The sequence below is a fragment of the Andreprevotia sp. IGB-42 genome (assembly GCF_009848685.1).
GTDB lineage: Bacteria > Pseudomonadota > Gammaproteobacteria > Burkholderiales > Chitinibacteraceae > Andreprevotia.
Window position 1 is genome coordinate 1 of the sequence record NZ_WXTX01000015.1, and the last position, 57671, is coordinate 57671.

Below are 57671 nucleotides of genomic sequence, written 5' to 3' on the forward strand. Positions count from 1 at the left end.
GGTGAGGCAGGCTTCTGGGTTACAAACAAGGTTGATGGCTTCATCGGTGATGTTCATAGTGCATTGGGGACGAAGCTAAATTCAGCCGAGTTGGCTGAATTTAAGACTATAGACCCGACAGCGAAAATAGGACTGACAGGTAGCTCTGCAACGGGGCGAGTAGGTAACCCTAACAAGCCAACCTTCGGCCAGCCAATCAATATGGAAAAATTTGATTTGGACCTATTTGTTCAAAGCGATGTGCTGTTAGAGCAGTTTGGTACAAAACTCAAGGCGGCACCAATCTTGAGGCAATCACTTGTGGATGATTTTCCTACCTTATTCCAAGGAATGAAACCAGGAAAGGAAGGGTTGTCAATTAAATTCAGGCCTCATGGCGAGCCGCCAAAGGGTTCTATAGTTTTCGATAATTAGGAATGCGCGTGAATATTCAGAGCCAACTTAAGCATGCGCTATCTCATTACCTTGAGTCCGGTAATGAGGAGGAATTGCGTCAGGCGCTCACCGCCCATCCGGAAGTGATTTCGGCAGAATATGGTGAGTATCCTGACATGCATCGCTTGGTAGATTTACGGATTGGGGGTCGAAATTTTCGTGTTTGCCGTCAAATTTCTCAGCGGGAATCAATTACGCTGATTCCTATCGAAGATTTAGTTGATACGCCAGGAGTTCCTCTCTGGCTGACAGGGGAGAAATTAGTCGTGTGGGCTACAGATGAAGAAGAAAACCCATCGGACGAGCCTACTGACTGGGATCGGTATCGTTAGATGTTCCAAAGAAAGAGTCGCTTGTTCCCGATTTTGTCGACATCTAATGGTAAAGTTGGTTCTACTTTAGGGTTAAGCCCGAAAAAGCTGTTGGCATGGGTTCTGATCTCGATATCGGGATTCGAATTACTCCGGTACAGTTCGACGACTTGATTGCGAGTTCGTTTATCAACGCTAAAATGCACGAGCTGCAACAATGGGGGGGGGCACAATCAAAGATGGCATCATTCAATCCGCGTTGGCATATACACTTGGACGTTGACCGATGAGTACTGCAAACTCTATATTGATACCAGCTTTGACCATGACGAGATGGAAAGTATTTTTGCTCTAGGCTTCAAGGAATGTATTAGCATTCCCGGGGTAGAATTTTCTTTGCTTGAAAATGACAAACACATTGAAGATGTAGAAATTACTTCATCCACTCACCCAGTGGATAGAGCCCGGTATTACGCCGAAATTGATTCCGACCCTGCTGATGCAATTAGAAAAGACGACTTCAATCTATCGATATCGGATTTGGTGATTTGGCTGCGCCTTAGATGTGATTTTGTTGTGGCCGCTTGTGATTTTGAAGATTACATAGTCGAGGTTACTGGTTGGAATTGGACTACTGAACACCCGTTACCACCTGCAAGGTGATTGAGTAAATAAACGAAGGTTCCGGGTCCAGCGTCTACATCAAATTTGGTGAAGGCTCGCTCAACATCACACAGGGCACCTTGGGCGTTCCGCGGAGGGAATGTGTCCAATAGCGTATTTGTTCCAGTAAGCCGGCTGCCGCTTTCACTTGATGAGGCTCGAATAGCGGTCGATCGCACATTCGAAGGTTTTGGTCTCATCCCACCAGAGATGCAATTACATGAGCCGGAAAATCTATCCAAAATTTTCCCCAATCCAATAGTTTTGGTTCGCGGCAAGAGAGAGCATGAGCATCGCTGCGTTTCCTTCGGTAAATACCCAGCAGAACTCTCGGGGACCGACAACACAACACAGATGGGTGCCGTAACAACACGCGGAAGCTAGTTGTCCGCGGCAGTTGTTGTCTTGGCACTATTTGAGTTGGTGGCTCAATAGCCTTTAACGATTCTGGTGAGCTTGATGGCCAATCGTCGTACGACGCAACGACTGTTCGACAAGTGATTGAAGAAAGGCTGGCAGCAAGCAATCTACTACTCGCAACAGTAGATTGATGCAATGCAGCATCCAAGCATGTACCCAATTACAATGCGCAGCCCGCCAGAACTACTTGAGCAAATGCCCCATATGCAGCCGTTTGGTGACCAGGTAATGATATTATTTCCGGGTTAGATTCCACAGCGTACTGCACCCACGCTGAAGATTGACCAGCAATCCGATACCGGAACCGCCAGCCGGATTGCAGATATCCAGGAACAACATCCGGACCAGCGATCAGCTTTTGCCAATCCACCGCTGGTAGTCCTGCACGGCCGCACAGACAATCAGGTTCGGGTCCACGCCGGTGCAAAAAGCCAATACGGTACCGCAGCAGTGGACCAATGCGCGGGCTGAATTGGCGGTAGAACCCCTACTCGGCTCGCAGTCGCAAGCCGAATTGGCGCGGACCACACCAGGCGCAGTCACGACCGTGCCGCCAGTTGCAGAGATGCAAGCGCCAGCAACGCAGATTGCACCTGATTCACAGCAGCCCGTATTACAGCAGCCCGTATTGAGCGGCCAAGGGCAGCCTTTCAACCTTGCGCCATTGGCAGAAGCGCACGCCAGGACCGACAAGCTGGCGGATACGCATGAGGTGATGCCAGCGGAAGGTAGCGGCTATGTGGCAGGGCCGAGCGCGGGAGAGACTGGCGGCGTGCTGTGTTGCTGGCTCAAGTTGACCCGTTTGGGGACATCCGCGCGATTCACGACATCGATGTTCGCCGATTCTGCGTGGTGCAGGGATAGGCAAACGCATCGTTGAAAGCATTGTTGCGAATCAACCGGATGCGGTTCATATTATCGACATGATCCCGAGTGCTCGGGATTTCTGGCGCAAGGTAGGTATTCAAGATGGAACAGAAACAACCCGAACCGACGATTTCATCCAAAACGCAGACCTCAATTGGGAAACCTTCAGGGGGGGTGATGGACGCGCAGCGCCAGAAGCTGCGGGACCAGGCGTGGCAAGACCTGAAGGCACAGAACGTGACGCTGATCACGGAGCGCGTGCAAGCACATCAATCAGCGAAGAAGAACTAAGCCCGGAAGAATTCGCTCGGCTTTTCCCTGATCGCCCCAAGTATTCCCGCCTTGGCCAGCGCACTGAGGGCATTCAGGCCCAACGACTTGCAGAGCGCCAACAGCGCATCAAAGAAGTACAAGACCAACTGAGTGGCCTCGGCGACAGGCTTTCGGACGATGCTGATGGGGCAGAGTCCTTGGTTCCAGACAGTGTCAAAACTGTGGTGTCCGGTGTCTATAAGACTGGTGAAGATGTGCAGGCCATACGCTTTGGTGATTTACAAGGCGGGGGGAATTTTGCCTTTGCTGAGAACGCTAATCGGCGAGGAATCGAGGGGTATTTCATTAATTCCGCAGGTGAGCATGTGCCGGTTTCGTTAAAGAGACTGCCGACTGACAACGTAAAGAATGTGTTTCGAGTTATTCGAGACAATGCGGATGAAATATTAAAGGCAGAAAAGATGCTTGCTACAAGCAATCAAAGCCTGCCAGCAGGTACTCTGCAACGTACGGTTTTGCATGTTGAGACGCCGAATATTTTAAGCACTGCACTCACTGAATATATCAATGGGTCTAAGCCAAATATCTTCAGATCAAATGCATTCCAAGAAATACTGCTGGATGCCAAGGGCGGTTTGATACATGTGCGTGATGGCATAATTGTGAAGGGAGGGTTGTGATGACTACTAAACTTGAAATTATTCCTTCTGGGCAGATCACGGATTTGTCGTTGAGTTCGATTCAGGAGAGTTTGCGTGCTCAACAGCAAGTTGTCATTAGCGATGTCTTGACAGGGGAGACTATTGATGGGGAAGTTACTTTAACCTCAGACGCTTACACTGTCATTGTTGGAGGTTTATCATGTTATTTGAGAAAGAGCTTTCAAGACTTCGATATCGAACCTGCAATTGAATACTTAAATGGAGAGTATTGCGTAGGGCTTGATGTTAATGAGATTGCGCAGGGATGGGAAAAAGCTGGATTGAGTTATCAGCTATCATCTGACAGCCCGTTATATGATGAGTCTCCAGACTTTGTTAATTTGGTTGCTGCTGTTTGCAATGTGGTATCTGGCGTGATTTTTGTTACATCAGATTATTATGATTGGTGTGAGCCGGGCATATATTCTGTTGAGCAATTTTTGGCTAGGTATGATGGGAGGTAATCAGGTTAAGTAGATGTAGTTCCAGACAGTGCAGTTGATGCGCAGCAACCACTCCGCGTATAAGTGGCAAGCCGGCGTGGCTACGGCGTCTCGACCAAGGAAACGACTTCAACGCTGAACGCTCTGTGGCTTACCCGTATAATGAAGTTTACATCAACAGCCCAAGGGTTCTGGATATACCCGCCTTGATTCGTACAATCCAACTGCTGGTGAAATTGTTTCCCGTAACTTTACGCAGCTTTCCGAGGTTCAAGAGCAGAAAGTAGTTGGCCATATAAATGAATTTATTGCCAAGTACACGGTCAATGCAAAAGTTGCGCATATTCCTTCCAGTGGAAACTTGGCTGGTCAGCCGTTATTTGGCCAGCATTACCTGGAAGTTCCGGTCCAGCTTCGCCCAATTCCACAATCAGTTCCAGAGGCAGCCGAACGTGCAGGCGTGCTGATCCAGGACATTAATGCGAGAATTCATTGATGGACCGTGAAATTTATTCCTGCAAGTCATGGTTTCGCGCCAAGAAAAAGTCCACTATGTCTTGGTCCGAAGCTCAAGCAAGGGCTGCACACGCCAGTAAGCAGCAATACACCGTGCTGGTGGGCTCTGTTGATAAGCCATACTGCTTTTTGGATGTGGCTGATAAGGTAATTGGCGTCAGTTTTTTGGACGACCACCTGCGGGAATCTCTCACTTACGCCTTCCAGGAGACTGAGCCAGGAAGGCTGTTTTTGACCATGGCCATCTATCGGAAATTTGACGGCAATACCGACAAAGTGGTCAGCGATACATCTTATTTGCTTAACCCAAATGGGACAATCCAAATCAGGATGGAGGTTTTTAATCCGCACCATCTTGAAATATCGAGTTCAGTATCTGATATTAGTTCAAATTATTCGTGCATGCCGGATTTTGGTGAGTATGACGATCTCATTCGCGTAGAGCGAATATGGATAATGCCTTCTTTAAAGGATCGATCCTTAATAAGGATCAACAGCCACTAACTGTTGATGATAAAAAACAAGAACAGTTAGTGCTATTCCAATACATCCAAACAGCAAAGAGGCACAGAAGTCACTTCGCCAGTGATAGGGCCTGAAACAATGCAGTATCCGGCATCCTCCTGTTTACGCAGGCAATCCGCCAGAACTACTTGAGCAAATGCCCCATGCGCAGCCGCTTGGTGGCCAGGTAGTGGTGGTTTTCCGGGTTGGATTCCACAGCGTGCGGCACGCGCTCTGCCACCGGGATGCCGGCGGCTTCAAGTGCGGCGATTTTCTTGGGGTTGTTGCTCATCAGCCGTACCGTGGTCACGCCCAGATCGTGCAGCATGGCCGAGGCCATTTCGTAGCTGCGTGAATCGATGGGCAGGCCCAATGCGGCATTGGCGTCCACGGTATCGAGGCCCTTGTCCTGCAATGCATAGGCGCTGATCTTGTGGGCAAGGCCGATGCCGCGGCCTTCGTGGCCGCGCAAGTACAACAGCACGCCACGGCCTTCATCGGCGATCAGCTGCAATGCGCGGTTCAATTGCTCGCCGCAATCGCAGCGCAGGCTGCCAAACACATCACCCGTCAGGCATTCGGAATGCAGGCGCACCAGCGTGGCTTCGCCAGCGGGCTCGCCCATGGTCACGGCCAGGTGCTCCACGCCATCGCTCATTGCACGGTAGGCATGCGCGGTGAATACCCCGTAAGGGGTGGGCAGCCGGGCAACGCCGGCTTTTTCGATCAGGGATTGGGGGGAAGTCAAAGCGGGCTCCGCATGATGCAATGCACGCCCATTATTTGGGCTCATCCATCATTTGGGGGCTGCCACAGGCGGTTACAAGGGCGGTCAGCGAATACTTGCAGCGTTACTGGCTATCGCCATCAATGCTTGCCGCGGGGCCTGGCGGTGGGTTTCGGGGTTACGGGTGGCTGCCAGTTCAGGCAGTACTGGCCGTAATCGTTATCCACTTCGGTCAAACGCTTTTTCATTTTTTCCACATCGTAGCTATGGTTCACGCCGCCTGCCAGGCGGGTGCGGATCAGCCGGCCTTCTCGGTACAGGCCACTGCAGCGCTTGGCCTCCAGCGCGGCCAGCTTGGCCGGATCAGGCTTGTAGTATTCTTCGGCATGCGCGATGCCACTCTGTGCCAGCGTAGCCATCAGTGTGGCGGCCAGCACGGCGTGCTTCAAAAACATACAGTCTCTTCCGTTGCCATCTTGGTGATCACTTCCTGCAATTGCAGGTCGGCGGCGTGGGGTTCCCAATGGCGGCCCGCCAGCGCTCGTACCGGCACGATGCCGGCCAGGCTGTTGCACAGCCACACGCGATTGGCGCGCAGCAGGCGCTCGGGGGTGACGTTGTTTTCGCTCACCGCCCAATTGAGCCGTGCAGCCGCTTCCAGCGCCACGCCACGCATCACGCCGGATACACCGCCAGTTTCCAGCTTGGGGGTCACCAGCGATTTGCCTTCCAGCAGCAATATATTGCTCATCACGCCTTCCACCACTGCGCCATCGCGGTCACACATCAGGCCTTCAAAGATGGCACTGTCGCGCCATTCATTGCGGGCCAGCACGTTTTCCAGCCGGTTCAGATGCTTGATGCCGGCCAGCCGGGGCTGCCAACTGGTGCGGGTATCGCACCAGCGCACGGTGGCGCCTTCGCTGAACAGCACATCGGCGTACACCGGCAACGGCGCGGCCTGCGCAATACGGTTGGGCTTCACCACATCCGGGTAGGCATACCCGCGCTGCGATTCGCCGCGCGTCACGATGAACTTGAGCGCGGCATCGCGCACGCCCTGCTTGTGCAGCCACGCCATGTCAGCCAGCCAGTCGCTGGCCGACGGCGCCTCGATGCCCAGCACCGCGGCATCGTGGGTCAGGCGGTCGAGCTGGCGCAGCCAGAACGGCACGCCGCCATCCACCATCTTCAACGTGCGGAATACCCCGTCGCCGAACTGAAATGCGCGGTCAGCCAAACTGAGCGCATCCTTGGCCTTGCCGTTGACCAGTCGGTGCATCATCCGGCCACCCCCAGCGCGCGCAGCAGGCCGCGTGCCTTGTGGCGGGTTTCCTGCAGCTCGCGCGCCGGATCCGAATCCGCCACGATGCCGGCACCGGCGCGGAAGTAAAGCTGTTGCTGTTGCTGCATGAAGGTCCGTATCAAGATGTTGAAATCCATGCGCCCGTCGACGCCCACGTAGCCAAGGCTACCGGTATAAGCCGCGCGCGGGGCATCTTCCAGCTCGCGGATGATCTGCATGCAACGCACCTTGGGGCAACCGGTGATGGTGCCGCCGGGAAACAGCGCCCGCAGCACCTGCCGTACCGTAGTGCCCGGCTGCAAGCGCGCGCGGATGTTCGATTCGATATGATGCACGAACGCATAGCTGGCCACGGCCATCAATTCGTCCACTTCCACGCTGCCCGGCACCGCAATGCGGCCCAGATCGTTACGCTCCAGATCGACCAGCATGATGTGCTCGGCGCGCTCTTTCACCGTGCTGATAAGCTTTTGCTTGAGCGCCTCATCCTCGGCCGGCGTACCACCACGCGGATGCGTACCGGCAATCGGCCGTGTTTCCACCACGCCACCTGACACCTTCACCAGCCGCTCTGGCGACGAGCTGACGATCTGCTGCTCACCCAGGTTGAGCAGCGCAGAGAACGGCGCCGGGTTGGCGGCCCGCAGCGCGGCATAAAGATCATACGGGCTACCCGATGCCAGCTGCACGCGCCAGCCGCGCGACAGGTTCACCTGGAATACCTCACCGTCAACGATATAGTCCTTGCAGCGCTGTGCACCGGCCAGGAATGCGGCAGCGTCATCCTCGCTCACGCTGGCCACCGACAGCGGGCTGGCCTGCCATACCGGTGCGGCAGCCACCAGCGCTGCCAGCGCCTGCAATGCGTCATCGGTTTCTGCCACCAGGAAAGCCTGTTGCGCGCCACGGTCCACCAGCACCGCGGCCGGGCAGCGGATCAGCGCGGCGGCGGGAAATTGCTCATCTCCGCGCAACGGCACCGTGGGCTCGAATGCTTCCAGCAGCTCATAACCGGCGTACACCAGCCAGCCCCCCAGGAAAGGCAGCGCGTGGTCCTGCCCGGCATGCACCGGCAAGGTATCCAGATCATGCAGGAAAGCAGCCAGCTCATCATGGCGGTAGATACGCCGCGCTTGCGGCAACGCAAACAACACATCCCAACCTTGCGTGCCGGAGGATTGCAGCACACCGGGAAAGGCCGCCGGGGTAGAGGCGGCCAACGCGGCCAAGTCAGGGATGAAGGCAAGGGTTTGAATCGGCATGGCGCGATTGTATCAAGTGCGCGCGCCAAGCTGATGGCGATCGTGCAGGGTGTGCACGACCCGCTGCTGCCGATGGCCCGGCTGGCCGCCGGATAACGCGGTCAGTGACCGTCGTTTTCCGCTGCGGGCAGCGCCTTGCCCAGCCGCCAGGCAATCAGGCCCAGCACCAGCACCGCTGCCAGCAACACGCCCCACAGCGCCCAGCGCCGCAATTGCTCGGGGGCAAAAAGTGGCTCAGGCTGTGGCGTGCCATCCTGGATAGCGCCCACTTCCGCCGGTGCGGGCTTGGTCTCGCCAATCTGCAGTGCGCCGGATGGCTGCGCCGCACTATCGAGCCCGCGCAAGCCATATGCCAGCGTGAACGGTGGCGTGCCACGCGCCACAAAAGTCAGCTTCTGCGGCAACCAGCCCAGTTGCACGCCGGCCTGCCCCTGCCCCAAGCCGCCACCGCGGGTATCCACGCGCAGCAGCCATTCACGCCGCGCCGTGGGCCAGATGGCAAGCGGCCCGCTGACGGTTTCACCGTCGGCACGCTGCAGCCGGTATAGCTGCGTGCGCGCCACTTCGCGCCATTTGTCGCTGCCATCGTTACGGGCCAGCAGGCTGGCGGCCACCAGCGTATTGGTTTGCGGCAGCGTAATGCGCACGCGGTCGATGGCTGCAGCAGCTGGCGAGGTAAAACGGTATTCGCCACTGGCGGCATCCACACCGGTGGGCGTGGCATCGAACCACACCCGGCGGGTTTCCACCTGCGTGGCGCCCGGCGTGACGCTGACGCCCTGCAGCGTGGGTGAGGGAGTCAGCCAGCGCAGCTTGAGGTAACGCGTACGCACGCCCCCCAGATCGATACCGCGCGCATCCAGCAACTGGCCGTTGCGCTGCAGGCGCAGCACATCGGCACTGGTCAGCAATGCCCATTGGCGCAAATCGTCGCTCACTTCCACCTGCACGCGGCCCTGGAAGCCGGTTTCTGTCCAGTCCAGCGTCAGCGTATCCAGCGGGCGCTTGATATGGCTGGCATCGATGATGAAATACTGCGTGGCGCCTGCAGCCTTGGCATCGCCATGCTGCTGCACCGCCACCAGTGCACCATCGGTGGTTGCCTTGACGGTGACGGACACATCGCCGGCATCCGCCAAGGCCTGCGGCAGCGGAAAATACGGTACTGCCAGCGGTGCCTGCCTGACCTCGTTCACCGCCGGCAGCGACGACAGCGCATACGGCACCGGTTCGCCCGCACCGTTGAGCACCCGCAGGTCACCCAGATCGCTGCGCGTGGTGTAGCGGTAGACGTCTGCCGGCAAATCCAGCGTATAGATGGCGGTATCGCCGGCCATCTTCAGCTCGGCATGGCGCGCAAACGCGCTGGCCGCCGGCACGCCGGCCGCCCAGGCCGGCGTTGCCAGCAACACGGTCAACAGCAGGGCATTCTTCAACATGAGTGGCCGATCCCTTGAAGTTTCATTGCGGCGCATCCGCCGCCGCACGGGCCGGCGGCAGCGGCGATACATAGCCGATCAGCAGCAGCAATACGCCGACGCCGATGAAAGACACGATACGCATCACGCCGGTCAGGTTGGACAGATCCGCCGCGAACAGCTTGACCACCACCACAGCCAGCAACGCCGCGCCGACAAACCACACCGGACGTGCCGCACGCCGCGTGGCCGTGAACATCACCGCCAGCGCCAGCAAGCTCCAGAAAATCGACAGCGCCGTGTGCACCAGCGCCGAACGCCCCAGTGCTTCGATATCCCATGGTACGCCGCCCCAATGGTGCAGCGTGCGCAACAGCACGGCATTCAGCCACAAGAACACCAGTGCAGCCATCACGCTGGCCACGATGGGCGGGCTGCCGGTTGCGTCCTGCCCGGCATCGCGCAGCAACGCCAGTTGCAGCGGCCGCGCCCAGCACCACAGTGCGAACAAGGTCAGCACCATCACCACGTCAACCGGGTTCAGCAGCGGTAGATACGGCAACGGCTGTGCATCTGCCGCCAGCCCGGTTGCCAGCACGCACCAGCCCAGCAACAGCAACGTCCAGAATCCGGCAGCAAAACGCGCATAGGCATGCAGGTACCGCGGGAACGGCCAGCGCTGCCAGCGCGGCGCATTGCTGGCCAGCCAGAGCAGCGCTGCCGCCAGCACGGCCGCCCATGCCGAAATGGCCCAGTCACTATCGGGCAGCGCTTGGTCCAGCCAGGCACCCAGCTGCCAGGCCAGCAGCAATGCGGCGCTTCCACCCAGCACCGCATGCAACATCAGCAGCAGCGCGTGTTCGGCCTTCCCATCATGCCTGTACAGCAGGTACCAGGCACTGGCGAGCGCGGTCAGCCATGCAAGGCCGGCCATACCCGCCAGTGGCTGCCACCAGCCTGTAACCCTGCCGTCCAGGTAAGGTGATGCGTTAGCCAGGGCCACGCACAGCAATACCACCGGCAACAACAATGCCGGCCAACGGGCAGCCGGCCACGTCAGCCTGCTGCTGGCCACACTGGCCAGCCACGCCGTCAAGGTGGCCAGCCCCAGCCATGCCACCATGCCCCCCTGGTGCAGCCGCAACAGCTCTTCCACCAGCACGCCCAGCCAGATCAACAGGCCCAGGCCACCGTAGACCCAGCTCAGGCCCTGGCGCCACGCGGCGGCATCACGTTGCAGCTGCCACGCGCTGAATAGCCAGCTGAGCGCCAGCAGCAGCCCGCCGCAGTGGTGGTTGAGGAACGCGATATCGGCCACCGCATGGCTATCCAGCCCGTACGACACACCCGCAGCCAGTTGCAGCAGCAAGCCGAACGCCAGCGCCAGCTTGCGGCTCTGCCGCAGGGCCGCCCACACCGCTGCCGCCCCTTCCAGCGCCCATGCAGCGCTGGTCCAGCGCGCATCCAGCGCGAGCGGAATCGCCAGCGTGCCGAAGATGATGCCCAGCGCGAAGAACGCCTCTGCCACGCTGCGTGAACGCCCGCGCGCGGTGCGCAGCAGCCACGCCGCCAGCAACAGGTAAAACGCCGACAACGCGGCCGCGCTGAACGCCAAGCCAAACTCGAAATCCTGCATCAGCCGTGCCTGGAAGCCGAAGCCCACCAGCGGCGTGCCGAAAATCAGCGTGCTGTCGATGTAATGCTTGATGTCGCTCGATTGCCGCGCCGCATACAGCACTGCAATGCCCACGTAAAACAGGAAGAACAGCAACAGGAAAGGCTCGGTACTGGCAAACAACCCGGGGGAATACGCCTGCACGCCCCATGCGGCGCCAATGCCGAAGGTGAAGAAGAAGCCCACCAGGTTGAGCGGCCGCCACGCCTTGAACCACGCAATGGCGAAAATGCCGGCATTGAGCAACGCGTAGTAGCTGAACAGCATCACATGGCTGCCGCCACCGGTGGACGTGAGGATGGGCGCCAGAAAACCGCCTATGCTGCCCATCACCGCCAGCGAGCGGGCATCCTGGCGGATGGCGATGAAAGCCGACAGCCCGCACAGCGCAACCATCAGGCCCATGGCCAGCACCGGCGGCAGCAGGTGGTAGAGTTTGAGCGCGCCAAAGCTGGTGAGGTAGAGCATGCCCACGCCACCGCCCTGCAGGATCAGCGCGTAGCCTCGGCGCCGCTCGCGCAGCCGCCAGCCGGTAACCAGCAGCGCAATCGCCCCGACCGCCACACCCGCCAGACGGAACGCCACCGGCAGCATGCTGTGGTCTGCCGCGTACTTGATCAGGAAGCCCACGCCGAAAAACAGGATCAGGATGCCCATGCGCACCACGGTGTTGCCGCCAAACAGCCAGCCTTTGGCTGCAGCAAACGCCTGCTCGAAAAGATCGGGGGCGGGCGGCTTGCGGGGTGGCCGTGCAATGGCCGGTGGTGATGCCGCTGCAGGCTGGCTCGCGGCGGGGGTGGCATTGCGGGCTGCGGCCAGCGCATCAGCCTCTGCGGCAGGCAGCGACAGCATATCCTGCGGCGCTGTAGCAGCCGGCAATGCGGTCGGTGCCATATCCAGCGACAGTGGCAGATCGGCAGTCGCAGCTTGGGCTGGCGACGTTGCCCCGGCAGGCAGCAGGTCTGCCAATGGGGAAGCCGGTCGCGCGGCATCCTTCACTGCATCCGGCTCCGCTTGGGGCTGCGGTACTGTGGTCGTGGCAGCCCGGGCGTGCTCCGGGCTGGCTTGCCGGATGCGGAATCGCTCCACCTCCAGCTTGTGCAGGCGATCACGCAATTCCCGGGCTTGTGTTTCCAGCGTATCGATACGCGCCAGCAGTGATTCGACCCGGCCATCCTTGCTGCCATCGATCAGCATGCCCAGCAACAGGCCCGCCACGATCCACACCGGACCTGCCATCAGCGAAATCAACAAACCGGCAATACCCAGCACCCATTTCCACATCGCCATCATCCCTGCTGCATATGCGTTGCAGGGTAAGCGCCATTGCAGCAGCTTGCCAGTAGACAATTTGGCATTTGCGTATGCCGGGCAGCAGCTGTGTGCAATCTGCAACAGGCGCTGTGCGCTTAACCCGCGCCACGGCGCTGGTGGCCATGAAAAAACCCCACGCATGCGTGGGGTTTCGTACGGCGGAGAGAGCCCGGTATCAGAACTTCTTGAACACCAGCGTGCCGTTGGTGCCGCCAAACCCGAAGGAATTGGAAATCGCCACATCGATTTTCATGTCCCGCGCGGTGTTGGCCACGTAGTCCAGATCGCAACCGCCCTCGATATCCTGCTCGAAGAGATTGATGGTAGGTGGCGAAACCTGGTTGTACATCGCCAGGATGGAATACACCGCTTCAACCCCGCCGGCACCGCCCAGCAAGTGGCCGGTCATCGACTTGGTCGAGTTCACTGCCAGCTTCTTCGCGTGATCACCGAACGCCAGCTTGAGCGCATTGGTTTCATTGGCATCGCCCAGCGGCGTGGAGGTGCCGTGCGCGTTCACGTAATCGACCTGATCGGCATTGATGCCGGCATCGCGCAGCGCGTTGGCTACGCCACGTGCCGGGCCTTCCGCACTGGGGGCAGTGATGTGGTATGCATCCGAGCTCATGCCGAAGCCGACGAATTCGGCGTAGATACGGGCGCCACGCTTCACTGCGTGTTCGTATTCTTCCAGCACCACCACACCGGCGCCCTCGCCCATCACGAAGCCATCGCGGCCCTTGTCCCACGGGCGGGACGAGGTCAGCGGATCATCGTTGCGGGTAGACAGCGCCTTCATCGCGGCAAAGCCGCCGATGCCCAGCCGCGAGATCGCGCCTTCGGCGCCACCGGCCACCATCACGTCGGCATCGCCATAGACGATGGCACGCGCGGCATCGCCAATGCTGTGCGCACCGGTGGTGCATGCAGACACGATGCCGTAGCTGGGGCCCTGGTAGCCCTTGAGGATGGTGACATGGCCGGCGATCAGGTTGATCAGCGAGCCGGGAATGAAGAACGGGCCGATCTTGCGCGGGCCACCTGCACGCAGGTCGCCATCGGTTTCCTCGATCAGCGGCAGGCCGCCGATACCGGAGCCGATGTTCACGCCAACGCGGGTCTTGTCGAGATTGGGAACATCATCCAGCCCGGCATCGGCAATGGCCTGCAAGGCAGCAACGATGCCGTAGTGGATGAAGACGTCCATCCGGCGCGCTTCCTTGGCCGTGATGTACTGGGTCACATCGAAGCCCTTCACTTCGCCGGCAATCGTGCAGGCAAGGTCGGAAGCATCGAAACGGGTGATCTGGCCAATGCCGGACTGGCCGGCAAGCAGGTTGGCCCAACCGGTGGCAACGTCGTTACCCACCGGGGAAATGTGACCGAGGCCGGTGACGACGACTCTGCGTTTGGACACGGGAATTCTCCAGACTGGCGGCGATGCGCATTTCAAACAGCTTTGCGCGCGCCGGATGGAACAAGACCTCTGTGCAGCCGTTTGACGGGCCGCAGCAGAGGTCTTCTCAAGACAGGTATTACTTGTCCAGGTTGCCGGACACGTAGTCGATGGCTTGCTGGACGGTAGTGATCTTTTCGGCTTCTTCGTCCGGAATCTCACACTCGAATTCTTCTTCGAGGGCCATCACGAGTTCAACGGTGTCGAGGGAATCGGCGCCGAGGTCGTTCACGAAGGAGGACTCGTTCTTGACGTCCGTTTCCGGCACGCCCAGTTGCTCAGCAACGATCTTCTTCACGCGCTGTTCGATGTTTTCCATGGATTTAACCTTAGCCATTTAAGGGAATAAAAAAAGCGAGCGCATTGTACCAAAAAAACGCCTCGCGCAAAGTTAAGCCGGGACAACATGGCTTAAACACGCATCAAATCAATCCGGAAAAACGGGCGTTTGAGGCCGCCCGCGATGCCGGATTTGACCTTTAGTTCATGTACATGCCACCGTTCACATGCAAAGTCTGACCGGTAACGTAATTCGCTTTGCTGGATGCCAGAAACCCCACGGCATCGGCAATTTCACTGGGTTCACCCAGGCGCCCCAGTGCAATATTCTGCACCAGCGCGGCCTTTTGTTCATCCGGCAGGCCCCGCGTCATGTCGGTATCGATGAAGCCCGGCGCCACCGCATTCACCGTCACGCCGCGCGAGCCGATTTCACGCGCCAGCGATTTGGTAAAGCCGAACAATGCCGCCTTGGCAGCCGAATAATTGGTCTGACCAGGGTTGCCGGTCGCGCCGACCACGGAGGCAATATTGATGATACGGCCCCAGCGGGCCTTCATCATGCCACGCATTACCGCCTTGGAGAGCTTGTAAACCGGCTTGAGGTTGGTATCCATGATGGCATCCCATTCCTCGTCTTTCATCCGCATCAGCAAATTATCACGGGTGATGCCCGCATTGTTGACCAGCACGGCAATACCGCCAAAATCCTTTTCAACCTGTGCCACCAGCGCTTCACAAGCGCCTTCCTCGGTCACGTCCAGGCGCAGCCCGGCGCCCTGTGCACCGGCCGATTTCAGATAAGCGGTAATCGCTTCGGCACCGGAATCACTGGTTGCGGTGCCCACGACGATGGCACCCTGCGCCGCCAGCTCCAGCGCGATAGCCTGGCCGATACCGCGCGATGCGCCGGTAACCAGCGCGACTTTGCCTGCAAGACTCATGTTGTTTCTCCCTGTGCGGCAAGCTGCGTCACACGCAGGATGCCTATCAATCTTTACCCGACCACCCGTAGTGGCATATCTGCAACAACAGCGCTTTACAGCAGCGCCTTGAGTGCATCGAACGCTGCGGCATCGGTCAGCGCCACATGCTGGGCATTTTCGGCGATGCGCTTGTTCAGGCCCACCAGCACCTTGCCGGGGCCGCACTCGGCGATCACGCCTGCGCCATCGGCAGCAATCTTCTGCGCGGTTTCCACCCAGCGCACTGGACGGTACAGCTGGCGCACCAGCGCATCGCGGATTTGCGCCGGCTCTGCGCAGGCGGTCACGTCCACATTGTGGATGACCGGAAACTGCGGCGCGGCAATCTGGATGTCCGCCAGCACCACGGCCAGCTTGTCTGCAGCAGGCTTCATCAGTGCGCAGTGCGACGGCACCGATACCGGCAGCGGCAATGCACGCTTGGCGCCCTTTTCCTTGCACAGCGCCATGGCGCGCTCGACTGCCGCCTTGCTGCCGGCAATCACCACCTGGCCTTGCGAGTTGAAGTTGACTGCCTCGACCACGTCGCCCTGCGCCGCTTCCAGGCACGCGGCCACGATCACGTCATCGGGCAGGCCCAGAATGGCCGCCATCGCGCCCTCGCCTTCCGGCACCGCCGACTGCATGGCCTCGGCACGCACGCGCACCAGCTTGACCGCATCGGCAAAGGCAATGCTGCCTGCGGCCACCAGCGCCGAGTACTCACCCAGCGAATGGCCGGCCGCCACAGCGGGCGCCGCGCCACCGGCCGCGCGCCACGCACGGTAGACCGCCACACCGGCGGTCAGCATCAACGGCTGCGTGTTGATGGTGGCGTTGATCACCGCAGCATCGGCGCCCTCTGCACACATGGCAGCCAGATCCTGGCCCAGTGCGGCACTGGCTTCCTCGAAGGTTTCGCGCACGGCAGCATTGCCGTCGAAGCCCTTCATCATGCCGATCGATTGCGAGCCCTGGCCCGGAAATACGAAAGCAAGCGTCATTTTCATCTCCTTGCGGATTTGCCCATGCGGCAAATCTTGATACATGTGGATCACTGCGGGGGCGTCTGCGATGAGTGCAGACGCGGCAAAACGGCGCATTGCTGCGCCGTTCCGACTAAAACTTGACGAGCACGGAGCCCCAGGCAAAGCCACCACCAATCCCTTCCAGCAACAGGGTCTGGCCCGGCTTGATGCGGCCATCTTTCACGCCGGCATCCAGTGCCAGCGGAATCGACGCCGCCGAGGTATTGCCATGGCGGTCCACGGTAACGATCACCTGCTCCATCGGCAGATGCAAATGCTTGGCGGTGGATTCGATGATGCGCAGGTTGGCCTGGTGCGGCACCAGCCAGTCGACATCCGATTGCTGCAAGCCAGCAGCAGCCAGCGTTTTCTCCGCCACATCGGCGAGAGCGCGCACGGCAAACTTGAATACCGCGTTGCCTTCCATATAGATATACGGGTTGCCATCGATAGCCCCCTGCTTGACGCGACCCTCGGCCTTGAGGATGTTGCTGTAGCGGCCGTCAGCATGCAGCTGGGTAGCCAGGATGCCCGGCTCTTCCGATGCGCGCAGCACCACGGCGCCGGCGCCATCGCCGAACAGCACGCAAGTGGCGCGGTCATCCCAGTTGATCAGGTTGGTGAGCTTTTCCGCGCCCACCACCACTGCACACCTGGCGATACCGCTCTGGATCATTGCATTGGCCGTTGCCAGTGCGTAGATGAAGCCGGCACACACGGCCTGTACGTCAAAGGCCGGGAACCCATGCACACCCAGCTTTTCCTGCAGCAGGCAGGCAGTGGACGGGAAAATATTGTCCGGCGTGGTGGTGGCAACGATCAGCAGATCGACTTCTTCAAGCGCTACACCACCCGCTTCCAGCGCGCGCGTGACCGCATGCAGCGCCATGTCGGAGGTTTTTTCGTCATCCGCGGCCACGTGGCGGGCGCGGATACCGGTACGCGAGGCAATCCATTCATCGCTGGTGTCCACGCGGGTGGCCAGCTCGGCATTGGTGAGGATTTTTTCCGGCAGGTAGGAGCCGGTTCCGACGATACGCGCGTACATGGCGTCTCTCTTTTCTGATTAGTTCTGCTGCTAGGGGGCGACGGCAGCCGTGCTGGCATCGGGCCGGGCGGCCAGATCGGCAAGCTGCCCGCTCACCTCTTCGGTAATACGCTGGATCAGCCCCGATTGTGCCTCGGTCACTGCCTGCTTGAGTGCCCAGTAGAACGCCATCTGGTCTGCACCGCCGTGGCTTTTTACCACAATCCCTTTCAGGCCCAATAGCGATGCGCCATTGTAGCGGCGTGGATCCACGCGCTTCTTGAAGTGGCTGAGCACCGGCCAGGCCAGCGCCGCCAGCAATTTGGTCCACCAGGTACGGGTGAATTCCTCACGCAGGAACTCGGCCAGCATCTTGGCGAGGCCCTCGGTGGTTTTCAGCGCCACGTTGCCGGTAAAGCCATCGGCAACGATCACATCGACAGTACCGGTAAAGAGCTCGTTGCCTTCCACATTGCCATGGAAGTTGAGCTTGCTGGCACGCAGCAGCTCGGCCGCCGCCTTCACCGATTCATTGCCCTTGATTTCTTCAGAGCCGATGTTCAGCAAACCCACGCTGGGCCGGTCCTTGTGCTGCACCGCAGAGACCAGCGATGCGCCCATGATGCCGAATTGCAGCAACTGCTCCGGCGTGCAATCGACATTGGCACCCAGATCCAGCACACAGGTTTCGCCACCGGTGGCGGTCGGCATCATCTTGGCGATGGCCGGGCGCTCCACCCCTTCGATGGTCTTGAGCACGAAACGGGCCGTCGCCATCAGTGCGCCGGTATTGCCGGCGGATACACAGGCATTGGCCTCGCCCGATTTCACCAGGTTGATGGCCACGCGCATCGAAGAATCTTTCTTGTTCTTCAACGCCGACTGTGGCGATTCGTCCATCGTGACGATCTCGGTGGCCGGATGGATGCGCAGGCGCGGGCCGATGCCGGCCTTGCGTGCACGCAGTTCGGTCTCCAGCGCATCGGGCAGGCCGACGAGCACGACGTTCACATCCGGATGGCGGTCAAGGAAACGCAGGACGGCAGGCACGGTAACGTGCGCGCCGTGGTCTCCGCCCATCGCGTCAACGGCTACGGTAATGTCCATGGGGTTCCAGAATGGCGAACGGCGCAAGCGAGGTTGCCCGCTTGCGCCGTTTTCATAACCAATTGGTTATAAAGGCTTTTGACGAATTACTCGCCCTTGGCCTTGATCACGCGACGGCCTTTGTAGAAGCCATTCGGGGAAATGTGATGCGGGCGATGTGCTTCGCCGGTGTTCGGATCGATCGAGACTGCCGGGGCAGCCAGGAAGTCGTGGGCGCGATGCATGCCGCGCTTGGACGGGGATTTTTTATTCTGTTGAACAGCCATGTCAAAACTCCTTGAAAACCAGTACTTAAGTTCAATTATTCCGCTTTCCTGGTTTTCAAACCAGCCAGGACTGCAAACGGATTCGGTTTGTCTTGCAGGTTCTGCTCTTGCGGGGCATCGCATACTGCATGCGTGGGCGCAAAGGGCAAAGCCAGCAACAATTCATCTTCCAGCAAGGTTTCCACCGACATCGCCGGATCGATCACCAGAGTGTCGACATCCGGATCGAGCATTTCTGCATCGTCGGCAGTTGCCTCATCGGCAAACTGCGTAAAACGGGTATCCACGACAAAGGGCCAAGGCATGGGCTGCAAGCAGCGCTGGCAGGTCAACACCAGCTCACCCGTCAGGCTCACTTCCAGCCATGGGCGTTCCAGCTTGTCCACACCACCCTTGAGGCGCCAGACCATATTACCTTCCGTGCCGACCAGCCGGTCACGCACGCGCGCAAGATCGGCCAAGGGCAAAGCCCCTTCAAGCACACCGCCCTCGCGGGCAAAATCGGCACTATGAATGACCGGCATATCCGTGTCTGAACCTGTTCTACACCCGGCACGACTTTTACTGAAAACAAGTCGGGACGAGTCGGAAACCGCGCATGATACAATCCGCGCCCAGCTGATGTCAAAGCTTTTTATCCGTAACCCCGTGGCGATTTCCCATGCAAAAACAACCGCTTCCCGCCGCAACGCCCCCGCAGCGCCAGTTGGTGCTGGCCTCCACCTCGCCCTACCGGCGCGAACTGCTGGCCCGGCTGGGCCTGCCTTTCGAAACCGCCAGCCCCGGCGTCGACGAAACCCCGCTAGCCGGCGAAACCGCGGCAGCCACCAGCGTGCGCCTGGCCATCGCCAAGGCACGGGCACTGGCCACCAGCCACCCGGGTGCACTGCTGATCGGCTCCGACCAGGTGGCGCTGCTCGATGGCGCGCAACTGGGCAAACCCGGCACGCATGCGCGCGCAGTGCTGCAGCTGCAGGCCATGCGCGGCAAGACGGTGCAGTTCCATACCGCGCTGGCGCTGCACGACGCACACAGCGGCCATACGCAATCTGCGGTGGACGTCACCAATGTGACCATGCGTGAGTACAGCGATGCGCAGATCGAACATTATCTGCAGCGCGATCAACCCTACGATTGCGCCGGCAGCGCCAAGGTGGAAGCACTGGGCATTGCCATGATCGCCCGCGTGGCCAGCAGCGACCCCACCGCGCTGATCGGCCTGCCGCTGATTGCGCTGGTGGGCATGCTGGATCAGGCCGGCCTGCCGGTTTTATAAGCGAGCAAGAGAACAATGACATGACGACCAAGGGCACCCTGTACCTGATCCCCGTACCGCTGGGGGAAGACACGCTGGCATCCGTATTGCCGGCCGACGTGATCGCTACCGCGCAAAAGCTGACTCACTTCATCGTGGAAGCACCCAAAACCGCACGCGCCATGCTCAAGATCATCGGCACCCCGCACGAGCTGCGCACGCTGTGGATGGAAGAACTGAACGAACACACCAGGGACGCCGCGCTGGAAGCGCTGCTGGCACCGCTACTGGCTGGCCACGATGTGGGCCTGATGTCCGAAGCCGGTTGCCCCGGCGTGGCCGACCCCGGTGCCAACCTGGTGAAGCTGGCGCACGCGCGCGGCATCCGCGTGGCGCCGCTGGTGGGGCCGTCGAGCATACTGCTGGCGCTGATGGCCGCTGGCGCCAATGGCCAGAAATTCCGCTTCAACGGCTACCTGCCCACGCAGGACGCCGGCCGTATCGAGGCCATCCGCAAGCTGGAGCTGGAATCACGCAAGCAACAGCAGGCAGAGCTGTTCATCGAAACGCCCTACCGCAACGGCGCGCTGTTCGATGCACTGCTGGCCACGCTGGCACCGGGCAGCCAGCTGACCGTGGCCTGCGACATCACCACCACCAGCGAATACATCCTCAGCCAGAGCGTAGCCGCATGGCGCAAGGGCGCCAAGCCAGACCTGCACAAGCGCCCGACGGTATTCGTGCTGTACGCGGCCTGATCAGCGCCCACATACGCTCAGGCCGGCTGCATGATCCGGCAGCGCCAAGCCATGGCGCTGCCGCTGACGGCTATGCAGCGCGGCGCGAGAAATCGGCCAGCCTGAAACCCAGCGCGAACAGCGTACCGAAGTAGGCGGCAAGGCCTGCCGCCACCACCACCGCCAGGCGCAGCAAACGCATCACCATCAGCCCCTGATCCCAGGCCGGCATCACATGCAGGATGCCGAACAGCACCGCAGACATCACCACCACCGCAACCACCAGCTTCAGCAGAAATGGGGTCCAGCCCGGCTGCGGCTGGAATACACCCTGCTTGCGCAGCTTCCAGTACAGCAGCCCGGCATTGGCGCACGACGCCAGGCCGATCGACAACGCCAGGCCGGCGTGCTTGAGCGGGCCGATGAAAGCCAGGTTCATCAACTGGGTAAGCACCAGCGTGAAGATGGCGATTTTCACCGGCGTGCGCAGGTTCTGCCGCGCATAGAAGCCCGGCGCCAGCACCTTCACCAGCAAGAAGCCCGACAGGCCCACCGTATACGCCAGCAATGCGTACTGGGTTTTCAGCGTGTCATCGGTATGGAAAGCGCCGTACTGCAGCAAGGAGGCAATCAGCGGGCCGGACAGGATGGCCAGCGCCGCCGATGCAGGTAGCGCCATCATCAGGCATAGCCGCAAGCCCCAGTCCAGCAGCCGCGAGTACTCGGCGTGGTCTTTGTTGGCAAAGGTCTTGGAAAGCGATGGCAACAGGATGGTGCCGAGCGCCACGCCGAGCAGGCCATTGGGAAACTCCATCAGGCGATCGGCGTAGTTCATCCACGAGATCGACCCGGCCGGCAGGTAGGAGGCAAAGCTCAGGTTGATCAGCAGCGAGATTTGCGCAACCGATACCCCGAGGATGGCCGGGCCCATCTGCCGCATCACCCGCCACACCCCCGCATCTTTCCAGCGCAGCCGTGGCAGCACCAGCATGCCGATCTGCTTCAGGTACGGTAGTTGCCACGCCAGTTGCAGGATGCCCCCTGCCAGCACGCCCCACGCCAGCGCCATGATGGGCGGGTTGCAATAGGGCGAGACGAACAGCGCAAACACGATCATCGACACATTGAGCAAGGTGGGCACGAACGCCGGCACCGAGAAACGGTTCCAGGTATTGAGCACCGCGCCAGCCAGCGACGAGAGCGAAATCAGGAAGATGTACGGAAAAACGATGCGCAGCATGTGCGCAGTCAGGTCGAACCGCGCCGGATCATCACGGAAGCCCGATGCGGTAATCCACACCAGCACCGGCGCCGCCAGCACGCCCAACAAGGTCACCAGCGCCAGGATCAGCGTCAGCATGCCGGATACGTAGGCAATGAAGGTGCGCGTGGCCTCCTCGCCCTGCTGGGTTTTGTATTCGGCCAGGATGGGCACGAAGGCTTGCGAGAACGCCCCCTCGGCAAAAATGCGCCGCAGCAGGTTGGGCAGGCGGAATGCGGTGAAGAATGCGTCGGTAGCGACGCTGGCGCCAAAGTAGCGCGCCACGATGGCCTCGCGCGCAAAGCCGAGGATGCGGGACACCAGCGTCATCGAACTGACGGCGGCCAGGGAGCGGAGCAGATTCATGGCGGCAGGATAACTGCTAATGCGGCGGCTGGGCAGCCGCCCGGGCGCGCAAATGCCCTGCCGCACCGGGTATTTTTCCCGGTTAGCCCGGCTGGCACCAACGCCTGCCGGGCGCGATAGCGCCATTCATACCCGCTTGCTGCCTGGCCTTTTTGCTGCAACCTGGCTCTCATCACCCGCGTCTTCCACATGCGTTACACGCGGCAAGTGAAAGAAAACATCCACGTAATGTGTTGATTTGAAGCAGTAAAGAACTGCTTCATCCGCTCCGGCTGCAAGGCCGGGCATGTTCAACCCGATCAGGATGAAAACCCATGCTACGCAAGCTCGTTCTCAGTGTTGCCCTGTTGCTGACCGCCGTTGCCGCACAGGCCACCACATCGCTGCAGTTCAAAAGCGAACCCGGCGACTATATCGGCCAGGGCAAGAATGCCACCTGGCAGGAAACGGATGGCACCTTCACCATCAACAAGAACTTCGACAAGGGGGTCAGCGTCAGCTTCAACGGCGGCACTGCCTGGTGGTCACTCGATTTTGCTGCACCGGGCGAGGTTCCGCTGCTGGTGCAGGCGTATGAAGAGGCGCAACGTTTTCCATTCCAGAGCATCACCAAGCCGGGGCTCAATGTCAGCGGTAGCGGCCGCGGCTGCAATACGGTCACTGGCCGTTTCGACGTACTCGAACTGACCTACAAGACCAATGGCGATATCGACCGTTTTGCCGCCAATTTCGAGCAGCATTGCGAGGGCGCCAATGCCGCGCTCAAGGGCACCGTGCTCTACAACAGCACGCTCAGTGGCGTGCAGCCCCCGAAAATCACCGTCACCGCCAACGGTAGCGACAAGCCGCTCTACGTGAACGTGGGCCAGAGCATCACCGTCAACGTGAAGGTGGAAGCCAACAGCAAGAAGAATGCGCTGGTGGAGCGCTGGGCCGGTTTTGTCGGCACCAAGGGCGCGCAGTGGTTCAACGGCAGCGGCTGGAGCTACAGCAGCAATCCGATGCTGGCCGCCGTGGATTACCTGCAGGACGGCACGTTCAACTACCAGATCACCCCGACTGCCGCCGGCGCCCATGTTTTCGAATACGGTGTCGATGAAGGTGCCAACCATGCGTTCGATGCGCAGTACCTGAACCAGTTGCTGATCATCGCCCGCTAAACCCGGGCAGGCAGCAGGTAGCAACAAGGGCGGCCCGCGGGCCGCCCTTGTCCGTAATACGATGCGCCGCTGTACGGCGCCGGGGTGCGGCAATCAGCTACCCAGCCGGTCCGCCCCGGCCAGCATGGGTGCCGCGCGGTTCAGCAGCACGATCTCGTCGCTGACCGAGACGTTTTCCGCCACGTCGCGGCACAACTGCAGGAACTCGAGCATGCCGGGGGTACGGAACTTCTGCTTGTGCACCACGAAGTGGAATTGCCGCGACAGGTCCAGCCCGTCCACATGGATCGGTACCAGGCTGCCACGGCGGAATGCATCCTTCAGCGCCAGCCGCGAAATGCAGCCGATACCCAGGCCGGATTCCACCGCGCGCTTGATCGCCTCGGTATGCTCCAGCTCCAAGCGGATATCCAGCTTCGACAACACATGGCGCATGGCGGCATCGAAGGTCTGCCGCGTGCCCGAGCCGGTTTCCCGCACGATCCATGGCACGCGCGTCAGCTCGGCCAGCGTGGCCTTGCCGGTTCTGGCCAGCGGATGCTCGGGCGCACAGAAAATCACCAGTTCATCGGCCACCCAATTTTCCACCTGCAGATCGGGGTGCTGGCAATCGCCCTCGATCAGGCCGAAATCCAGTTCAAAATGCGCCACCTGCTGCACCACGGTGGCGGTGTTATGTACCGCCATCTTGATATGGCTGGCCGGGTGGCGGCGCAGATACTCGCCCACCAGCAGCGTGGCAAGATAATTGCCGATGGTGAGCGTGGCACCGATGCGCAGGTGGCCAACGCCGGCTTCGCCATTGAGCGCGGCCTCCACTTCATCGGCGCGGTCTAGCAGCTCGATGGCCTTGGGCAGCAATTGCCGGCCCAGTTCGTTCAGTTGCAGCCGCTTGCCGAAGCGATCGAACAGCCGGATATCGAACTGCTTTTCCAGCTCGGCCAGCGCGGTGCTGGTGGCCGATTGCGACAGCCCCAGCTCCTCGGCCGCGCGGGATGCGCTTTCGTAACGGCCGACAGCGACGAACACTTCCAGTTGGCGCAGCGTGTATCTCACGGGGTTCTCAGTATTCCGGGGCGATCAGGTCGGCATAATCATACAGCGCGGCCAGTATGGCCTCGGCACGAGCATCGCCCGCCTCCCCTGCGGCCTCGGCCAGCGTATCGATCTGCTCGCTGTACGCTTCCAGCGTGGTATAGCCGTCACGACCTTCAAACAGCCGCTCGATGCGCAGTTGCTGCCAGCGCTGCTGTTCGGCCTCGGTCAGCGTGGCGGGGAAGTTGCGGGCGCGGTAGTTGAACAGCAGCTCACCCAGGCGCCGGTCAGCGAAATCAGGCCGCGCCTGCGCCAGTTGCTCCGGGCTCAGGCTGCGCACCCGTGCCAGCGTGCGGCGATCTTCGTTGCCGATGAAACCGCTGTACAGATCCTGATCCACGTCCTTGATCGGCGCCAGATCACGCTTGAACACCTCCGGCCACTTGCCAGCCAGATCAGGGCCGGCCTGCAATGCAGCCGCATGGCGTTCCGCCAATGCAAAATCGATGCCCCAGCGTTCGGCCTGCGCCGGCTGCAGCGTTTTCAGGTTGCCGATCACGATGGGTGATTTGTTGATATGGATGGTCTTGATCGGCAGGCGGCTGACGCCCTCGGGCAGGTCTGCCGCACGACTGAACATGCGCTCGCGGATGGCCGCCACATCCAGCGCAAACAGCTCGGCCGGATCGGATGCCAGATCCCACACGATCAGTTCGTTCTTGTTGCCGGGGTGCCAGCCCAGCGGGTACACCAGCGCCATGCAGCCGCGCTCGACACCGAACATGCCCGATACATGAATGAATGGTCGGGGGGCGCTGCCGATCTCCTTGAGCACCGCATCCTTCTTGCGCAAACCCAGGCAGAAATCGAACAACTTGGGCTGTGCATTGCGGATCAGCCTGGCCAGCGCGATGGTAGCGCGCACGTCCGACAGCGCATCGTGCGCGGCCTCGTGCGCCAAGCCATTGGCGCGGGTCAGGTGCTCCAACCGGAAGCTGGTTTTGCCCTCGTCGTTTTCCGGCCACACGATGCCATCGGGGCGCAGCGCCCAGGTGGTGCGCACCACGTCGAGGATATCCCAGCGGCCGCAATCGTTCTGCCACTCGCGCGCGTACGGGTCGATCAGGTTGCGCCAGAACAGGTGGCGGGTGACTTCATCATCGAAACGGATGGTGTTGTAGCCCACACCGATGGTGCCGGGGGCGGATAGCTCACGCTCGATCGCTTCAGCAAAGCGGAACTCGGGCACGCCCACGTCCAGGCAATGTTGCGGGGTGATGCCGGTGATCAGGCACGATTGCGGATCAGGTAACCAATCGTTGGTCGGCTGGCAGAATACTTCGACCGGAGCGCCGATCTCGTTCAGCTCGGCATCGGTACGGATGCCGGCAAACTGCGCGGGGCGGTCACGGCGCGGCACGACGCCGAAGGTTTCATAGTCGTGCCAGAGAAAGGTATGGGGCATGGGCTGGGCAGGGACGGCGGAATCAGCCGCCATTCTAGCAGCGCCGGCCCGCGCAACGATCAGGCTTTGATCGACACCACGTGTTCGGGCGCCGCGTCGTCCAGCCGGCGGCCAGTGCGGCGGCGCTCATGGCGTGCGCGGGTATCGAGCAATGCAGCCTGCCGGTACGCGCGGCGCTCCGGGCCACGGCGCTCACCACTGGCGCGCCGCTCGGTGCCATTCCATTGCTCGTTTGCTGCCGCGCGGGTTTGCACATCGGCATTGGCGGGTGGTTCGCGACGTTCGCCAGCCACCGAGGCGAGTACCTCCGGCACCTGCTGCCAGACAGTCTCGTGGAAAAATCGGGCCAGTTTCATTTCGTTTGCATCCGGGAATCATGGGCTTGGCCCTTGTATCGGCATTCCTGCAGCAAACTTGACCGCAATCCGGACGGCAATAATGCCAATCACCCGGCATGAAACTGACCGCCTGTCATGTTGCCTGCGGCCACTGCCACGCCGCCCCATCAGGCACCAGCAGACTCTCTTTGCAAGCCGTGGCGACACCGCGAGCGCTGTGTCCATCCGTACACCTCCGGGCATTTTTCAAATGCAAGCTTGCTTGTAACCCACATTACGTCTATTCATTTGTGTAAGTTATATGCCATTGGTCTAAATGATACGCCACAGAAAATGCGCGCACATCCTTTCACCAAAGCAAAGATCAATAGCAAGCCGCCCATTCCCATCGCCCTGCAGCCATTGCCAACACCTGGTGCAACCCGGCGTGCGCCGTGCTGCATTCATCGGTCCGGGCGGGCAATCCGTTTTTGATGGCGGCGGCAATGTCATCGCGCAAGCAGGAGACAACAAGCATGGTTTTCACCCGCAGGTTGCAGTTACCCGCACTGGCCGCGTTGCTGGCCATCACCGCCCCGCTGGCTTGGGCCGACGTGGCCGGCTGCGCATACAAGTCCATCGACATCGCCAAATATGGCCGGCAGGAGCTACTGAATCCGCCCAATATCAGCGCCCGCAATGGCGTGCTGAACACCGTGCTGGAAACCCGCTACACCGATCCCAAGACCATCAGCCTGGGCGGCTGCCCGCTCAAGCTGCGTACCTACAACGGCCAGCTGGTGGGGCCCACACTGCGCGCCAGGCCCGGCGACGTAATGGACATCCTGCTGAATAACCAGCTACCGAAGGAAACGCCCGACCAGGTCGAGGATCAGTTCCAGCACGAAGCGCAGAATGCCCACCTGAGCACCCGGCCGGCCTCGTACAACACCACCAACCTGCACACGCATGGCCTGCATGTATCGCCCACCGGCAACAGCGACAACGTGTTGCTGGCGATTGCACCGCAAAGCAGGTTTCCGTACGAGATCAAGCTGCCTGGCAACCACACTGCGGGCAGCTACTGGTACCACGCGCATACGCATGGCTCTACCGCCATCCAGGTGGGCAGCGGCATGGCTGGCGCACTGATCATCGACGACGACGAAGCCAAGATTCCCGCCGCGCTGCGCGAAGCCAACAAGCGCGAGAAAGTGATGGTGTTCCAGACCATCCTCTACGATACCGACGGCGAGCTGAACGACATCACCGCGCTGTTCCCCTCCCCCAGCAACCCCAAGCAATGCGTGGACAAGGGCAACCGCAAGACGTGGAGCTGTTCACTGCGCCGCGTCACCATCAACGGCCAGATCCTGCCGCGTATCCATATGCGCCCGGGCGAGGTACAGCGCTGGCGCATGATCGATACCGCCTTCCGCGAATCGCTCAATATCGGCCTGGAAGGCCATGCGCTGAACGAGATCGCGCTCGACGGCATCTATCTGGGCCGCATCGATACCTGGCCGGCTGGCGGCAGCAACGGCGTGGAGCTACAGCCGGGCTACCGCAGCGATGTGCTGGTGAAGGCCAGCACCAAGCCGGGCGTCTACAAGCTGCTGGACCTGGGCACGCCGGCATTCAAATCGGTGGCGCTGGTGAACGAGCCGCAGAACGTGCTGGCGGAAATCGTGGTCGAGGGCGAGCCGCTGGACATGGCGCTGCCCACGCAGGAAGAAATGGCCAGGCTGGCGCCGTTCCCCGGCGTGGACCTCACCACGCAGGCCAACGGCGTGCAGCAGGTGGCATTCAAGCTGGGGCAAGACCTGAAAACCGGCAAGAACTACTTCCAGGTCAACTACCAGGCATTCAGCCCGCAGCACATCCGTCAGGTAGGGCTGAACAATATCGACATGTGGTCGGTCACCACCGTGGGTGATCCGTCCGGCGTGCCCAACGGCATTCCGCCACTGCCGCATGTGTTCCATATCCATGTGAACCCGTTCCAGGTCAGCCAGGCCAGGCCGGGCGGCACCAATGCCATGGTGTGGAAAGACACCGTGGTGATCCCGGCCGGCACCACGGTCAACATGTACACGCGCTACCTCGACTACATCGGCAAGTTCGTCATGCACTGCCACATCCTCGATCACGAAGACCTCGGCATGATGGAAGTCGTCGAAGTCGTCGATGCCGCGGATGGCGTCACCAGCAGCCACCACCACTGAGTTCACCCCGGCCGGCGTTGCCCGGCCAGCCCAACCCGCCCTGGCCCGGCCTGCCTCTGCAGCGCCGGGCCAGCCGGCAGACCGTACGGAGTACAAGATGGGACACGATGACAAGCAAGCCGCCAGGGCACCGGCAGAAACGCGCCATGGCCGCTTTATCGCGATACTCGATGACGCCGTGACCGGCGCCGATTACCGGCCGGAACAGAAATTCTGGCATCTGCCGCTGGCAGAGCTGCTGGAATACAGCCTGTATGGCGTGCGGCTGATCGCAGCAGCGCGCCCCGCAGCCAGCGGCAGTTGCTGCCATGCGGCCACCACCTGTGCCGGCCGTGGTGATGAATCGGGCCTCATCAAGGGCTTGCGCGGCCTGCCACCTTTCGATGGCACGCGCTTTCCGCGCCTGCCTTGGGGTGGCCAGCCGGTGGCCGATACGGATATCCAGTTCATTGCCGACTGGATCGACGACGGCTGCCCGGCAGACCGCACGCTGGCCGATTATGCAGTGCCGGCCACCGCCGGCAAGGCCGGCCCGGTCACCGTGCAGCAGGAAGCGGTCAGCACCACCGCCACCACGCAGGTTTTCGAGATCTACGGCGGCGAAACCGCCAGCGCCCCCAGCAGTAGTGGTCTGAAGCAGCGCATGAACATCGATTGCCTGAGCCCGGCTCAGCTGGAACGGCTGCGTTATGCGTTCCGTGAAATGTATGCGCTCAACAAATGGGCGGAGGATGCACGCAGCTACAACAACCTGGCGCTGATCCACCAGAACCACTGCCAGCACGGCTGGGAGCGCTTCCTGACCTGGCACCGCGTCTACCTGTACGAATTCGAGCTGGCGATGCAGGAACACGCGCCCGAAGTCACCATGCCGTACTGGGACTGGACGATGCCGCAATACCGGCCGGAAAAGCCCGAAAGCGGCTGGATCATCCCGCCGGCGCTGCAATGCTTCCTGACGCCGGATTCGCTGGTCTTCCTTGCCCGCCACGGCATTCCTGCCGCAGGACTGGAACCACTGGTGGGGCAAACCTTTGCCAGCCAGAAGCGCTTTTTCGATGCGGTGGGCAAGGCCATCGGCGTGCGCTATACCAGCGGCGACTACCGCGAACGCTTCATCGATGCGCTGCTTGATGCCAACCCGCTGTGGTATCCGCTGCGCTACCCGGCCGAGTTCGGCAAGGGCACGATGAATACCGTCATCCACTACCACTACCCCACCGCGGCGGACATGCAGCAGATCCTGGCGCTACGCACCTTCCGCGATTTCGGTGGCGGTGGTGACTACAACGATGCGTTCGGCTTTCTCGATCAGAACCCGCATAACACCATGCATATCTGGACCGGTGGCATGAACCCGCAGTACGGCAGCGCCACCGAAGCCCCGGAAGACCGCAACAAGGGCGTGCAGGTAGCCGGGCGGCGTTTCCACAAGCGCTCCGACCTGTACAGCCAGCCGCAGTTCGGCGACATGTTCAGCAATCTCACCGCCGCCTACGATCCGGTGTTCTGGCCCATCCATGCCAATATCGACCGCACCTGGTGGGAATGGCAGCAGCACCACCCCGATTCGGCCCCGGCCGATCTGGATGCGGTGCTGACACCATGGAGCTACACCGCGCGCGATACGCTCGATGCATTCCGCTTCGGCTACGAATACGTGCGTGGCTCCTACCTGGTGCCGGTGGGTCTTGCATCCGCAGTGGGTCGCTTCGTTTCCAGGCCGATCGCCGTGGCCAAGCCGGTGCGCAGTGCATTCAACCATGCCGAAGTGCGCCTGCACCGCGTGCCGCAGCTGCCGCGCTCGTGCTTTGTGCGGGTGTTCCTCAACCTGCCGGACGCCAACGCGGAAACGCCGCTGGATCACCCCAACTACGCAGGCTACCTCGCCATTTTCGGCCATGGCCCGTGCTACGGCGGCCCCGGCCATTGCGACATCCCCCCGCCGCGCCGCCCGGGTATCGATACCCGCCCGCGCCACCACAATGCCCCGCGCAATCACCGCATCGACGTCACCGCCGCCGCGCAGAAACTGCTGGCAGCCGGTGCGGATGCGCTGCAGATCACGCTGGTGGTGATCGGCGCAGATTACCGGGAAGAAAAAGAACTGCTGCGGCTGGAAGGGCTTTCACTGGCCTTCATGGACTGAACCGAGACCGAGGACGACATGAATCACGATACCCCAAGCTACCGCATCCACCCCGGCATCGGCATTGCCCGCCTGGGCGACAGCCCGGATGCGTTCTGCATCTCGCCGGAGAAACCCGCCGCACTGCCGCTCGATTGCGATGCCGCCGGCAACCCGCTGTATACGCCGGATGGCACCACCGAGCGCACCGTCACCACCTTCAAGGATGCCGAAGGCCGCGTCAAGCGCCAGGCGGCGCGCTTCCAGCTGTATGTGTACGACGATGAAAACCCGCAGGGGCGCCGGCTGAAGATCGGCGACAAGATCCGCGGTGGCGGCAATGAAGGCACGCTGATCGATATCGAGTGGCGCGTGTATGTGGCCAACAAGAAGGCGGTCTGGTACGAATTCAACAGCCTGCAGGGCGAGCACGGCTATCAGGACAACGACCCCAATCAGCCGCGCCGCAATGCGGACATCACCGGCGATACCGCGCGCCAGCAGCTGATCATCGATCCGGGCCCGCAGATCGTCAACACCAGCAAACGCCGCAGCGCCACCATGGACCGCAACCGGGGCGACCAGTACTCGCCTACCTTTCCGCCACCGCTGACGCCGAACAACATCGACACGCTGGGCGAGCTGCGCACCGATGACAGCGGCCGCCTGCTGGTACTGGGCGGGCACGGCAATTCGGGCAGCTTCAAGGATGGCTTCGGCCACCCGCGCATCGACACCTACGCCAACAACGACGGCTGGTTCGACGATACCTCGGACGGGCCGGTGATGGCGCGGCTGGTGATGTATTCGGAGAACGTCGGGCGCACCCGCTATATCGACGTGGAAGCCCCCGCCTGGGTGATCGTCGGCTACCCGGCGTATGTGCCGGAAGTGCTGGACATGATCACCATGGACGACGTGGTGTACGACATGGGCATCCGCCAGTTTGCCACCCGGCCGGATCTGTACGGCCAGCCCGGCAGTTACGACAAGCCGGTGCACATCCCCCCCAACGATGTGGCGGCGCTGGCGCACTGGCAGGCCGGCAAGCGCGAATGGAACCGCGATCATTACCCGTGGTTTTACCGCGACGTGTGGCCGATCCTGTTCCGCGCCGACGAAATGACCCACCTGACCAATGTGCTGGAGCAATCCAACTATCCGCACAACCAGACCGCACGCGGCAATTTCGACCCGGACAAACTCTCGCAGCCGCCACAGGTCAACCAGCGCGCGGTCGAGCGCGACCAGGCGCAGGCGGTGCAGCGCAATGCATCCGGCGAACTGCTGCTCGATGCACTGGAGCCCGCACTGACCCGGCTGGAGCACGGCGGGCAATCGCTGGTGGAGGTACTGGATAAACCGCTGCCCGGCCCCAAGGGCAGCGCGGCCGAAGTACTCAAGGCAGCCGTCGCGCAATTTGCAGCCAAGGTCTCCCCGATCGTGGCCGGTGAAACCCCGGCCAGCTACCTGCTGCGCTGGAAGGCTGCATATACGGTGAGCGAAGGCGGCGGCAACGAGGCAGCACGCCAGGCGCTGGACAAGGTCATTGCCAAGCTGCTGGCCAAGCTCAAGGCAGCGGCAGAGCCGGTCGCCGCGCTCAAGCTGCTGGCACGGCGGGACGACCCGCTAATCACCGATCAGGGCGTGCCGGAAGACCAGAGCATCGAGTTGGCGGTGGAACGCGTGCTGAAGGAATTCGCAAACGGCAAGCTGCTGGCAACGCGCTTCCAGAAAATCATCGCCGACCGCACGTTCGATCCGTGTCGCCCCAGCCGCACCTTCCTGTTCGACCTGTTGCGCCAGCCGGGCGAGGAAAACGAATTCCGCCTGGATGCGCGCCCCAACAGCCGCGTGTACAACCTGCCGCTGATGCCGCTGCTGGCAGGCGACAACCCCATCAACAACATCACGCCATCCAAGTTCCTGCGGCTGACCGATTACCAGCTGTTCCTGTTGCGGCAATGGGCGCAGGGCAAGTTCTACAACGAGGTGGAGCAGGGCTGGGTACCGGCCGGCAGTGTCGACCCGTGGCAGCCGTATGCCAACTGGCAAAACCGCACCGGCCAGCAGCTCGATCAGGGCGTGCTCAGCAATGTGTTGGGCGGCGCGTTCTGCCCCGGGGGCGAAGTGGGCTGGATCATGCGCAACCCGTCCATCTACCTGCACCCGTACCGCATCAAGGCCGACCCGGATTTCTGCAACTTCCAGCAGACCGCCGCAGAAGCCAACCAGCGCCAGTTGCCGGAAGAAAGCTATCTGTCGGTCAGCGTGGATGACCTCAGCCAGGACAGCAATTACCAGCGTGGCATGCAGCCGGGCGATCTCACCAAATCGATGGGGCTGCCGTGGCAATCGGACTTCAACGAATGCACTACGCAGATGATCGACGTCACCTACCCACTGTGGAACAGCATCGACCCGGCGGCCGAGCACGATGTGCGCATGAAGCTGGGCCAGCAAAGCTGGGAAACCCTGTGGTGGCCGGCGCACCGGCCGTTGCAGACCTACGAGGTGGTGAGCGTGGGCAGCGATGGCTCGCCCAATTACCAGTTTTTGCAGTGGGCACGCGGCATACCGCAAACCAATGCGGGCGATCTGAAAATGGTGACGGAATGGTCAAGGCTGGGCTTCGTGGTGCGCAACCCCTACCTGACCGCACAGCAGCTGGACCAGCCTTCGCCCGACTACAAGTACATCAGCGTGGAGCGCACCCCGGCGGACAAGCCATGAGCTACCAGCCCCGGGATGTGGGGGCCGGCAAGCAGCGCCCCCGCAGGGCCTGAAGCATGCACCGCTGCGATGTGCTCATCATCGGCGCCGGCCCGGCCGGCAGCGCCACCGCGCTGGCGCTGCATGCGCACGCGCCGGCGCTGCGCGTGACCATGCTGGGTGGCGGGCAGCCGCAAGTACGCCCGGTAGGGGAAGTATTGCCGGCACTGGCGCGGTCACTACTGGCCCACCTGGGCGCATGGCCGGCTTTTGTGCAGGCAGTCTTCTTGCCGGTGCATGCGTCGGCAGCCGCCTGGGGCCAGCAACACGTGATCGAAAACCATTTCATCCACTCGGCGCGTGGCCATGGCTGGCATCTGGACCGCAACCGCTTCGATGCACTGCTGCAGGCACAAGCCGTAGCGGCAGGCACCAGCCTGCTGCCGGCACGCCGGCTGCAAACCGCCACGCGCACGCCCGCAGGGTGGCTGGTATTGCTCGATGACGGCAGCCAGCTTGCCGCGCGTTTCCTGGTGGACGCCAGCGGCCGCCAGGCAGTGCTGGCACGGCAGCTGGGCGTTGTGCGGCAACGGCCGGACAAACTCGCCGCGTATCTCGCCTATGTGCCCAACCTGCCCGGCAGCGATCCGCGCACGCTGATCGAGGCCCGCCCGGATGGCTGGTGGTACACCGCGCCGCTGCCCGGCGGCGAGCGGGTGATCGCCTGCCTGAGCGATGCCGATCTGGGCCGCCGCAGCGGCCTGCAGCAAACGCAGCACTGGCAGGCACGGCTGGCTGCCACGCGCTGGACGCATGCTGCAGCTGGCGACATCGCGCTGCATGCAGCCAGCATCGACGTGCGCCCGGCGGGCTCGGCCCGGCTGGAACACGCATGTGGTGATGGCTGGCTGGCAGCAGGTGATGCCGCCAGCAGTTTCGATCCGCTGTCGTCACAAGGCATCAGCAAGGCCTTGCGCAGCGGCATCTTTGCCGCATATGCGCTGGCAGACTGGCTGCTGGCTGCGGATAACAAGGGGCTGGCGCGCTATCGCGCGGTGATCGATGTGGAATTTGCCGACTACCTGCGGCTGCACGCACAGTACTACCAGCAGGAACAGCGCTGGGCGGATGCGCCATTCTGGCAGCGCCGTCACGCTGGCCGCGCCATCGCGGCGGGCACCCGGCAGCTCGGCGCGTCTGCAGCCTGATGGTGCCGGTCATTCCGCCTGCGACAGCGCCAGGCTCACGCTGATCTCCACGCCCCTGCCCGGTGCGCCCTGGATCTCGAAATAGCCACCGCGTGCCTCCACGCGGCTACGCATGCCGGCAAGGCCGTGGCTGCGCGGCTTGTGTACCGCATCAAGCTCCATGCCTTTGCCATCATCGCGGATGACGAGCCTGACGGTATGCTCATCTGCTTCCAGAATGATCTCGACGCATTGCGCCTCCGAGTACTTGGCGGCATTGTTCAATGCCTCCTGTGCCACGCGGAACAGCGTCAGCGACAGTTCTTCCGATAGCGGCAGGTCTTCCTCTACCGTCAGGCGCAATGTCCAGCCGCTGACCTCGGCCATCTCTTCGGCGGTATAGCGCAATGCCTCGGCCAGGCCGAACTGGGTGAGGATGGTCGGGCGCATGCCCTCGACGATGCGGCGCTTGGTCTGGATGCCTTCTTCCAGATAGCGCAATGCGCGCTGCAACTTGGCATGGATATCCGGGTGCGATCCGGCCAGCAACTTGGCGGAAGAAAAAACATCGATGCGCGCTGCGGTCAGGATGGAGCCCAGATCGTCATGCAGCTCGCGTGCCAGTGCGGTCTTTTCTTCTTCCGATACATCCTGCAGGTGCTTGGCCAACTCGTTGAGCTGCGCGGTGCGCTTGCGCACCTGGCTATCGAGCGTGTCGTTGTGGTTTTCCAGCTGCTTCATGATCTGCGCCTGCCGCTCCAGGCTTTCATTGAGCAACTGCGCCTGCACGCGCAGCGCGCTTTCGCGTGCAAACGCGGCAGAGACATCGGCAATCTGCAGCACGCACATGCGCGCCGTCATGTAGAACGACGAGATGGTGACAGTCTGGCGGATCTGCACCGGATCGGAGCGGAAAGGGTCTTCGTACAGCGGCAGCAGGTACTTGTTCAGCGAGCTCGACAGCAACGACGGCTGTCCCTGCGTGATCGCCTGGTCGATGGCAAAACGGATACGCGCCTGCGTGGTTTCCGGCCACAGGTCGAATAGCGATTTGCCCAGCGCCACATCCGCCACGATGCCCGAGCGTTTGGCCACCCAGTCGTTCCAGTGCACGATGCGGCCATCCTGCTCGAGGATGATCAGGCCCAGCGCCAGCGTGGACGACAACGACGAGAACGGTGGGCTGTTGAAGGCGATGGTCGGGTCAGGGCCGCTGCTTGTCATCGCTCAGCCCTGCGCGGCTTTTTCAATGAAACGGTCTATCCGTGCCAGCAAGGCCTGGAATGAAGACACGGTTTGCACGAAAGCCAGATGACCATTGATCGAGTGCTTTTCGACGGTGAAGTCGATCTGCAGCAGCAGCACCACGTCTTCTTCCGACTGCCTTGCGGCGTGGCTTTCGATGATGTCGCCGCACAAACCCGATTGCAGCACCGGCAGCGAAATCGAAAACTGCCCTTCCAGCAGATTGGTCACGGTGCCGATACACGCGTTGAGGATGATATTGCCGATCTCGGTCAGCGCTTCCCGTTCCAGCTCGGTTACCAGTTCGAGCTGCTGCGGGCTGCCCAGCATCAGGCGCACCAGGTCCATGCTGCGCGCCTGCGGCAGGATCAGGATGGCATCGGCGTGGAATTCGCCATCCAGCGTCTGCGTGATGCTGTAAACGCGCTGTTCCGGCCCGCCCAGCAAGCTGGACGCTTCGCTGCGCGGCACCATGCGGATCTGCGGAATGCTCAGCAATACTTCTTCGTTGACGATATTGCTCATCGCCTTGGCGGCCCGCCCCATGGCGATGTTGAACACCTCCGCCAGGGTTTCCCTTTGTAGATCGCTCAGTTGGTATCCCACGATCACAGCCCGGCCAGGATTTTGCGGATGCCTGCTTCGTTGATGGGTTTGTCCACCATGGCAACGAACAGGATGCCCAGCGATTGCACGCGCTGGCGCATGCTGTCCTGGATATTGGCGGTGACAATGGCAATGCGCGCTTGTGGATGGGCTTCGTGCAGCTTCACCGCTGCCTCCAGCCCGTCCATTTCCGGCATGTTCAGGTCCAGCGTGATCAGGTCCGGCGCGGCTTCAGCCGCACGCGCCAGTGCCTCGCTGCCATTGGCCGCCTCCACCACCGTCCAGTCCGGCTGCTGGCTCAACAACTGGTTTTTCACCATCATGCGCGAAACCGAGCTGTCGTCGACGATCAGTACACGTAGCTTGTCGCTCATCTTGCTTCCTTTTGTTATCGCCTTGTTATTGCCTTGGTATGGGCTTGTCATGGTTGCTGCCGTGCTGCCAGCAAGGGCTGCAGCCAGGCATGAATGAACGGGTCTTCTGCATCTGCCACCACCGCAGGTGCAAATTGCAGCAACAGCTGCAGTACAGCGGCGTGCAGATGCCGCACCGCGCGCAGATCGAGCACCACGCCGGCATGCTGCAGCGCAGCCAGCAATGCTTCCACGTCGTTGATGCCGCTGTTGCCCGACAGGGTTACGCGCACCGGTTGTGCCGCAGTATCGATATGTATGGTCATGCTGCGATCAGCTCCTGCATGTCCAGCACCAGCACCACCTCGCCGCTGCTGGACAGGGCCGAGCCGCTGTAAACCGGCATCTGTGCCAGCCCCCCTTCCAGCGGACGCACGATGGTATCGACGGTTTCGCCGATCGCATCGGCCTCCAGCAGGCAACGCCCGCCTGGCAGGTCCAGCGCGATCAGCTCCATGGTATGCCCACGCGGTAGCGATGGCATACCCAATAAATCACCCAGCCGCAGCAGCGGCAATACCTCTCCACGCCAGCCCAGCGTTTCCAGCTGTTTGAAGCGGCGGATCTGCCTGCTCTGGCAGCGGGCAATCTCGCCGATCTGCGCCACCGGCAGCGCAAACCACTGCTGCTGCTGGCGGATATGCAGGATGCGGCTCAGTGCCAGGCTCAGCGGCAAGCGCACCCTGAAGGTGGTGCCACGCTGCCATTCACTGTGTACCTGCACATCACCGCCGGCATTGCGCACCGCGTTGCGTACCGCATCCAGCCCCACGCCACGGCCGGATATTTCCGATACGCTGGCAGCGGTACTGAGCCCGGGCTGGAAAATCAGTTGCTGGATATCCAGCGCGCTCATCGTGGCCAGCGCGGCTTCGGTGTGCAGATTGCGCGCCGCCGCACGTTCCCGCACCTTCGCCACATCGATGCCGTGCCCGTCGTCCGCCACCTGCAGCAGCAACTGGTCGTGAACCACGCTGGCGCTGATCCGCACCGAGGCCACCGCCGGCTTGCCCAGTGCGGTGCGCGCCGCCGCCGGCTCCACGCCGTGGTCGAACGCGTTGCGCAGCAGGTGCACCAGCGGATCGTACAGCGCATCGACGATGCGCTTGTCCGCCACCACGTCTTCGCCTTCCAGCTGCAATTCCACCTGCTTGCCCAGGCTGGAGGCCAGATTGCGCCCCAGCTTGCGCAGCCGCTGGAACGGCAGCTGCAGCGATACCATGCGCATGCCGCGCATGGTGGCATGCAGCGTTTCAAGATGGCGCGACAACGCCGCAATCTGCGTTTTCAGCCCGGCATCACGCTCGTCCTGCACATGGCCCAGCAGCATGTTGCGTACGATCAGCAATTCTTCCACCTGTGCCACCGCGTGATCCAGCTGCGCCACCCCGATACGCAGCATATCAGTGGCTTTGGCCGGCTGCTGCAACGCGTCCTCAATGCTGGCCAGCGGCGTGGCCGGCGCCTGTTCACCCAGCAGTTGGCGGATGGCGTCCACCAGCTGTTGCCGGGCGGCTGGTGCATCGGCCTGCCAGTTGGCCAGCACCGGCAACGGTTGATTCAGGCGCTGCGCGCACAGCAAGGCCACGCGCTGCACCGATTGCAGCGCACTGGGTGCGCCATCGGCCAGCAGGATATTCAGTTGCTGCTGCAATACGGTACGGATGGCGGGTGGGATGGCAGGCGGCCCGGCCGGCAGCGTGGCTGCAGCACCATCGGTGGCGGCATCCGCCCCGGCAACGCCATGCTGCAGCGCCTGCAATACCGGCAGTATCCAGCGGCTGGCGTTAGCGGCCAGCAGGCTTTTCAGCCACGGCAGCGCATTGATCAGCTGTGGCTCCAGCACGGGGGTATCCAGCAGTGGCTCCAGCAACGCGCGCAACAAGGGGGTATGCGTTGCCGCATCCGCCTGCTGCAAGCCTTCGATCAACACTGCCAGCGCCTGGCTGGGCACGGTAGGCCCGGCTGGCAGTGCCAGCTGTGCCAGTGTCACCCCCCCCAGCTGCACACCGCTGGCATCCGCCAGCACCTGCTGCACACCGGCCTGCGGCGCAGTGCTGAGCAACCAGATATCCAGCTGGCACTCGAAAGGATCGAACGCTTCCTGCAGTGGTTCCACCTGTGGCTGCCGGGCGATATGCAGGCCGGCAAGGCCGGGCAGCTCCCGCACGAAAAACAGCGGGTCTTCGCCGGAGAAAAAGCAGCCTTTGCCGGGCCGGTAATGAATGGCCAGCACCTCATCCTGCTGCTGTGCCAGCGCGGCATCGAACGCGGCCAGCCGCTGTGCATCCGGCATCTGCGCCAGCCATGTGGCCGGCTGCGTGGCCGGCGCATCGGCGGCGGGCTGGTCACGTCGCATCGCGCCTTCCGGCAGCAGCATTTCGATATTGCCGGCCAGCAGCTGCGCCTGTTCTGCCGCGCTGTCCGGCATTACCTCGTGGCTGGCCACGTATTCCACCCAGTTGCCGATCACATCGAACGATTGTTGCAACTCGCCGGCAATCGCAGCACTGAAGTTCACTTCGCCATCGCGCAGCATCGCCAGCAGCGTTTCCGCAGCATGCGACAGCGCCAGCATGGGCTGGAAATCGAACAGCGAGCAATTGCCCTTGATGGTGTGCACCGCACGGAACAACTGGTTGAACAGGTCCGGCGTGGTTTCATCCCTTGCCAGCCGCTCCAGGTCGGCATCGATTCCCGCCAGCATCTCGCGGGATTCAACGATGAACTCGGTCAGCAGCGGGCTCACGCTTGCCCGCCTGTCAGCAGATCGGCATACATGCTCAGTGCTTCCGGTGCCACCGGCTTGAGCAGGCAGAGGTTGGCGCCGTGCTCGGCTGCCTGGCGCTCGTGACGGGCCAGTGCCTCGGTGGTGATGATGATCACCGGCGTGGCGGCCAGTGCTGGCTCCGCACGCAGTGCGGCCAGCAGCGAATAACCATCCATGCGCGGCATGTTGACGTCGGCCAGCACCAGGTCGGGGGCGTGCAGCAGCGCCTTTTCCAGCCCTTCCAGCCCGTTGGCCGCATCGGTCACCCGGTAGCCGGCAGCCTCCAGCACCTGGCGATGGTAATGCCTGACCGTAGCGGCATCATCGACGATCAGCACGTGTTTCATGCGTTCAGCCCTTTCTGGTAGACGATGGCATCCGGAAACTTGCGGACATTGAACAGCGACGAGATCCGGCTCATCGATTCGGAATGCCCCAGGCAGATGAAACCACCGGGGTTGAGGCTGTCGAACAGGTTGGCCGCGGCAAGCCGCCGCGACACATCGTCAAAATAGATCAGCAAATTGCGGCAGAACACCACGTCGATGGCGCCGATGGCCGCCACCTGCGCGGCATCGACGATATTCACGTGCGAGAACGCCACGCAATCGCGCACGTCGGCATCCAGCCGGTACCGCTCTTCACCGAACGGTTCAAAATAACGCTGGCGCAATGCAGCGGGCAATTGCTTGACCGCGCGCTCGCTAAAAATGCCTTCGCGCGCTGCAGCCAGTGCCTGCGTGTCAATATCGGAAGCCAGCAATTCCACATCGTGTGTTTCCAGCGCCGGCCAGTGGGTCATCAGGTATAACGCCAGCGAAAACGGTTCTTCGCCGGATGCGCACGGCATCGACCAGATGCGTATCGGCGCACCGTTCTTGCGGGCCAGCAGTTCCGGCAGCATCGACTGCACCAGGCAACGGAACTGGTATTCCTCGCGGAAGAAATACGATTCGTTCACCGTCATGATGTTGATCAGGTGTTCGATCTCGTTGCCGTTGCGCAATTGCATGAAGTAATCGCGGAACGAATCGAGGCCCAGCGCGGCAATGCGCTCGATCAGCCGGCGATCGACGAAATAGCGCCGCGACAGATCGAAATCGATGCCGGTCTTGCGATAGAAGTAATCGCGGAAGCGCTCGAAATCAGCATCGCTGAGCGTGATCTGCGACGCTGGCAGCGTGATATCAGTCATCACCGTCCAGGCGTGCCACGGCAGCATCCACCACTGCCGCCATGAACGGCGACTGCGGAAAACGCAGCTTGAGCGTTTTCAGCAGCGGCACATGGCTGCTGCTGCCCACTTCGCTGAGGATTTCCACTGCGGTGGCGCATACATTGATCTCGGTTTCATAGCCCAGCAGCCCGGCCAGCCAGTCGCCCAGCGCCGGATCACGGGCGTTTTCCAGGATGCTCAGCGCGTAGATGCGCAAGTTCACATCCGGATTGTTCAAGAGCCGTGCCGCCGGCAGCGAGGCCACGTCGTCCATGTCGCGCAGCGCATCCAGCAGCTCGTTGCGCAGCGTGACATCCGCAGCGGGCAACAGGCTGATCAGGTGCTCGGCAATATCAGCGTCGCCAGCGCGGATCAGCGTCAGCAGCATCGCTTCACGCTGTGCGCGATCGGCGGTGTGCGCCAGTTGCTCGGCCAGCCGGAACAGATCCTGCCCGGCGGGCACAGCCAGCACCGGTGGCAGGCTGGGGCTGCTTGTAGCGGATACGGCGGATTTCTTGAGCGGCAATGGCTTACTCCTGCAAGGTAAGGGGTTGCGGCAGATGGCCGCTGAGCGCAACCAGCGCATCGGCAATCGCCCATGCGGGCAGCACGTGGGTGGCGCCGCCCAGCTCAATCAGCGCGCGCGGCATGCCGTACACCACCGCACTCTCTTCAGCCTCGGCAATGGTGGTGCCCCCCAGCTGGAACAAGCGGTGCATGGCGCTGGCGCCATCGTCGCCCATCCCGGTCAGCATCACGCCGACCAGTTGCTTGGCAGGCACATGTTGCAGCGCGCTTTCCACCAGCATCTGCACCGAAGGGTGCCAGCGGTATTGATCCGATTCCGGCTGCGGCTGCAGCACCAGGCCGCTGGCTCGGCGCAGCAGCTGCAGATCGGCACCGCCGCGCGCCACGTAAACCGTGCCGGCCCGGGGTGCCACTGCGCGGCTCACTTCCACCACCGACAGCGCGCACAGTTGATCCAGCCGCTGCGCAAACGGGGCGGTGAAGTACGCAGGCATATGCTGTGCCACCACCACCGGGTAGGGAAAATCCGCCGGCAATGCCGACAGCAGTCCTTCCAGCGTGCGCGGCCCGCCGGTGGATACGCCGATCAGCACCAGGCGCTCATGCGCATGCGCCGGCCGCAAGATCGGGTCCACACGCGGCAGCCTGGCCTGCCAGCTGGTGATTACATGCGCTGCGGCAGCCAGCCGCACCTTGGCAACGATCTCCGCCCCCAGCTGTGCGGCATCGAGCTTGCCATCAGCCGGTTTGAGGATGTAATCGACCGCACCCAGTGCCAGCGCCTGCAGGCTTGCCGCAGTACCCTTGGCAGTCAGTGCGGAGAACATCACCACCGGGCATGGCCGTTCCACCATGATGTGGCTGAGCACGGTCAGGCCGTCGGTATCGGGCATCTCGATATCCAGGCAAACCACGTCCGGCGCAAATTGATGCAGCGCGCGGCGGGTTTCCTCGCCGTTGCTCGCGCATTGCACCTCGAAATCGTCCTGTGCCCGGAACAGGTCATTCAGGTAATGGCGTATCGTTGCCGAATCATCGGCCACCAGCAGCCGGATCATTGCGGCATCCTGCCGGCGGCATGCTTATTCATCATTTGCACCATCGGCCGCACCTGTCTCACGGGCAGGCGCAATGCGGGCATACAGCCCGGCAGGGTCCAGCTCCGCCAACAGGCGGCCATCCGCTTTCTGCACCACGTAAGGGATGATGCTTTCCTGCTCGGCAGACAGCGCGGGGGCGCTGCTGCGCTCGCCCGGGTAAACCGGCTCTATGCCGTCCACGCGATCGACCAGCAGGCCATGCAATACGCCATCCAGCGTCAACAGCACGATGCGTTGCCCGATGCCGGGCGTGGCGGCAGGCAATGCCAGCACCTTGCGCAAATCCACCACCCCCACGGTCTTGCCACGCCAGTGCAGAATGCCCGCCACCTGCGCTGGCAACTGCGGCACTGCGCCAAAGTCTGCGGGTACCCGTAGCAGGGTCACCACCGCCGCCAGCGGCAGCAGCATGGACTGCGCATCGACCTGGATCAGCAGTGCTTCGAAATCGGGTGTGGCTTGCATGGTTGGCTCTTCGTTGGCGGATGGCGCGGGCTGGTCGCCGTCTGCTGCAGTTGGCGATGCCAGCCCGGCGGTATCGATGCCGCCCAGATCCAGCAGTGCCACGGTGCGCTCCCGCGCGGCGTCGTGCCAGATGCCGGCCAGGTCCTGCAGCGCATGGCGCGCAGCCAGCACCGGCGGCACCGGCTGGATGGCGCTGTCATCCAGCAGCACCATGTCGTGCAGCCGGTCGACCGGCAGCCCGATCAAGCGGCCCGCCTGCAACGCCAGCACCAGCAAAAAACGTTGTGTCGCCGTGCCTGCAGCACGCTGCCATTGCGCGCCCACATCCAGCACCGCTACCTGGCCGGCCGGCAGCGTAGCTAAGCCCAGCCAGCCAGCCGTATCTGCAGGCTGCAACTGATCTGGCATCAAGGTAGCCTGCTGCAGGCTGGCCAGCGGCAAGCCGTATTCTTCGTCGCCAATGGCAAAGGTAATGAATGGTTGCCCGCGCTGCGCTGCTTCAGCGGCCTGTTCCGGCCGTGTAGCACTGGCGGTTTCCTGCACTGGCTGGCGCTGCCAGCTGCCCAGCAGATGCCGGCAATGCGCATCGAGCAAGGCCGCGATATCCGGCTCCGTCACGCCATCGGGTCGGGTTGCATGCTGCACCAGCACTTCGTCCACCAGCAGGCCCAGGCGCGCCGGGTTGCCCAGCATCAGCACCCGGTTGATGGCCGATGGCGGGCTGGCCGCATGCCCGCACAACACGGACAGCGCCAGCACCGGGCATACCCGGCTGCGGTGGTTCACGAGGCCCAGCACTGCGGCGGGTGCCAGCGGCATGGGCACCACCTGCCCGGGCCGCGTGATGGCATCGATGCCATGCAGCGCAAATACGTACTGCGTATCCGCCACCCGGCATACCAGGTAGCCGGAATCGATGGCGGATGGCTCGGCGCCGACGGGCGCGGGGGCCAGTGCCGTACTCATAGCGTGCTCAGTTCCTCGGCGACGGAGGCGATATCGTCAATCGCGCTCGACAACTCTTCTGCAGACTGCATCTGCTGGCGTGCGGCGGCAGCGGCAGCGGCAGCGGCTTGGCGCGCCTGCACCGCGGTGGTGGCAATCTGGTCGATGTTCATCCGGTGTGCGCCCAGGCTTTCGGCAATCTCGTGCGCGGCCTGCTGCAACTGCTGGCCCTGACTATCCAGGTCGGCCAGGCCACCATGCATGCCATCCAGATCGTTGCGCAGCGCAACCGTCTTGCCGGCCTCGGCCTGCGTGATCACGCCCACGTCTTCCAGCGTGCGGCGTACATCGGCCAGGTTATCCTGCGTATCGCGGATGATGTCCTTGACCTCTTCGGCGTTCTTTTGCGCTTCGGTGGCCAACGCCCGGATATCATTGGAAACCAGCAGAAAGCCCTGCCCGGCTTCCGGCGTACGCGCCGCCTCGATGGCACCGCTGACCGACAGCATGGTGGTCTGCATCGCCAGCAACGTCAGCTTGTCGACCAGTTTTTCAATCTGCCGGCCAACCCGCCCCAGTTGCACCACGTTGCCATGCCCGGTTTCATTGCCTTGATGAATGGTTTCAATGCCATTGATCAGATGCGTGACCACTTCACGGTTGGCCTGTAGCTGGCTGCTCATCTGCTGGTAGCGCTGCTGGATGGCCACCGATGCATCCGATGTCGCCTGCGCGCCCTTGCCGATCTGCTCGGCCACGCGCACCAGTTCTGCGGCGGCCCCTGCCTGCTCGCTGGTGCCGGTGTTGATCTGGCCCATCGCGGTCATGATCTGCGTGGCTGAAAAACTCAGCTCCTGCACCGCGGCCGCCAGTTGCTGGGATGATTGCGCCATTTCATCGGCGCGGATGCCCGATTCAGTGCCGGAGACGAGTTGCTCGGCCAGTGCCGCCAGGTTCTGCGCGGCCTGCTCGGCCTGTTGCAGCGACACCGATTGTTCTGCCACCGTGCGGGTGGCTTCTTCGGTAGCGGCGGCCTGCTCTTCCGCAGCGGCGGCAATCAGCTGCGCGCTGCGCGATGCCTGGTAGGTGGACGTGCTGGCATCCTGCGTGGCCAGGTTCACCTGCCGAACAACGCGCACGATCTCCTGCATGTCATTGATCATCTGCTGCAGTTGCCCGTTCAGGCCTTCTCCGGACGCCACCAGTGTTTCGATCTGTTGCAGCGATACCTTGATTTGCCCGGCCACATCACGCACCGCATTCTGGATCTGCTCGACCAGCAGGCGGATCTGCGCCGCATTGCGCTCGGCCGCACCGGCCAGATCACGCACTTCGCTGGCGATCACGGTAAAGCCCTTGCCGTGCTGGCCCGCCTTGGCCGCCTCGATGGCTGCGTTGAGTGCCAGCAAGTTGGTCTGGTCGGCAATGTAGCTGACGCCATCCAGAATGCCGGAAATGCGCGTGGCAGCGCCTTCCAGCTCGGTCACTTGCTGTACCGACAGCCGCTGCTTTTCCGCTACACGGGTCACTGCCGCGATCAGCGCATTGATGGCCGTCGATGCCGATTCGATCTTCTGCTGCAGTTGGCCGGCACGGCGCTGTGCCGCCTCGGTACTTTGCGATTGCGAGGCAATGGCGCCAGCAATGCGCTCCATCACCGCCGCGGAAGACTGCGATGCACGCGACGATTCCTCGGCCCCCACGGCGATTTCCTGGCTGGCACGCTTGAGTTCTTCCACCGCGCTGGCTGCCTCGACCACGCCGGACAACAGCTCGCTGGTGGCATTGGACAGGCGCTCGGCGATTTTCTGCTGGCGGCCGATCTTGCGGGCGCGCTCGCGCAGCCGTTCGGCGTCACGCTCCACGCGTTTGGGTTGCGCCGCCTCCTGCTGCTGCGATGCCGTTGCATTCGGAGTACCGGAAGTATTGATCAGCGCCATGGGAAAGACCTTGGATTGGAGTGCGTGCGTTTACCGTCGCGCTGCATGACAGCGGCGTCAGTTCTGCATGATAGTGAAACGACTGTAGGAAGGATGTAGGGAAACGTCTGACTCCTCGCACTACTCAGGTGCAATGCAAGGGGCGGCAAGCAGCGCTGGCTGTGCCAGCCGCGTTAGCGCCGCCCAAACAAAAACCGGGTTTGCGCTTGCGCAAAACCCGGTTGCTTGCCTGCGGCAATGCCGAGGGGTGCCTGAGGAGAGTCAGGCGAATCAGAACGGAATATCGTCCTCGAAATCGTCAAAGCTGCGTGCCGGCGCTGCCGGCTTGGGTGCTGCGGCCGCCTGTTGCTGGCGCGGTGCCGGTGACGGTGCGGCGCTGTATTCCTGGTTGAATTCGTCGCCACCACCCATCGGTGCGCTGCTGCCCGCGCCACCCCGGCCGCCCAGCATCTGCATCTGGTCGGCAACGATTTCAGTGGTGTAGCGGTCTGCGCCGGTCTGCTTGTCTTGCCACTTGCGCGTTTGCAGGCGGCCTTCCACGTATACGGCGCTGCCCTTCTTCAGGTATTCACCGGCGATTTCCGCCAGTTTGCCGTACATGGTGATGTTGTGCCATTCGGTCTTTTCCTGCTTCTGACCGGTTTGCTTGTCTTTCCAGCTGTCGGTCGTGGCAATGCTGAAATTGCACACCGCGCCGCCCGAAGGCAGGAAGCGGGTTTCCGGGTCGCGCCCGAGGTTGCCAATCAGCAGCACCTTGTTCAAAGAAGCCATCAGTGAGTCTCCGCAATCAATTGTTGCGCGGCGGCTTCGTCCCAGCCAGCTTGCAGGACTTTCAGCAGCGCCACGCGTTCGTCTATCAGCACGACGGCCTCTTTCACGCCGTCTATGGCTGCCAGTTTAACAGAGAGCGCCGCCGCATCGCCGGCCCACTGGTCACCAATATGGAACATGCGGGTCTTGACCGGCAGTGGCGGCTGCATGCCCCATGCCACGGCCAGCCAGATGCCGATCAGCACCGCGCACAGCGCGAATACCGGCGCCGGGCTCTGGAAATGCTGGTACAGCCAGCCCGCCGCTACCGAGCCCGCCCCCATGCCCACCGCCTGGCAGGTACCGTACACGCCCATCGCGGTGCCCTTGGCTTCGGCCGGGGCGATCTTGGAAATCAGGCTAGGCTGGGTAGCTTCCAGCACGTTGAATGCGGTGAAGTAGACCGCCAGCCACACGACGATGCTGGCAAGACTGGGTAGCCACAACGTCATGCCCAGTTGCGCCACCAGCATCAGGCCGATGGCAGCCAGGAACACCTGCTTGAGCAGGTGGCGCTTCTCGCCCACGATCACTGCCGGCACCATCAGCACGAAGCCGAACAGCACCACCGGCAGGTATACCCACCAGTGATGCGCCACTTCCAGCCCGCCGATCTGCCGCAGCAGCAAGGGCATCACCGTGAACATGGCCATCTGCGCCGCGTGCAATGCAAATACGCCGTAGTTGAGCCGCTGCAGCTGCTTGTGCCGCAGCACCATGGGCAGCCGTCGTGTATCGGTCTCTGCATCGGAATGGAAACGCGATACCACCGGGTCGGGAATCACCCGCCACACGCCGATCACCGCCGCCACCGCCAGCAAGCCCGTCAGCAGGAAAATGCCCGGCAGGCCGATCCACTCCGCCAGCTTGGGCGCGATCACCAGCGATACCGCAAAGGTGACGGCAATGCTGCCGCCGATCATTGCCATGGCCTTGGTGCGGTTTTCTTCCCGCGTCAGATCGGCCAGCAAAGCGGTAATGGCAGCGGAGATCGCGCCGGCGCCCTGCACCGCCCGGCCGACGATCAGCCAGCCGATGCTGTCTGCCGCCGCGCAGATCAGGCTGCCCAGCGCAAACAGTACCAGGCCGAAATAGATCACCCTCTTGCGGCCGATGTGATCGGACCACATGCCGAAAGGCAGTTGCAGCAGCGCCTGCACCAGGCTGAAAGCGCCAAACGCCCAACCCACCAGCGCGTGATTATCACCGCCCGGCAGATGAGCTGCGTAGACGGCAAATACCGGCAAAATCAGGAACATGCCCAGCATGCGCAAGGCGTAGAGCCCGGCAAGGCCGAGCGAAGCGCGCAGTTCGATAGGATTCATAGACTCGGGCCCGGAAATCAGTCACTTATCCGACTGACTTGGTACAAGAAAGTCCGATATATTAGCGGATTGCCCCTAGCAACGCAGAACCGCCAACAATGGCCGACACACCGACTTACAAACTTGCCAACAACACCGACGTGCCGATGATCCGGATACGCGGTGCACGCACGCATAATCTGAAGAACATCAACCTCGATATTCCGCGCGGCAAACTGGTGGTGATCACCGGCCTGTCCGGCTCGGGCAAGTCGTCGCTGGCGTTCGATACGCTGTACGCCGAAGGCCAGCGGCGCTATGTCGAATCGCTGTCCGCGTATGCGCGGCAGTTTTTGCAACTGATGGAAAAGCCCGATGTCGACCTGATCGAGGGCCTGAGCCCGGCGATCTCCATCGAGCAGAAAGCCACCAGCCACAACCCGCGCTCCACCGTGGGCACCGTCACGGAAATCCACGATTACCTGCGCCTGCTGTTTGCACGCGTGGGCACGCCGTATTGCCCCGAGCACCAGTTGCCGCTGCAATCGCAAACCGTCAGCCAGATGGTCGACCATGTACTGGCCTTGCCGGAAGAAACGCGGCTGATGGTGCTGGCGCCGGTGATCATCGGCAAGAAGGGCGAAAACCTCGACCTGTTCGACGAGCTGCGTGCACAGGGCTTCGTGCGGGTGCGCGTGGATGGCGAAGTGTTCGAGATGGACGCGATCCCCAAGCTCGACAAGAACAAGAAGCACACCATCGAGGTGGTGATCGACCGCCTGAAGGTGCGCGAAGACCTGAAGCAGCGGCTGGCCGAATCGTTCGAAACCGCGCTGCGCCACGCAGATGGCCGCGCCATCGCGGTGGAAATGGATAGCGGCAAGGAATACTGGTTCTCGGCCAAGTTTGCCTGTCCGGTATGCAACTACAGCCTGCCGGAGCTGGAACCGCGGCTGTTTTCGTTCAACAACCCGATGGGCGCCTGCCAGAAGTGCGATGGCCTGGGCCAGATCACCTTCTTCGATCCCAAGCGCGTGGTTGCCCACCCCGATCTGGGCCTGGCTGCCGGCGCGATCAAGGGCTGGGACAAGCGCAACCAGTTCTACTTCCAGATGCTGGTGAGCCTGGCCAATCATTACGGCTTCGATGTCGGCACCCCGTGGGATGACCTGGGCAGCGACATCCAGCAAGTGGTGCTGCACGGCTCGGGCCATGAGCAGATCGCCTTCACCTACATGAACGAGCGCGGCAGCAAGTTCGAGCGCGTACATGCATTCGAGGGCATCATTCCCAATCTGGAACGCCGCTACCTGGAAACCGATTCGGTCACCGTGCGCGAAGAGCTGGCCAAGTACCAGAACAACCAGCCCTGCCCCAGCTGCGGTGGCTCGCGCCTGCGGCTGGAAGCGCGCAATGTGCGCGTGGGCACCGAGAACCTGCACACCATTTCGCAGATGGCGCTGCGCGACACCGCCAACTACTTCAAGGCGCTGACGCTGGAAGGCGCCAAGGCACAGATTGCCGAGAAGATCGTCAAGGAAATCGGTGAGCGGCTGGGCTTCCTCGTCAACGTGGGCCTCGATTACCTGAGCCTGGAACGCAGCGCCGATACACTGTCCGGTGGCGAAGCACAGCGCATCCGCCTGGCCTCGCAGATCGGCTCCGGCCTGACCGGTGTGATGTACGTGCTGGATGAGCCCAGCATCGGCCTGCACCAGCGCGATAACGACCGCTTGCTGGGCACGTTGCGCCGGCTGCGTGATCTCGACAACAGCGTGATCGTGGTCGAGCACGACGAAGACGCCATCCGCGCAGCGGATTACCTGATCGACATCGGCCCCGGTGCCGGCGTGCATGGCGGCGAAGTGATCGCCGCCGGCCTGCCTGCGGACGTGATGGCGCATCCGGATTCGATCACCGGCCAGTATCTGACCGGCAAGCGCAAGATCGGCCGCCCCAGCGCACCCATCATTCCGGACCCGGACAAGTGGCTGATCCTGAAGGGCGCGCACGGAAACAACCTCAAATTCGTCGACCTGGCGCTGCCGGTGGGCCTGCTGGTGTGCGTGACCGGGGTATCGGGCTCGGGCAAATCCACGCTGATCAACGATACGCTGTACGCACTGGCGGCGCGCGACCTCAACGGCGCATCCAGCGAACCGGCACCGTTCCACGAAGTCCACGGCATGGATCACTTCGACAAGGTCATCAATGTCGACCAGAGCCCGATCGGCCGTACACCGCGTTCCAACCCGGCCACCTATACGGGGCTGTTCACGCCGATCCGCGAGCTTTTCGCCGGCGTGCCCACCAGCCGCGAACGCGGCTACGGGCCGGGCCGCTTCTCGTTCAACGTCAAGGGCGGCCGCTGCGAAGCGTGCCAGGGCGATGGCGTGATCAAGGTGGAGATGCACTTCCTGCCCGACGTCTACGTACCGTGCGATGTCTGCCATGGCCAGCGCTACAACCGCGAAACGCTGGAAGTGCAGTACAAGGGCAAGAACATCACCGAAGTGCTGGAAATGACCGTGGAAACCGCACAGGAGTTCTTCAGCGCGGTGCCGACGGTAGCACGCAAGCTCAAGACCATGATGGAAGTGGGCCTGGGCTACATCCGCCTGGGGCAAAGCGCCACCACGCTGTCCGGCGGTGAAGCGCAGCGCGTGAAGCTGGCGCTGGAGCTTTCCAAGCGCGATACCGGCCGCACGCTGTACATCCTGGATGAACCAACCACCGGCCTGCACTTCCACGATATCGACCTGCTGCTGACGGTATTGCATCGCCTGCGCGAGCACGGCAATACCGTGGTGGTGATCGAGCACAACCTGGACGTGATCAAGACCGCAGACTGGATCATCGATCTGGGGCCGGAAGGCGGCGCCGGCGGCGGCCAGATCATTGCTACCGGCACGCCGGAAATCGTGGCAAGAAATCCGGCCAGCCATACCGGCCACTATCTGGCACGCATGCTGGACGCGGCGCCCTGACGGCATTGCCGGTGCTGCAATGAAAAGGGGCCGCATATGCAGCCCCTTTTTTTCATGCACGGTATTTTGTCAGGACAGGCGGGTATGACGGCGGCCCGCGACGGCTACAGCCCGCGGGACGGCGCCAGCTTGTCCAGCCATTTCATCGCGGTCATGCGTTGATCCAGCGTGCCGTGGTACAGCGTTTCTTCCAGCAGGTGGAAGGCAGTATCCAGATCGTTATCTGACAGATGCTGGGCAATCTGCTGCAGCAGCGGATCATCCGATACAAACTGCTTCGGGTCGATATCGGCCACTTCGGATACGACCATGCCGGTTGCCGGAGTAAACACCAGCGCATCCGACTCATCCACATCAAAACTCAGCCGCGGCAAGATGGATTCATGCCCGGTGCTGATGTCTTGATGATGCACCGGCGCTGCGGCCGGAGCCGGAATCGGAATCGGAATCGGAATCGGCGCAGGCTCACGCACCTCCTCAACCCTCACCGGGGCAACAGGCGCCTGCTGCGGCAGCGTACCGCCAACGTTGCTGGGCGGTGCCAGCCCGGCTTGTTCGTGCATCATCGATGCGAAATCGAGTGCATCACGCTCCGGCGACGAAGTCATCACCGGCGGCGCATTGGAAAGCTCCAGCAATTCGTCAGGCTGGTCATCCAGCGAACGGTAGAGCGGATTATCCGGATCCAGCTGGCGGCCCAATGCCTGCACCTGCTGCCAGAGTGCGTCACTGGCAAACTGCAGGCGGAATGCTACCGCGCGTTCCTGGAACGCCTGTTTCATGCCCTGCTGGCAATGCACATCGAACAGCTTCATCCACAATGCAAGTGCAGTCGGGTGCTGGCCCAGCTCGTGATCAAGCAGATTGATCGCCTGCTGGATCAGCCCATGATCAATCAGCAGTTGCGCCTCTTCCGATACATTGTTCGGCTGCACCACATCGACTTCATCATTGTGGAAGTCTGTCGCCGCCTGGGCGATGTTCTGCACCAGTTCACGCATGCCCAGTGATGTGTTGGGTACAAAGCCCGGTTGCGGGATCGCGCTGCGCACAACCGGCTGGGCACCCAGATTGGTCGCAAACGAGAAAGACTCGGCTTCTTCATATTCACGACGCAACCGCCAGCGGCGGTATAGCCAGGCAGCAGCGCCACCGATGAGCACGAAGGGAGCGAGTGCCCACCACCAAGCAGGGCCGTCAGCAGGCTGCGCGGGCTTGCCTGCTTGCGGCTGTGAAACGCCGCCCTCTGCGTCGGGGGTTCTGGACTTCACTGCCGAAAGTTGTTTTTCCAGCTCGGAGATCTGGTATTTCAGCTGCAACAACTGTGCGGTCTGATCATCCGACGACAGCGCCAGCAGGTGCTCACGTACCCGCAGGCTCTCCTCCGGGCTCATGTCCGATTTGCGGCTGGTATCGAGCGTGGGCGCGGACAGGCGCAGCTGGAAGCCGCCATCACCTGCAGCAATGCGATTCTCGTCGCGCGCTGCCTGCCGGGGTTGCTGCGCAGCATCGATCGGCGACGCCTCAATACGCAGCGGCGGCAATGGTGCAGGTTGCGCCGGCATGTGTTGCGGCTCTACCGGCGCTGCCGCCACTTCGTCTCGCCGTTCCGGCAACACACTCATGCGATCAGGCAAGCGGATCTGTATATCTGCCTGCAACCTGGCCTGCAGGCTTTGCGGCAAATCGGGATTCAGCAGATACAGTGCATCGACAAAACGGGCGCGGCTGCCCTTGTCGCGCGGGAAATAGGCTTTGGAAATCTGGTCGACCCTGTCACCTTCACGGCTCAGCCAGATCCCGCCCAGCGGTGGCATGCTGCGCCGCGCAGCCGGTTCGCTACGCAAAGCAGCGCGTGCCTCGGCTTGTGGTGGTGCCGTGTATTCACGCGGATCGAGCAGGATGCTGTAGTCGCGCTGGAACACACGGCGGTCTTCATCCGGGCATTTGGCCCGCACCGCAACGCTCATCAGCGGCTCGTCGACCTTGTCTTCGCCGTAGATCATCAGGCGGCCACTATGCTCGTCTTCAGGCTGGTAGACCAGCCGTGCGCGGCGCAGCACCGGCGGCGCATCATCACCCAACTGCTGCGGTGTCACCAGCCGGAAACAATTACTGGCCAGACTTTCGTCGTCCGCACCAGCCACACTGACCGACGCCTGAAAACGCTCGCCCAGCGCAGAGCGCACCTGTATCTCGCCCAGCATGGCGGCGTGTACAGGCGTAACGACACCCAGGCCTCCAGCCAGCAAAGCGGATCCGAGTGCTGCAAAAAGCGGGGAATACTTCATTCGGCTCAATTTATCCTCATCAGGCACTTCTGAAGGTGCCTTGGTCGCTAGCTCAATGATAGAGCCGCGCTAGACGATGTCCAGATGATCGATTCCGGACAGTACATCCTTTTGTTGAGCATCGGTACTGTTGAGTTTGATCTGCAAGCGCAAGTCATTGACCGAATCGGCGTTTCTGAGCGCATCTTCGTAGCTGATTTTCCCGGCTTCATACAGATCGAACAAGCCCTGGTCGAAGGTCTGCATGCCCAGCTCGCGCGAGCGCTTCATGATTTCCTTGATCTCGTGTACTTCACCCTTGAAGATCAGGTCGGAAATAAGCGGGGAATTGAGCATCACCTCGACAGCTGCAACCCGCCCCTTGCCGGAACGATGCGGCACCAGCCGCTGCGACACGAAAGCCTTCAGGTTCAGCGACAAGTCCATCAGCAACTGCGTGCGGCGCTCTTCCGGGAAGAAGTTGATGATGCGGTCCAGTGCCTGGTTGGATGAGTTGGCGTGCAGCGTGGCCATGCAAAGGTGACCGGTTTCGGCAAACGCAATCGCATAGTCCATGGTTTCGCGGTCACGGATTTCGCCGATCAGGATCACGTCCGGTGCCTGGCGCAGCGTATTTTTCAGTGCGGCCATCCACGAATCGGTATCCACGCCCACTTCGCGCTGGGTAACGATGGAATTGCGGTGCTGGTGCACATATTCGATCGGGTCTTCGATGGTGATGATGTGGTCATACGCGCTTTCGTTGCGGTGCCCCACCATCGCAGCCAGCGAAGTCGATTTGCCCGAGCCGGTACCGCCAACGAAAATCACCAGGCCGCGCTTGGTCATCGCGATGTCCTTGAGCACCGGCGGCACGCCCAGATCATCGAGCTTGGGAATTTCGGAATTGATGGTCCGCAGCACCATGCCCACATGCGATTGCTGCATGAAGGCATTCACACGGAAGCGCCCCAGGTTGCCCGGGCTGATGGCGAAGTTGCACTCCTTGGTGGCTTCGAACTCTTCGGCCTGGCGGTCGTTCATGATCGAGCGCGCCAGCTCCTTGCTGTGCTGCGCGGTCAGTACCTGGTTGGAAACCGGTGTAACCCGGCCGTCAATTTTCATCGCTGGCGGAAATTCCGCGGTGATGAACAGGTCGGATGCGCCCTTGGCACGCATGTGCTTGAGCAGATCCTGCATAAATTTGGCGGCTTGTTCTTTTTCCATGACGGGCTCTATTCAATGACTGCTGGGCTATGGATCAGCCGCGGAAGTTGTCGGTGTTCATCGCCTTGCCGCGGGCTTCCGCCACCGACACGATATTGCGGCGCACCAGGTCAGACAGACACTGATCCAGCGTCTGCATGCCGAACTGCTGGCCGGTCTGGATGGACGAGTACATCTGCGCGATCTTGTTTTCGCGGATTAGGTTACGGATGGCCGGAATACCGATCATGATCTCATGCGCAGCCACACGGCTGTTGCCATCCTTGGTCTTGAGCAGCGTTTGCGAAATCACCGCGCGCAACGATTCGGACAGCATCGAGCGCACCATTTCCTTTTCCGCGGCCGGGAACACGTCGACGATACGGTCGACTGTCTTCGCCGCCGAACTGGTATGCAGCGTGCCGAACACCAGGTGGCCGGTTTCCGCAGCGGTCAACGCCAGGCGGATGGTTTCCAGGTCACGCATTTCGCCCACCAGAATCACGTCCGGGTCTTCCCGCAATGCCGAACGCAGCGCGTTGGAGAAACTCATGGTATGCGGGCCGACTTCCCGCTGGTTGATCAGGCATTTCTTGGATTGGTGCACGAACTCGATCGGGTCTTCCACGGTCAGGATATGGCCGTATTCGTTTTCGTTGACGAAATTGATGATGCCGGCCAGCGTGGTGGATTTGCCCGAGCCCGTTGGCCCGGTCACCAGCACCAGGCCGCGCGGGTTCTGCGCGATTTCCTGGAATACCTTGGGTGCATTCAATTCTTCCAGCGACAATACCTTGGAAGGAATGGTACGGAATACCGCACCGGCACCGCGTTGCTGCACGAAGGCATTGACGCGGAAACGCGCCAGATTGGGGATCTCGAACGAGAAGTCGCATTCGAGCGTGTCTTCATACACTTTGCGCTGTCCGTCGTTCATGATGTCATACACCATGTCGTGGACATCCTTGTGTTCCATCGGCGGCAAATTGATGCGGCGTACATCGCCATGCACACGGATCATCGGCGGCAGGCCGGACGAGAGGTGCAGGTCAGACGCCTTGTTCTTTACGGCAAACGCCAAGAGCTCGGAGATTTCCATTTATAATTCTGTCCTTTGGCGATGTCGGCCCGATAGATAAGACGCCGCGCGCAAACGCTGCCGGCCACGTAGTAAGGTTCAAACCATTATGGCAACGATATTTGCGAGGTGGCAAGGCGTGTTGGCACGCATCCGGACAGCCGTGACGCTGGCCGGCCGTCCTGCCGATGCCGTGCAACTGCTCGCAGTCAGCAAAACTTTTCCCGCCGCGGATATTGCCGAACTTTACGCGCACGGCCAAAGGGATTTTGGAGAGAATTACGTGCAGGAGCTTGCGGGCAAGGCAGAAATGCTGGCCAATCTGCCCGAACTGCGCTGGCATTTCATCGGCCCATTGCAAAGCAACAAGACCCGTATAGTGGCAGAAACCGCCAGTTGGGTGCATGCAATCGACCGGCTGAAAATCGCTGAACGCCTTTCCAGCCAACGTCCGGAACACTTGCCGCCCTTGCAGGTCTGTCTGCAGGTCAATGTCTCTGGCGAAACGAGCAAATCGGGCGTCACCCCCGAAGGACTGGGCGAACTTGCACAGGCAGTAGCCGCGTTGCCAAGACTGAAATTACGGGGGCTGATGTGTATCCCGGAAGCGACAAATGATCAAACCTGGCTGTCGGAACAATTCCGCCAGTTGCGGCAGCTGCAGCAGGCATTGAATACACAAGGCCTGCAACTGGATACTCTTTCCATGGGAATGTCTGGCGATCTCGAAAGCGCAATTACCGAAGGGGCCACACTGGTCCGTATCGGCACCGCCCTGTTCGGCACGCGGACCATCTCAAATCAAGCGCAAGGAACAACATGAAAATCAGCTTTATCGGCGGCGGCAATATGGCTGCAGCAATGGTTGGCGGCATGGTCAGCCAGGGTTTCAAGGGCAACGAGATCCATATCGTCGAGCCCGACGCAGATAAGCGCAGCGAGCTGGCCCGCCAATTCGGCGTCAGCGTGGGCGCGCCGGACGACGTGCTGCCCGCCAGCACCGCGGTGATTTTCGCCGTCAAGCCGCAGCAATTGCGCCCGATCGCCAGCACGTTGGCGCCCCAACTGGCCGATACGCTGGTGATCTCGATTGCGGCCGGCGTACGCGCCGATACGCTGTCGAAATGGCTGGGCGGGCTCGACCGCATCGTGCGCGTGATGCCCAATACCCCGGCGCTGGTACAGGCCGGCATTTCCGGCGCGTTTGCCAGCGCCGGCGCTACCGCGGATGACAAGGCACTGGCCGAGCGCATCCTCGATTCCATCGGCGAAACCGTCTGGGTAAACGAAGAAGGCGATATCGACGGCGTGACGGCGATTTCCGGCTCCGGCCCGGCGTATGTGTTCTATTTCATGGAATCGCTGCAGGCAGCAGCGCGTGCGCAGGGCTTCGAGCCGGAAACGGCCCGCAAGCTGGCGTACCAGACCTTTGCCGGCGCCATCAAGCTGGCGCTGCAAAGCGATGACGATGCCGCCACGCTGCGCCAGAAGGTCACCAGCAAGGGCGGCACGACAGAGCGCGCGATCAATGCACTGGAAAACAGCCAGGTGCGCTCGACCATCATCGCGGCAGCCTCGGCTGCGGCTGCGCGCTCCAGGGAGTTGGGTGACGAACTCGGCCGCGATACGCAGGAATGAGGAGCGCACAGCGATGATAGCCAATGCAATGGATTTCCTGATCCGCAGCTTCGCCGGGTTCTTCATCCTGGCGCTGCTGGCGCGGTTTTACATGCTGGCGCTCAAGGCCCCGTTCAAGAACCCGCTGGGCCAGTTCATCATGGCGCTGACCAACTGGATGGTACTGCCCACCCGCCGCGTGCTGCCCGCAGTGCGCCAGTATGATTCGGCCACCTTCGTGGTGGCCTGGGGCTGGGCGTGCAGCATGTACGTGCTGCTGCTGTGGCTGTCCCCATGGCCGTTTGCATTCGGCGCACTACAGTCGGTAGTGGCCATTGCGCTGACCGGCCTGCTGGAGCT

Annotated in this window: 52 protein-coding genes (1 of these 52 running past the window's edge); 18 read left to right on the plus strand and 34 right to left on the minus strand. The window is 61.7% G+C overall.

Annotated elements, in window-relative coordinates; genetic code table 11:
• From IGB42_RS18830 to IGB42_RS18860, 7 genes are all read left to right on the plus strand, one after another.
• Positions 1-414, plus strand: a 414-nt coding sequence (locus IGB42_RS18830; RefSeq protein WP_159674591.1) for a hypothetical protein, incomplete at its 5' end; no start/stop codon positions are given.
• Positions 415-422: 8 nt separating this feature from the next.
• Entirely contained in the window at positions 423-767 is a 345-nt protein-coding gene (locus tag IGB42_RS18835) for a hypothetical protein (protein WP_159674593.1), read from the plus strand.
• A gap of 258 nt (positions 768-1025) precedes the next feature.
• Positions 1026-1409, plus strand: a complete 384-nt coding sequence (locus IGB42_RS18840; RefSeq protein ID WP_159674595.1) for a hypothetical protein — start codon at positions 1026-1028, stop codon at positions 1407-1409.
• A gap of 102 nt (positions 1410-1511) precedes the next feature.
• Positions 1512-1793: a hypothetical protein gene (locus IGB42_RS18845; protein ID WP_159674597.1), complete on the plus strand. Its 282-nt coding sequence runs from the start codon at positions 1512-1514 to the stop codon at positions 1791-1793.
• Between the two features lie 959 nt (positions 1794-2752).
• The gene (locus tag IGB42_RS18850; protein ID WP_159674599.1) at positions 2753-3649 is read left to right on the plus strand and encodes a hypothetical protein; all 897 of its coding nucleotides are present in this window, start codon (positions 2753-2755) and stop codon (positions 3647-3649) included.
• Entirely contained in the window at positions 3649-4134 is a 486-nt protein-coding gene (locus IGB42_RS18855; RefSeq protein ID WP_159674601.1) for a hypothetical protein, read from the plus strand. The genes IGB42_RS18850 and IGB42_RS18855 overlap by 1 nt, the downstream gene beginning before the upstream one ends.
• Positions 4135-4608: 474 nt before the next feature.
• Entirely contained in the window at positions 4609-5133 is a 525-nt protein-coding gene (locus IGB42_RS18860) for a lytic transglycosylase (protein ID WP_159674603.1), read from the plus strand.
• A 145-nt stretch (positions 5134-5278) separates the two neighbouring features.
• Here IGB42_RS18860 and ribA read toward each other — a convergent pair whose 3' ends face one another.
• The 14 genes from ribA to IGB42_RS18930 form a co-directional block, all read right to left on the minus strand.
• Complete coding sequence (ribA, locus tag IGB42_RS18865; protein ID WP_236822644.1) at positions 5279-5881, minus strand: GTP cyclohydrolase II; 603 nt, start codon at positions 5879-5881, stop codon at positions 5279-5281.
• Between the two features lie 119 nt (positions 5882-6000).
• On the minus strand, positions 6001-6315 hold the full coding sequence (locus IGB42_RS18870; RefSeq protein ID WP_159674607.1) for a hypothetical protein: 315 nt from the start codon (positions 6313-6315) through the stop codon (positions 6001-6003).
• Complete coding sequence (pabC, locus tag IGB42_RS18875) at positions 6306-7145, minus strand: aminodeoxychorismate lyase (protein WP_159674609.1); 840 nt, start codon at positions 7143-7145, stop codon at positions 6306-6308. The genes IGB42_RS18870 and pabC overlap by 10 nt, the downstream gene beginning before the upstream one ends.
• Complete coding sequence (locus IGB42_RS18880) at positions 7142-8428, minus strand: aminodeoxychorismate synthase component I (protein WP_159674611.1); 1287 nt, start codon at positions 8426-8428, stop codon at positions 7142-7144. Before IGB42_RS18880 ends, pabC begins: the two co-directional genes overlap by 4 nt.
• A gap of 101 nt (positions 8429-8529) precedes the next feature.
• Positions 8530-9867, minus strand: a complete 1338-nt coding sequence (locus tag IGB42_RS18885) for a DUF3999 domain-containing protein (protein ID WP_159674613.1) — start codon at positions 9865-9867, stop codon at positions 8530-8532.
• A 22-nt stretch (positions 9868-9889) separates the two neighbouring features.
• Entirely contained in the window at positions 9890-12805 is a 2916-nt protein-coding gene (locus tag IGB42_RS18890; protein ID WP_159674615.1) for a DUF2339 domain-containing protein, read from the minus strand.
• Positions 12806-13010: 205 nt separating this feature from the next.
• Positions 13011-14252, minus strand: coding sequence for a beta-ketoacyl-ACP synthase II (gene fabF / locus IGB42_RS18895; protein ID WP_159674617.1), 1242 nt, complete (start codon positions 14250-14252; stop codon positions 13011-13013).
• Between the two features lie 118 nt (positions 14253-14370).
• On the minus strand, positions 14371-14610 hold the full coding sequence (acpP, locus tag IGB42_RS18900) for an acyl carrier protein (protein ID WP_084092630.1): 240 nt from the start codon (positions 14608-14610) through the stop codon (positions 14371-14373).
• 160 nt (positions 14611-14770) lie between these two features.
• Positions 14771-15514: a 3-oxoacyl-ACP reductase FabG gene (gene fabG / locus IGB42_RS18905; RefSeq protein WP_159674619.1), complete on the minus strand. Its 744-nt coding sequence runs from the start codon at positions 15512-15514 to the stop codon at positions 14771-14773.
• Positions 15515-15609: 95 nt separating this feature from the next.
• Positions 15610-16539 (minus strand): ACP S-malonyltransferase, encoded by a 930-nt coding sequence (fabD, locus tag IGB42_RS18910; RefSeq protein WP_159674621.1) that lies wholly within the window; start codon positions 16537-16539, stop codon positions 15610-15612.
• 115 nt (positions 16540-16654) lie between these two features.
• Entirely contained in the window at positions 16655-17611 is a 957-nt protein-coding gene (locus tag IGB42_RS18915) for a beta-ketoacyl-ACP synthase III (RefSeq protein ID WP_159674623.1), read from the minus strand.
• Positions 17612-17641: 30 nt separating this feature from the next.
• Positions 17642-18697: a phosphate acyltransferase PlsX gene (gene plsX / locus IGB42_RS18920; protein WP_159674625.1), complete on the minus strand. Its 1056-nt coding sequence runs from the start codon at positions 18695-18697 to the stop codon at positions 17642-17644.
• Positions 18698-18783: 86 nt separating this feature from the next.
• Positions 18784-18963 carry a 50S ribosomal protein L32 gene (gene rpmF, locus IGB42_RS18925; protein ID WP_159674627.1) on the minus strand — a complete coding sequence of 60 codons (180 nt, stop codon included), beginning with the start codon at positions 18961-18963 and terminating at the stop codon, positions 18784-18786.
• A 35-nt stretch (positions 18964-18998) separates the two neighbouring features.
• Positions 18999-19424 carry a DUF177 domain-containing protein gene (locus IGB42_RS18930; protein ID WP_159674629.1) on the minus strand — a complete coding sequence of 142 codons (426 nt, stop codon included), beginning with the start codon at positions 19422-19424 and terminating at the stop codon, positions 18999-19001.
• A 200-nt stretch (positions 19425-19624) separates the two neighbouring features.
• Between IGB42_RS18930 and IGB42_RS18935 the strand changes: the two genes are divergently transcribed.
• Together IGB42_RS18935 and IGB42_RS18940 are read left to right on the plus strand one after the other, a co-directional pair.
• Positions 19625-20239: a Maf family nucleotide pyrophosphatase gene (locus tag IGB42_RS18935; RefSeq protein WP_159674631.1), complete on the plus strand. Its 615-nt coding sequence runs from the start codon at positions 19625-19627 to the stop codon at positions 20237-20239.
• Between the two features lie 20 nt (positions 20240-20259).
• Entirely contained in the window at positions 20260-20976 is a 717-nt protein-coding gene (locus tag IGB42_RS18940) for an SAM-dependent methyltransferase (protein WP_159674633.1), read from the plus strand.
• 70 nt (positions 20977-21046) lie between these two features.
• On the opposite strand, the gene murJ is transcribed toward IGB42_RS18940, so the two are convergent.
• Positions 21047-22582, minus strand: coding sequence for a murein biosynthesis integral membrane protein MurJ (gene murJ / locus IGB42_RS18945; RefSeq protein ID WP_159674635.1), 1536 nt, complete (start codon positions 22580-22582; stop codon positions 21047-21049).
• Between the two features lie 314 nt (positions 22583-22896).
• Here murJ and IGB42_RS18950 point away from each other — a divergent pair, with 314 nt between their 5' ends.
• Entirely contained in the window at positions 22897-23742 is an 846-nt protein-coding gene (locus tag IGB42_RS18950; RefSeq protein ID WP_159674637.1) for a hypothetical protein, read from the plus strand.
• A 93-nt stretch (positions 23743-23835) separates the two neighbouring features.
• Here the strand turns inward: IGB42_RS18950 and IGB42_RS18955 are convergent, their stop codons facing one another.
• From IGB42_RS18955 to IGB42_RS18965, 3 genes are read right to left on the minus strand one after another with little or no spacing between them, the layout of a single operon-like run.
• Positions 23836-24798, minus strand: a complete 963-nt coding sequence (locus IGB42_RS18955) for a LysR family transcriptional regulator (RefSeq protein ID WP_159674639.1) — start codon at positions 24796-24798, stop codon at positions 23836-23838.
• Between the two features lie 7 nt (positions 24799-24805).
• Positions 24806-26275 (minus strand): exodeoxyribonuclease I, encoded by a 1470-nt coding sequence (gene sbcB / locus IGB42_RS18960; RefSeq protein ID WP_236822645.1) that lies wholly within the window; start codon positions 26273-26275, stop codon positions 24806-24808.
• A gap of 26 nt (positions 26276-26301) precedes the next feature.
• Entirely contained in the window at positions 26302-26598 is a 297-nt protein-coding gene (locus IGB42_RS18965) for a hypothetical protein (RefSeq protein WP_159674641.1), read from the minus strand.
• A gap of 497 nt (positions 26599-27095) precedes the next feature.
• On the opposite strand from IGB42_RS18965, the gene IGB42_RS18970 reads away from it, so the two are divergent.
• The 4 genes from IGB42_RS18970 (at position 27096) to IGB42_RS18985 (ending at position 34832) form a co-directional block, all read left to right on the plus strand.
• Positions 27096-28784 (plus strand): multicopper oxidase family protein, encoded by a 1689-nt coding sequence (locus tag IGB42_RS18970; protein ID WP_159674643.1) that lies wholly within the window; start codon positions 27096-27098, stop codon positions 28782-28784.
• Between the two features lie 97 nt (positions 28785-28881).
• Positions 28882-30933 carry a tyrosinase family protein gene (locus IGB42_RS18975; protein WP_159674645.1) on the plus strand — a complete coding sequence of 684 codons (2052 nt, stop codon included), beginning with the start codon at positions 28882-28884 and terminating at the stop codon, positions 30931-30933.
• An 18-nt stretch (positions 30934-30951) separates the two neighbouring features.
• Entirely contained in the window at positions 30952-33645 is a 2694-nt protein-coding gene (locus tag IGB42_RS18980) for a LodA/GoxA family CTQ-dependent oxidase (protein ID WP_159674647.1), read from the plus strand.
• A gap of 56 nt (positions 33646-33701) precedes the next feature.
• The gene (locus IGB42_RS18985) at positions 33702-34832 is read left to right on the plus strand and encodes a tryptophan 7-halogenase (protein WP_159674649.1); all 1131 of its coding nucleotides are present in this window, start codon (positions 33702-33704) and stop codon (positions 34830-34832) included.
• A gap of 9 nt (positions 34833-34841) precedes the next feature.
• Here the strand turns inward: IGB42_RS18985 and IGB42_RS18990 are convergent, their stop codons facing one another.
• From IGB42_RS18990 to IGB42_RS19050, 13 genes are all read right to left on the minus strand, one after another.
• Positions 34842-36035 carry an ATP-binding protein gene (locus IGB42_RS18990; RefSeq protein WP_159674651.1) on the minus strand — a complete coding sequence of 398 codons (1194 nt, stop codon included), beginning with the start codon at positions 36033-36035 and terminating at the stop codon, positions 34842-34844.
• Positions 36036-36038: 3 nt separating this feature from the next.
• Entirely contained in the window at positions 36039-36662 is a 624-nt protein-coding gene (locus tag IGB42_RS18995; RefSeq protein ID WP_159674653.1) for a chemotaxis protein CheC, read from the minus strand.
• Positions 36663-36664: 2 nt separating this feature from the next.
• The gene (locus IGB42_RS19000; RefSeq protein WP_159674655.1) at positions 36665-37036 is read right to left on the minus strand and encodes a response regulator transcription factor; all 372 of its coding nucleotides are present in this window, start codon (positions 37034-37036) and stop codon (positions 36665-36667) included.
• Between the two features lie 47 nt (positions 37037-37083).
• A complete protein-coding gene (locus IGB42_RS19005; RefSeq protein ID WP_159674657.1) occupies positions 37084-37341 on the minus strand; it encodes a hypothetical protein in 258 nt (85 codons plus the stop codon).
• Positions 37338-39824 (minus strand): ATP-binding protein, encoded by a 2487-nt coding sequence (locus IGB42_RS19010; RefSeq protein ID WP_159674659.1) that lies wholly within the window; start codon positions 39822-39824, stop codon positions 37338-37340. Before IGB42_RS19010 ends, IGB42_RS19005 begins: the two co-directional genes overlap by 4 nt.
• Positions 39821-40192, minus strand: coding sequence for a response regulator (locus tag IGB42_RS19015; protein WP_159674661.1), 372 nt, complete (start codon positions 40190-40192; stop codon positions 39821-39823). Before IGB42_RS19015 ends, IGB42_RS19010 begins: the two co-directional genes overlap by 4 nt.
• The gene (locus IGB42_RS19020; protein WP_159674663.1) at positions 40189-41040 is read right to left on the minus strand and encodes a protein-glutamate O-methyltransferase CheR; all 852 of its coding nucleotides are present in this window, start codon (positions 41038-41040) and stop codon (positions 40189-40191) included. Before IGB42_RS19020 ends, IGB42_RS19015 begins: the two co-directional genes overlap by 4 nt.
• The gene (locus IGB42_RS19025) at positions 41033-41587 is read right to left on the minus strand and encodes a HEAT repeat domain-containing protein (protein WP_159674665.1); all 555 of its coding nucleotides are present in this window, start codon (positions 41585-41587) and stop codon (positions 41033-41035) included. Before IGB42_RS19025 ends, IGB42_RS19020 begins: the two co-directional genes overlap by 8 nt.
• 4 nt (positions 41588-41591) lie before the next feature.
• Positions 41592-42647: a chemotaxis-specific protein-glutamate methyltransferase CheB gene (gene cheB / locus IGB42_RS19030; protein ID WP_159674667.1), complete on the minus strand. Its 1056-nt coding sequence runs from the start codon at positions 42645-42647 to the stop codon at positions 41592-41594.
• A 24-nt stretch (positions 42648-42671) separates the two neighbouring features.
• Positions 42672-44120, minus strand: coding sequence for a chemotaxis protein CheW (locus IGB42_RS19035; protein WP_159674669.1), 1449 nt, complete (start codon positions 44118-44120; stop codon positions 42672-42674).
• A complete protein-coding gene (locus IGB42_RS19040) occupies positions 44117-46039 on the minus strand; it encodes a methyl-accepting chemotaxis protein (RefSeq protein WP_159674671.1) in 1923 nt (640 codons plus the stop codon). Before IGB42_RS19040 ends, IGB42_RS19035 begins: the two co-directional genes overlap by 4 nt.
• Before the next feature lie 270 nt (positions 46040-46309).
• Complete coding sequence (locus IGB42_RS19045; RefSeq protein ID WP_159674673.1) at positions 46310-46810, minus strand: single-stranded DNA-binding protein; 501 nt, start codon at positions 46808-46810, stop codon at positions 46310-46312.
• Positions 46810-48174, minus strand: coding sequence for an MFS transporter (locus tag IGB42_RS19050; RefSeq protein WP_159674675.1), 1365 nt, complete (start codon positions 48172-48174; stop codon positions 46810-46812). Before IGB42_RS19050 ends, IGB42_RS19045 begins: the two co-directional genes overlap by 1 nt.
• Before the next feature lie 98 nt (positions 48175-48272).
• On the opposite strand from IGB42_RS19050, the gene uvrA reads away from it, so the two are divergent.
• Positions 48273-51140: an excinuclease ABC subunit UvrA gene (gene uvrA / locus IGB42_RS19055; RefSeq protein ID WP_174764238.1), complete on the plus strand. Its 2868-nt coding sequence runs from the start codon at positions 48273-48275 to the stop codon at positions 51138-51140.
• Between the two features lie 104 nt (positions 51141-51244).
• Here uvrA and IGB42_RS19060 read toward each other — a convergent pair whose 3' ends face one another.
• The 3 genes from IGB42_RS19060 to IGB42_RS19070 all read right to left on the minus strand — a co-directional run bounded on the left by IGB42_RS19060 (position 51245) and on the right by IGB42_RS19070 (position 55715).
• Complete coding sequence (locus IGB42_RS19060) at positions 51245-53431, minus strand: FimV family protein (protein ID WP_159674677.1); 2187 nt, start codon at positions 53429-53431, stop codon at positions 51245-51247.
• A gap of 69 nt (positions 53432-53500) precedes the next feature.
• Positions 53501-54637, minus strand: a complete 1137-nt coding sequence (locus IGB42_RS19065) for a PilT/PilU family type 4a pilus ATPase (RefSeq protein ID WP_159674679.1) — start codon at positions 54635-54637, stop codon at positions 53501-53503.
• Positions 54638-54671: 34 nt separating this feature from the next.
• Complete coding sequence (locus IGB42_RS19070; RefSeq protein WP_159674681.1) at positions 54672-55715, minus strand: type IV pilus twitching motility protein PilT; 1044 nt, start codon at positions 55713-55715, stop codon at positions 54672-54674.
• Positions 55716-55803: 88 nt separating this feature from the next.
• Between IGB42_RS19070 and IGB42_RS19075 the strand changes: the two genes are divergently transcribed.
• The 3 genes in view from IGB42_RS19075 to IGB42_RS19085 are tightly spaced (at most 13 nt apart) and all read left to right on the plus strand, a layout consistent with a single transcriptional unit that may run on beyond the window.
• A complete protein-coding gene (locus IGB42_RS19075; protein ID WP_159674683.1) occupies positions 55804-56517 on the plus strand; it encodes a YggS family pyridoxal phosphate-dependent enzyme in 714 nt (237 codons plus the stop codon).
• Positions 56514-57332, plus strand: a complete 819-nt coding sequence (proC, locus tag IGB42_RS19080) for a pyrroline-5-carboxylate reductase (RefSeq protein WP_159674685.1) — start codon at positions 56514-56516, stop codon at positions 57330-57332. The genes IGB42_RS19075 and proC overlap by 4 nt, the downstream gene beginning before the upstream one ends.
• A gap of 13 nt (positions 57333-57345) precedes the next feature.
• On the plus strand, positions 57346-57671 hold the 5' portion of the coding sequence (locus IGB42_RS19085) for a YggT family protein (protein WP_236822647.1). 265 nt of this gene lie beyond the right edge of the window; the window shows 326 of its 591 coding nt (coding positions 1-326); it begins with the start codon at positions 57346-57348; its stop codon lies beyond the right edge, outside the window.

Excerpts from the sequence above, each read along its gene's own strand:
- IGB42_RS18850 (WP_159674599.1), top strand. The coding sequence starts at position 2,753 with ATGATCCCGAGTGCTCGGGATTTCTGGCGCAAGGTAGGTATTCAAGAT.
- IGB42_RS18855 (WP_159674601.1), top strand. The coding sequence starts at position 3,649 with ATGACTACTAAACTTGAAATTATTCCTTCTGGGCAGATCACGGATTTG.
- IGB42_RS18860 (WP_159674603.1), top strand. The coding sequence starts at position 4,609 with ATGGACCGTGAAATTTATTCCTGCAAGTCATGGTTTCGCGCCAAGAAA.
- IGB42_RS18870 (WP_159674607.1), bottom strand. The coding sequence starts at position 6,315 with ATGTTTTTGAAGCACGCCGTGCTGGCCGCCACACTGATGGCTACGCTG.
- pabC (WP_159674609.1), bottom strand. The coding sequence starts at position 7,145 with ATGATGCACCGACTGGTCAACGGCAAGGCCAAGGATGCGCTCAGTTTG.
- IGB42_RS18880 (WP_159674611.1), bottom strand. The coding sequence starts at position 8,428 with ATGCCGATTCAAACCCTTGCCTTCATCCCTGACTTGGCCGCGTTGGCC.
- IGB42_RS18885 (WP_159674613.1), bottom strand. The coding sequence starts at position 9,867 with ATGTTGAAGAATGCCCTGCTGTTGACCGTGTTGCTGGCAACGCCGGCC.
- IGB42_RS18890 (WP_159674615.1), bottom strand. The coding sequence starts at position 12,805 with ATGTGGAAATGGGTGCTGGGTATTGCCGGTTTGTTGATTTCGCTGATG.
- acpP (WP_084092630.1), bottom strand. The coding sequence starts at position 14,610 with ATGGAAAACATCGAACAGCGCGTGAAGAAGATCGTTGCTGAGCAACTG.
- fabG (WP_159674619.1), bottom strand. The coding sequence starts at position 15,514 with ATGAGTCTTGCAGGCAAAGTCGCGCTGGTTACCGGCGCATCGCGCGGT.
- fabD (WP_159674621.1), bottom strand. The coding sequence starts at position 16,539 with ATGACGCTTGCTTTCGTATTTCCGGGCCAGGGCTCGCAATCGATCGGC.
- IGB42_RS18915 (WP_159674623.1), bottom strand. The coding sequence starts at position 17,611 with ATGTACGCGCGTATCGTCGGAACCGGCTCCTACCTGCCGGAAAAAATC.
- plsX (WP_159674625.1), bottom strand. The coding sequence starts at position 18,697 with ATGGACATTACCGTAGCCGTTGACGCGATGGGCGGAGACCACGGCGCG.
- rpmF (WP_159674627.1), bottom strand. The coding sequence starts at position 18,963 with ATGGCTGTTCAACAGAATAAAAAATCCCCGTCCAAGCGCGGCATGCAT.
- IGB42_RS18935 (WP_159674631.1), top strand. The coding sequence starts at position 19,625 with ATGCAAAAACAACCGCTTCCCGCCGCAACGCCCCCGCAGCGCCAGTTG.
- IGB42_RS18940 (WP_159674633.1), top strand. The coding sequence starts at position 20,260 with ATGACGACCAAGGGCACCCTGTACCTGATCCCCGTACCGCTGGGGGAA.
- murJ (WP_159674635.1), bottom strand. The coding sequence starts at position 22,582 with ATGAATCTGCTCCGCTCCCTGGCCGCCGTCAGTTCGATGACGCTGGTG.
- IGB42_RS18950 (WP_159674637.1), top strand. The coding sequence starts at position 22,897 with ATGCTACGCAAGCTCGTTCTCAGTGTTGCCCTGTTGCTGACCGCCGTT.
- sbcB (WP_236822645.1), bottom strand. The coding sequence starts at position 26,275 with ATGGCGGCTGATTCCGCCGTCCCTGCCCAGCCCATGCCCCATACCTTT.
- IGB42_RS18965 (WP_159674641.1), bottom strand. The coding sequence starts at position 26,598 with ATGAAACTGGCCCGATTTTTCCACGAGACTGTCTGGCAGCAGGTGCCG.
- IGB42_RS18970 (WP_159674643.1), top strand. The coding sequence starts at position 27,096 with ATGGTTTTCACCCGCAGGTTGCAGTTACCCGCACTGGCCGCGTTGCTG.
- IGB42_RS18975 (WP_159674645.1), top strand. The coding sequence starts at position 28,882 with ATGGGACACGATGACAAGCAAGCCGCCAGGGCACCGGCAGAAACGCGC.
- IGB42_RS18980 (WP_159674647.1), top strand. The coding sequence starts at position 30,952 with ATGAATCACGATACCCCAAGCTACCGCATCCACCCCGGCATCGGCATT.
- IGB42_RS18985 (WP_159674649.1), top strand. The coding sequence starts at position 33,702 with ATGCACCGCTGCGATGTGCTCATCATCGGCGCCGGCCCGGCCGGCAGC.
- IGB42_RS18990 (WP_159674651.1), bottom strand. The coding sequence starts at position 36,035 with ATGACAAGCAGCGGCCCTGACCCGACCATCGCCTTCAACAGCCCACCG.
- IGB42_RS19000 (WP_159674655.1), bottom strand. The coding sequence starts at position 37,036 with ATGAGCGACAAGCTACGTGTACTGATCGTCGACGACAGCTCGGTTTCG.
- IGB42_RS19005 (WP_159674657.1), bottom strand. The coding sequence starts at position 37,341 with ATGACCATACATATCGATACTGCGGCACAACCGGTGCGCGTAACCCTG.
- IGB42_RS19015 (WP_159674661.1), bottom strand. The coding sequence starts at position 40,192 with ATGAAACACGTGCTGATCGTCGATGATGCCGCTACGGTCAGGCATTAC.
- IGB42_RS19020 (WP_159674663.1), bottom strand. The coding sequence starts at position 41,040 with ATGACTGATATCACGCTGCCAGCGTCGCAGATCACGCTCAGCGATGCT.
- cheB (WP_159674667.1), bottom strand. The coding sequence starts at position 42,647 with ATGATCCGGCTGCTGGTGGCCGATGATTCGGCAACGATACGCCATTAC.
- IGB42_RS19035 (WP_159674669.1), bottom strand. The coding sequence starts at position 44,120 with ATGAGTACGGCACTGGCCCCCGCGCCCGTCGGCGCCGAGCCATCCGCC.
- IGB42_RS19040 (WP_159674671.1), bottom strand. The coding sequence starts at position 46,039 with ATGGCGCTGATCAATACTTCCGGTACTCCGAATGCAACGGCATCGCAG.
- IGB42_RS19045 (WP_159674673.1), bottom strand. The coding sequence starts at position 46,810 with ATGGCTTCTTTGAACAAGGTGCTGCTGATTGGCAACCTCGGGCGCGAC.
- IGB42_RS19050 (WP_159674675.1), bottom strand. The coding sequence starts at position 48,174 with ATGAATCCTATCGAACTGCGCGCTTCGCTCGGCCTTGCCGGGCTCTAC.
- uvrA (WP_174764238.1), top strand. The coding sequence starts at position 48,273 with ATGGCCGACACACCGACTTACAAACTTGCCAACAACACCGACGTGCCG.
- IGB42_RS19060 (WP_159674677.1), bottom strand. The coding sequence starts at position 53,431 with ATGAAGTATTCCCCGCTTTTTGCAGCACTCGGATCCGCTTTGCTGGCT.
- IGB42_RS19065 (WP_159674679.1), bottom strand. The coding sequence starts at position 54,637 with ATGGAAAAAGAACAAGCCGCCAAATTTATGCAGGATCTGCTCAAGCAC.
- IGB42_RS19070 (WP_159674681.1), bottom strand. The coding sequence starts at position 55,715 with ATGGAAATCTCCGAGCTCTTGGCGTTTGCCGTAAAGAACAAGGCGTCT.
- IGB42_RS19075 (WP_159674683.1), top strand. The coding sequence starts at position 55,804 with ATGGCAACGATATTTGCGAGGTGGCAAGGCGTGTTGGCACGCATCCGG.
- proC (WP_159674685.1), top strand. The coding sequence starts at position 56,514 with ATGAAAATCAGCTTTATCGGCGGCGGCAATATGGCTGCAGCAATGGTT.